The following is a 56094-nucleotide window of genomic DNA, read 5'->3' as shown; positions in this document are numbered from 1 at the left end:
TCGCCATTCCTCACGAAATTTCGCCGCCGGGCCGTGGTCGACCGACCGTGGCCCGGCGCCGCTTCACGATGTCGAACAAGACCCACGAAATCCGCCCGGAGCAGTCCGTCGAGCTGCTGAAGGAACTGCACATCCTCACCCGCGACGGGAAGCTGAACCAGGACAGCCGCCGCAAGCTGAAGCAGGTCTATCACCTGTTCCAGTTCATCGAGCCGCTGCTCGCCGGCGTGCAGGCCGACAAGGGCCACGTGACGCTCGTCGATCACGGCGCCGGCAAGTCGTATCTCGGCTTCATCCTGTACGACCTGTTCTTCAAGCAGCAGCCCGGGCACGGCACGCCGGCGTTCGCGTCGCACGTGTACGGCATCGAGACGCGCGAGGAACTCGTCACGCGTTCGACCGAGCTCGCCGCGCGGCTCGGGTTCGGCGGCATGTCGTTCCTGAACCTGTCGGTTGCCGATTCCATCACGTCGCCGCAACTGCCCGACACGGTCGACGTCGTCACCGCGCTGCACGCGTGCGACACCGCGACCGACGACGCGATCCGCTTCGCGCTCGCGAAGCGCGCGCAGCACATCGTGCTGGTGCCGTGCTGCCAGGCGGAAGTCGCGGGCGTGCTGCGCAAGAACAAGGGCAAGTCGCTCGCGAATGCGCTGACCGAGGTGTGGCGCCATCCGCTCCATACGCGAGAATTCGGCAGCCAGATCACCAACGTGCTGCGCTGCCTGCAGCTCGAAGCGCACGGCTACCAGGTCAGCGTGACCGAGCTGGTCGGCTGGGAGCATTCGATGAAGAACGAGCTGATCATCGCGCAATACAAGAACCTGCCGCGCCGCAGGCCCGGCGAGCGGCTGAACGAGATCCTCGGGATGTTCGGGCTCGCCGAACTGAACGAGCGTTTCTTCGTCGCGCAGGCCGCGGCGGCGGGCGACGCCGCGGCCGAGCCGGCCGAAGGCTGACGGGCGAACGCGCGGCCGGGCGGCCATGGCGCCCGCGCCGCGCACGTTGCACGCCGCGTCACACGTCGTCGCCCGGGCGGCGCATCCATTCGCGCCAGCCTTCGTGGCCGAGGCGGCGCAGCGTTTCCTGATTCTTTTCGTAGATCGCGGACGCGTCCGGGAACGCATCGACCGCGCGCGCGATGCTGTCCTCGCGCAGCAGGTGCAGGATCGGGTAGGGCGCGCGGTTCGTGTAGTTCTCGATGTCGTCGGGTTCGGTGCCGTCGAACCGGTATTGCGGATGGAAGCTCGCGATCTGCAGCACGCCGTCGAGTCGCAACTGCTGCACGAGCCGCTCGGCGAAGAACAACGCATCGTTGTAGTCGACGAAATCGGCGAACGCGTGCGGGTAGATCACGAGCGTCGTGTCGACCTGCCGCGGATCCGCCGCTTCCAGCGCGCGCAGCTCGGTTTCGAGTTCGGCGAGCGCGTCTTCCAGCGTCGTCGCTTCGCTGATCGCGTAGCGCACCTGTTCCTTCACATAGACGCTTTTCGCGAACGGGCACAGGTTGAGCCCGATCACCGCGCGTGCGAGCCAGTGCCGCGTGGCGGCGAGGATGTCGTCGTGCGAGTCGGGGCGGGTGTCGGTCATCGTGATACCAGTCGGGCGCAAGGGCGAAGAGGGCGGCATTGTAGCGGGCGCGCCGGCGACGAATGCATGCGATCCGTCACGCGCAGGCCGCTTCGATCAACTGCGTGACGAGCGCGGGCGCGGTGCCGATCGGCGTTTCGCCGTGCCGGTAGGTCTGGCTCGCCGCGTAGATGCCTTCGACCACCAGCGCGAGCGCATCGGCCAGCGCCTTCGGTTGCCGCGCGCCGGCGCCTTCGCACAGCGCGACGAGCCGTTTCATCAGCTGCTCCTTGTTCTGCGCGACGCGTTCGCGCGCCGGGTGCGATGCATCCGGGAATTCGGCGGCCACGTTGACGAACGGGCAGCCGCGATAGTCCTTTTGCGTCGCCCGCTCGGCGAGGTCGACGAAATACTGGATCAACTGCGCCTTCGGTTGCCCCGGATGCTTCGCGGCGCTCGTATCGAGCCGCTCGAAGAAGCACGCGTCCATCCGCTCCAGATAAGCGAGGATCAGCTCGTCCTTCGACGCGAACTGGCGGTACAGGCTCATCTTGTTGACTCCGGCGCGCTCCACCACCGCCTCGACGCCGACCGTCCGCACGCCTTCCTTGTAAAACAACTCCTCGGCGGCACGCAGCAGGTGTTCCTGCGCGGTGGCGCCGTCGATCGGCCGGCGCGTGCGCCGCGCCGGCGGTTTGGCGACCTCGATGCCCGACATGATGACCCTCGACGACATAATGGATTGCTTGACATGTTACCGACTGGTAACTACGATCGCAACACAGTTGTGACCGGTCGGTAACAATCGCATCCGGATCAACAGACGAATGCCGAGCGTCGGCCCGGGTCAGCCGATGTTGAAATGCGTGGCGGAGGTGGCCTGGTCGGGCGGCGCGGGTGCGATGGCGCCGGCGCCCGCCAACTGGAGAACGCGAAAATGAATTGGGCAGTGACACGAATCGGCGGGCGCTTCCATTACGGATGGCTCGCGGCGGCGGTGGTATTCCTGATCCTGCTGGCGGCGGCCGGCACACGCGCGACGCCGAGCGTGCTGATGGTACCGCTCGAACGCGAGCTCGGCTGGAGCCGCGCGGCGATTTCGCTGGCGATCTCGGTGAACATCGCGCTATATGGCCTGACGGGCCCGTTCGCGGCCGCCGCGATGCAGCGCTTCGGGCTGCGCCCGACGATCCTCACCGCGCTCGTGACGATGGGCGCGGGCGTCGCGCTGTCGTCGATGATGACGCAGAGCTGGCAGATGGTCGTGATCTGGGGGCTGATGGTCGGCTGCTCGACGGGCGTCGTCGCGCTGACGCTGTCCGCGACCTTCGTCACGCGCTGGTTCCATGCGCGGCGTGGCCTCGTGATGGGGATCCTGACCGCGAGCACGGCCACCGGGCAGCTCGTGTTCCTGCCGATGCTCGCGGCGATCGCGCAGCGCCATGGCTGGCGGCCGGTCGTGCTGGTCGTCGCGGTGGCGGCCGCGATCGTGATTCCGCTCGTCGCGTTCCTGCTCCCGGAGCGGCCTGCCGACGTGCAACTGCGCCCGTACGGCGAGCCCGCCGATGCGCCGCCCGCGGCCGACACGACGAAGGAGAACCCGCTCGCGGTCGCGTTCCGCACGCTGTTGACGGCGAGCCGCTCGCGCGACTTCTGGCTGCTGTTCTTCAGTTTCTTCATCTGCGGCGCGAGCACCAACGGCTACGTCGGCACGCACCTGATCGCGATGTGCAGCGACTACGGGATGACCGAAGTACAGGGCGCGTCGCTGCTCGCGGCGATGGGCATATTCGACCTGTTCGGCACGACGCTGTCGGGCTGGCTGTCCGACCGTTACGACAACCGCGTGCTGCTGTTCTGGTACTACGGGCTGCGCGGGCTGTCGCTGATCTATCTGCCGCACGCGTTCGGGATCGATTTCTTCGGGCTGCCGCTGTTCGCGATGTTCTACGGACTCGACTGGATCGCGACCGTGCCGCCTACCGTGCGACTCGCGACCGACGTGTTCGGCAAGGCGGCGGCACCGGTCGTGTTCGGCTGGATCGTCGCCGGCCACCAGCTCGGCGCGGCATTCGCGGCGCTCGGCGCCGGGCTGCTGCGCGCGAGCCTCGGCACCTACACGATCGCGTCGATGATCTCGGGCGGGCTGTGCATCGTCGGGGCGCTGATCGTGTTGCGGATCAACCGCGGTCCGTCGCGCGCGGCCGCGCAGGCAGCCTGATCGCGGTGGATCGACCGGCCGCCTGCACCGCGGCCGGCCATTGCACGCAAGGAGATTTGCATAGCGCGGCAGGATCGGGCGCGCAACCGTTCAAGCAGGTATGCTTGCTGTTCGCCGGGGCGTTCGCGCCCCTTCATCGATGTCAGCGAGGAACCGCATGTCCGTCAAACCTGCTCCCACCACTGTTTCGATTCACGATCTGATCGCGGGCCGCTGGAGCCCGCGCGCGTATTCGGATGAACCCGTCAGCGCCGGCGATCTCCACGCGGTGCTCGAAGCGGCACGCTGGGCCCCATCCGCGTACAACGCGCAACCGTGGCGTTTCATCGTATTCGATCGCACCCAGGACGAAGACGCGTTCAAGCGCGCGTTCGCGACGCTGGTGCCGTTCAACCAGGGCTGGAATGCGCCGGCGCCAGTGCTCATCGCCGTGACCGCGCACACGCTCACGCCGAAGGGCGAGCCGGCGCCGACCGCGCTGTACGACGCCGGCGCCGCCGCGATGTCGCTGGTGCTGCAGGCGCACGCGCTCGGCCTCGCCGCGCATCAGATGAGCGGTTTCGACGCGAAGGCATTCCGCGACGCGTTCGCGATTCCGGCGGACGTCGCGATCGTGTCGATCATCTCGCTCGGCCACTACGGCAACGTCGACAAGCTCGATCCCGTGCTGCGCGATCGCGAGAAGGCGCCGCGCACGCGCCATGCGATCGGCGAAGTCGTCTACGCGGGTGCTTGGAAGAAGAGCTTCGACGCGGCAGCCTGACCGCGCGGGCGGGCAGGGTGCGTCGCCGCGCATCCTGCACCGCGCAGGTTCCCCCGGCGCGCCACGCGGCGCGCCGTCGCCGCCGGCGACCGTTGCGCGGCGCCGGCGGCCGGCCCCGGTTGTGATCCCGCGGGCTTCATGTTAAAAAGCCCGTCCTTTCCGTTTTCGCGCCGGCCCTGCTGCGGCAATTTCCCATGACTTACTGCGCGATCGATTTCGGCACGTCCAATTCCGCCGTGGCGCTGCCCGACGGCGATGGCATGCGCCTCGCGCCCGTCGAGGGCGACCACCTGACGCTGCCCACCGCGATCTTCTTCAACAACGACGAAGAGACGGTCGAATACGGCCGGGCGGCGCTGGCCTCCTATATCGACGGTTTCGACGGCCGGCTGATGCGCTCGATGAAGAGCATCCTCGGCTCCCCGCTCGCGGAAACGACGACCGATCTCGGCGACGGCAGCGCGATCGCGTACACCGAAATCATCGCGCGCTTCCTGATGCACCTGAAGCGCAAGGCCGAAGCGTGCGCGGGCGCGCCGGTCGGCCGCGCGGTGCTCGGCCGACCGGTGTTCTTCGTCGACGACGATCCGCGCGCCGACCGCCTCGCCCAGGATCAGCTCGAGGCGGCCGCGCGATCGGTCGGCTTCGCGCACGTTTACTTCCAGTACGAACCGATCGCCGCCGCGTTCGACTACGAGTCGCGCCAGTCGGCGGAGCGCCTCGTGCTCGTGGCCGACATCGGCGGCGGCACGTCCGACTTCTCGCTCGTGCGTGTCGGCCCGGAGCGGATGGCGCGGCTGGAGCGCAAGGACGACGTGCTGGCGCACCACGGCGTGCACGTCGCGGGCACCGACTACGACCGGCGCGTCGAGCTCGCGGCGATCCTGCCCGCATTCGGCTACCGTTCGCTCGACCCGGAAGGGCGCGAGCTGCCGAACAAGATCTACTTCGATCTCGCGACCTGGCACCTGATCAACACCGTCTACACGCCGAAGCGAATCGGCGAGCTGAAGCTGATGAAGCACCTGTATCAGGACGTGCGGCAGTACGACCGGCTCACGAGCGTGGTCGAGCAGCGGCTCGGGCACGCGCTGATGGCGCGGGCGGAAGAAGCAAAGATCGGCGTCGCGGCCGGCGGGGAGACGATGATCGACCTGAACGACGTGGAAGAGGATCTGCAGATCGCGTTCGACGCCGATCGCCTCGTCGAGGCGAGCCGCGACGACACCGCGCGCATCGTCGACGCCGCGCGCGAGACGGTGCGGCTCGCGGGCGTGGCGCCGCGCGATGTCGGTGCGCTGTATTTCACCGGCGGTTCGACGGGGCTCGCGTTCCTGTCGGGCGCGCTCGCCGGCGCGTTCCCGGATGCGCAGCCGGTGTTCGGCGATCGCCTCGCGAGTGTCGCGACGGGCCTCGGCATTCACGCGCAGCGATTGTTCGGCTGAAGGGCGGGCGGCCAAAAGGTCGCCACGCCGGCCGGACGATCGGCGCCCAAAAACAAAAAGCCCCGCCGAAGCGGGGCTTTTTTACACGAATGATCGCGCCAAGCTTAGACCGGACGGATGTTCGCAGCTTGCAGACCCTTCGGGCCCGTCTTCACTTCGAATTCAACCTTCTGGTTTTCTTGCAGCGTCTTGAAGCCTTCGACGCGGATTTCCGAGAAGTGCGCGAACAGATCGTCGCCGCCGCCTTCCGGGGTGATGAAGCCGAAGCCCTTTGCGTCATTGAACCACTTGACGGTACCGGTTGCCATGTTACTTGTTCCTAAAAAGATAAAACGGGGCCGAAGCCCATGGGGTGCGGAAAATCAAGGAAGGGGTAATAGGACCAACCGGAGTACCGTTGATGGGCGAACTACGAAAGAACCAATTCACTCGCCACTTGAAATCCTGCGAAGTCCTTTATACGGCTAATCCGTCTGACGGTCAACCGTATTCCCATGCTATCAGGGTTATTGCGGAGATCAGGTTTACAAAGCTTGCAAGCGATGCGAATTTTTTGTAGGGGCCGATCGATTTTGGCGCCACGTTTAAGGTGCAACCGTTAAACTACGCGCCGCGTGGACGGGTTGCCCCGATCGGGCAACCGTCCCCCCAAGAATGCGTGCGCGGTGCAGTCCGAGCCGATCCCGGACAGCAGGCCGACCATGCTTTTTGAGACACAGGAGAGGATGTGAAGAGTTCTATTCAACGGAACATCGGCCCGTTTGCATTGATGCTGACGGGGCTGGGTTCGATTATCGGCTCGGGCTGGCTGTTCGGTGCCTGGAAAGCCGCGAAGATCGCCGGTCCGGCGGCGATCTGCGCCTGGATCATCGGCGCTGTCGTCATTCTCGCGATTGCGCTGACGTATGCGGAACTGGGCGCGATGTTCCCCGAGTCGGGCGGCATGGTGCGTTACGCGCGCTACTCGCACGGTTCGCTGGTGGGTTTCATCAGTGCATGGGCCAACTGGATCGCGATCGTATCCGTGATCCCGATCGAGGCCGAAGCGTCGATCCAGTACATGAGCACATGGCCGTATCCATGGGCGCACGCGCTGTTCGTGAACGGCGAGTTGACGACCCCCGGCCTGCTGCTGTCGGCCGTGCTGGTCGTCATCTACTTCATGCTGAACTACTGGGGCGTCAAGGCGTTCGCGCGGGCGAACACCGCGATCACGATCTTCAAGTTCCTGATCCCGGGCCTCACGATCCTCGGCCTGATGCTGACGAGCTTCCATTCGGAGAACCTCGGTACCGCCTCCAACGCGAGCTTCGCGCCGTACGGCTGGTCGGCCGTGCTGACCGCGGTCGCGACGAGCGGCATCGTGTTCGCGTTCAACGGCTTCCAGAGCCCGGTGAACCTGGCAGGTGAAGCGCGCAATCCGTCGCGCAGCGTGCCGTTCGCGGTGATCACGTCGATCCTGCTCGCGCTCGTGATCTACGTGCTGCTGCAGATGGCCTACATCGGCTCGGTGAACCCGGCGGACGTCGCGAAGGGCTGGGCGCACTTCGACTTCTCGTCGCCGTTCGCGGAACTCGCGATCGCGCTGAACCTGAACTGGCTCGCGATCCTGCTGTACGTCGACGCGTTCATCAGCCCGAGCGGCACCGGTACGACCTACATGGCGACGACGACCCGCATGATCTATGCGATGGAGCGCAACAACACGATGCCGAAGATGTTCGGCAACGTGCACCCGATCTACGGCGTGCCGCGTCAGGCGATGTGGTTCAACCTGCTCGTGTCGTTCATCTTCCTGTTCTTCTTCCGCGGCTGGAGTTCGCTCGCGGCGGTGATCTCGGTCGCGACGGTGATCTCGTACCTGACGGGCCCGATCAGCCTGATGGCGCTGCGCCGCGCGGCGACCGACATCGAGCGTCCACTGTCGATTCCGCTGATGAAGCTGATCGCCCCGTTCGCGTTCGTGTGCGCGTCGCTGATCCTGTACTGGGCGAAGTGGCCGCTGACGGGCGAAATCATTCTGCTGATGATCGTCGCGCTGCCGGTGTACTTCTACTTCCAGGCGAAGTCGGGCTGGACCGGCTGGGGTGCCGACCTGAAGGCCGCGTGGTGGCTGGTCGCGTACCTGCCGACGATGGCCGTGCTGTCGCTGATCGGCAGCAAGGAATTCGGCGGCTACGGCTACCTGCCGTACGGCTGGGACATGCTGATCGTCGCTGCGATCTCGCTGGTGTTCTACTTCTGGGGCGTGAATACCGGTTACCGGACCCAGTATCTCGACGAGCGCGAGTCGCACGACGAGATTCTCGAAGGCGTCGGTGTCTGACCCGGCCTGCCGCCGGATTCGGCGGCGGCAGGACGCAGTGAAAAAAGCCCGTCCGAGCGATGCTCGGACGGGCTTTTTGCTGGCCGGCGGTCGCGCCGCCGTCCAGGTTCAGGCGCCGGCGTTCGCGAACACGTAGTTCGTCATCGCGAGCACGCGCTGGTAGGTGCCGAGCGACTGGATGCCGAGCCGGTAGTCGTCGTCCGCCGCACCGAGTGCCGCGAAGACCGGCAGCAGGTGCTCGTCGGTCGGATGCATCAGCGCCGCGTGCGGTGCCTGCCGGCGGTAGTCGAGCAGCGCGTCGACGTCGCGCGACGCAAGTTTCGCCTCGAACCAGTCGGTGAATTCCGCGACGCGCGGGTCCGCGTCCTCGGGCGCCGCGCCGAAGTCGGCGGCGCGCAGGTTGTGCGTGATCTGGCCCGAGCCGATCACCATCACGCCTTCGTCGCGCAGCGGCCGCAGCGCGCGGCCGAGCGCGAAGTGATGCGCGGCGTTCGCGCGCGGCTGGATCGACAACTGCGCGACCGGCACGTCGGCTTCCGGAAACATCAACAGCATCGGCACCCACGCGCCGTGATCGAGGCCGTGCTCGGTCGTCGCGGTCGCGATGCCGGCCGCGTTCAGCAGGGCGGCCGCGCGCTCGGCGACGTCGGGGGCGCCCGGCGCCGGATAGCGGATGTCGTACAGCGCCTGCGGGAATCCGTAGAAGTCGTGAATCGTGTCGGGACGCGCGGCGACGCTCGCGACCGGCTGTTGCGTGCCCCAGTGCGCGGACAGCATCAGCACCGCACGCGGGCGCGGCAATTCGGCGCCGAGGTGCGTGAACGCGCCGGACGGCAGCGTCGGGTCGATCGGCAGCGTCGGGGCGCCGTGAGATAGGTACAGCGAAGGCAAGCGGTTCATGATGGTAACCTGCAAAAGGGTTTGCCGCTGACTATAGGCGCGTACCGTGCATTGATAAATTGGTGTTCCGGAATTTGATTGACGCCTGAGCGTTGATAATTGCGTCGAGGTCCGGCTTTCGGGTGCCAGTTCGCATCGGATCGCGTGAAATAGAAGGCGTTGCGGTGCAGATCGGCGGAAATGCGCGCTGAAGAGGCGTAACTTACTGCGCGTGCCGGATGCCGGCCCACGGCGTCGTTTGCGGAGCGCTGAGCGCGAACAGGTCGAGGACACGCGTGACGGTCTGGTCGACGAGTTCCTCGATCGTGTTCGGCATCGCGTAGAACGCGGGCAGCGGGGGAAACACGATGCCGCCCATTTCGGTGACGGCGGTCATGTTGCGCAGATGGGCGAGGTTGAACGGCGTTTCGCGCACCATCAGCACGAGACGGCGGCGCTCCTTCAGCGTGACGTCGGCCGCGCGCGTGATCAGGTTGTCGGACAGCCCGTGCGCGACGCTCGCGAGCGTCTTCATCGAACAGGGCGCGATCACCATGCCGTCGGTTGCGAACGAGCCCGACGCGATCGTCGCGCCGACGTCGCGCACCGAATGCACGACGTCCGCACGGCCTTCGACGTCGGCCTTCGGCAGCTTCAGTTCATGCTGGATGTTGAGCCAGCCGGCGTTCGAAACCAGCAGGTGCGTTTCGACGCCGCCGGCGGCGCGCAGCAGGTCGAGCAGCCGCACACCGTAGATCGCGCCGGTGGCGCCGGTGATCGCGACGATCAGCCGGCGTGGCGGCGCGCTGGGAGATGCCATCGAAAAGGGGGCGGGTGCCGCGCGTCAGGCGGCGGCGAACAGTTGCTGCAGTTCGCCCGACTGGTACATCTCCATCATGATGTCCGAGCCGCCGATGAATTCGCCCTTCACGTAGAGCTGCGGGATGGTCGGCCAGTTCGAGAACGCCTTGATGCCCTGGCGGATTTCGTCGTCCTCGAGCACGTTGACCGTCTTGAACTGGTCGACGCCGCAGGCCTTCAGCACCTGCACGGCGCGGCCCGAGAAGCCGCACATCGGGAATTGCGCGTTGCCCTTCATGAAGAGCACGACCTGGTTTTCGTCGACGATTTGCTTGATACGTTGTTGGGTGTCCATGACTGACCTTGCGTTTGCGGGGCGTTAGATCGAAATGATAGCGGATTTCAACCGGGCGGGCCGGCCATCAGCCCGGCCGGCGGCCGCCGGTCGTGCGTTCGATGGCGGCGAGATCGGCGCGCGATTCCACCGCGACGAAGCCGTGCGACGCCAGGATCGCGCGGACGGCTTCGGCCTGGTCGTAGCCGTGCTCGATCCACAGCGTGCCGCCCGGTTTCAGACGGGCGCCGGCGCCCGCGACGATCGTGCGGATCGCGCTGAGGCCGTCGGCATCGTCGGTGAGCGCGCCGCGCGGCTCGAAACGCAGGTCACCCTGCGCGAGGTGCGGATCGTGCTGCGCGATGTACGGCGGGTTGCTGACGATCGTATCGAACGCGAGCGCCGGATCGAGCGCCGCGTACCAGTCGCTCTGCAGCCAGTGCAGCGGGCCGCCGGGGCGGTGCGCGTCGAGCAGCTTGTCGGCGTTGCGTCGCGCGACCGCGAGCGCGGCCGGCGAACGGTCGAGCGCCCACACGCGCGCGTCGGGGCGCTCGGCCGCGATCGACACGGCGATCGCGCCGCTGCCGGTACCGAGATCGAGCACGGCCGCATGCGGCAGGCCGTCGATCGCATCGAGCGCCGCTTCGACGAGCAGCTCGGTCTCGGGGCGCGGGATCAGCACGTCGGGCGTCACGTCGAACGGGCGGCCGAAGAACTCGCGCATCCCGACCAGTTGCGCGACGGGCTCGCCGGCGACGCGGCGCGCTTCGAGCGCGCGGTAGCGTTCGACCGCGGCCGCGTCGAGCGGCGCGTCGCCGCGCGTGATCAGTTGCGTGCGGGTCCAGCCGAGCGCGTGCGCGAGCAGCACGCGTGCATCGACCGGGTCGAGCGGCGAGGTGCGCAGCAGGGCGTCGGCGGTGGCGTCGGACATCGCGGCCTCAGTCGGCGTCGCCGAGCGACGCGAGCAGCTCGGCCTGATGCTCGGTGACGAGCGCGCCGATCAGTTCGTCGAGATCGCCGTCCATGATCGCCTCGAGCCGGTACAGCGTCAGGTTGATCCGGTGGTCGGTCATCCGGCCCTGCGGGAAGTTGTACGTGCGGATTCGCTCCGAGCGGTCGCCGGAGCCGATCAGGCTCTTGCGCGTCGCGGCTTCCTTCGCGTGCTGCTCGTGATACTGCTTGTCCTTGATGCGCGCGGCGAGCACCTTCAGCGCGCGATCCTTGTTCTTGTGCTGCGAGCGATCGTCCTGGCACTCGACGACGATCCCGGTCGGGATGTGCGTGACGCGCACCGCCGAATCGGTCTTGTTGATGTGCTGGCCGCCCGCGCCGGACGCGCGGAACGTGTCGATGCGCAGGTCGGCCGGATTGATCTCGACCTCGCCGATCTCGTCGGCTTCCGGCATCACGGCGACCGTGCACGCGGACGTATGGATGCGCCCCTGCGTCTCGGTGGCCGGCACGCGCTGCACGCGATGGCCGCCCGATTCGAACTTCAGGCGCGAATACGCGCCCTGGCCGGCAATGCGTACGATCACTTCCTTGTAGCCGCCGAGATCCGACGGGCTTTCCGACATCATCTCGACCTGCCAGCGCTGGCGTTCCGCGAAGCGCAGGTACATGCGCAGCAGGTCGCCCGCGAACAGTGCCGATTCGTCGCCGCCCGTGCCCGCGCGGATTTCGAGGAAGATGTTGCGGTCGTCGTTCGGATCCTTCGGCAGCAGCATCTTCTGCAGCTCGGTCTCGAGGCGCGCCATGCCCTCGCGCGCGCTGCGGATTTCGTCTTCCGCGAAATCGCGCATCGACGGATCGGCGAGCAGTTCCTGCGCGGCCGTCTCGTCGCTGCGCGACTGGCGCCATAACGCGTATTGCTCGACGACCGGGTCGAGTTCCGCATGTTCGCGCGTCAGCTTGCGGTACTGGTCGAGGTCGGCCGTGACGTTCTCGCGGCTCAGCAGGTCGTTGAGTTCGGCCAGCCGGGTGGAAAGCTGGTCGAGCTTGCGTTGCATGCTCGTCTTCATGGTGTGGAGCGGCGCTCCCGGGCAAGGGGTATTCGGAAAGGATAGGCCGGCGGCGGGACAACGGCCGGCGGCGGCAGGGCGACCGGGCGGCGCTAGTGGCCGGACTGGTCGTTCGAGCGCGGCGCGTGCTGGTAGAAGCCGCGCATCAGGTCGATCAGCGAATCGCGATCGGCGCCGTTGACGCGGTTGAGCGCGCTCGTCGGGCCGTGGATCAGCTTGTTGGTCAGCGCCTGCGACAGTGCTTCGAGCACGGCGGCCGGATCGTCCCCGCGCGCGAGCAGCTTCTGTGCCTTCTCGACTTCGGCCCGGCGCAGCGCGTCGGCCTGCGTATGCATGTGACGGATCACCGGCACGACGCTGCGCGTGTCGAGCCATTGCATGAAATTCTGCACGCGCGTCTCGATGATCGCCTCGGCTTGAGCGACCGCGGCCTGGCGCGACGCGTTGCCTTCGCGCACGATCGCGCCGAGATCGTCGACGGTGTAGAGGAACACGTCCTTCAGCTTGCCGACTTCGGGCTCGATGTCGCGCGGCACCGCGAGGTCGACCATGAAGATCGGCCGGTGGCGGCGCGCCTTCACCGCGCGCTCGACCGCGCCGAGGCCGATGATCGGCAGCGTCGATGCGGTGCACGACACGATGATGTCGAATTCGTGCATGCGGGTAGGCAGGTCGGCCAGCGGCATCGCGCGGCCGTTGAAGCGTTCGGCGAGCCGCTGGCCGCGTTCGGCCGTGCGGTTCGCGACGACGAGTTCGCGCGGGCCCTGCGCGGCGAAGTGCGTCGCGCACAGCTCGATCATCTCGCCGGCGCCGATGAACAGCACGCGCTGATCCGACACCTTTTCGAAGATCCGTTGCGCGAGGCGAACCGCGGCGGCGGCCATCGACACCGACTGCGTGCCGATTTCGGTCGTGCCGCGCACTTCCTTGGCCACCGCGAACGTGCGCTGGAACAGCTGGTTCAGATAGGTGCCGAGCGCGCCGGCTTCCGTCGCGGTGCGAACGGCGTCCTTCATCTGGCCCAGAATCTGGGTTTCGCCCAGCACCATCGAGTCGAGGCCGGACGCGACGCGGAACGCGTGCCGGACCGCTTCCGACTGCGGCAGCGCATAGACGTGCGGTGCCAGCTCGTCGACCGGGATCCGGTGATACTCCGACAGCCAGCGGACCGCGCCTTCGCGGGCCGCGCGATCGTCGGTCGCGCAATACAGTTCGGTGCGGTTGCAGGTGGAGAGGATCGCCGCTTCGGGCGTATTGGGCGCCTGCGGGCCGAGAAACACGTTCTTGAACGTGGCGAGAGCCGGCTTGATCTGCTCGAGCGGAAACGCCACGCGTTCGCGCAGGGCGACAGGCGCAGTGTGGTGGTTGATTCCGATCGTGAGGAGTTGCATATCGAGGGCTATCGTTTAGCCCCATATTATAGCGTTTCGGTGATTTCCTCACTCGCTGCGTACCGGCCATCGGCGTGGCGGGGCCGCGAATTTGGGGGTTCGATCGGCACGCGGTCGAGCTGATAGCCGAAGCCGTAGAGCGGCAACAGCCGGTAGCCGCGCTCCGGAAGCAGTTGCAATTTGCTGCGCAGCCGGGACGCGTGCGTGTCGAGCGTGCGCGACTTCATGTCGCGGCGGCGCCCCCACACCGTTTCGAGGATATGGGCGCGCGACACGGGCCGCGACACGTTCGTGAGCAATAACTGCGCGAAGCGGAACTCCTTCGGCGTCAGTGAAACGATTGCGTCGTCGAAACGCACGAGGCAATGCGTGGCGTCGAATGCGTATTCGCCATACATTTCGCGCGAGCGGGCGGGTGCGCGGCGTACGCCGGCGCGCCGGATCAGCGCGTTGACGCGCGCGAGCAGCTCGGGCCCGCTCACGGGGCGCACGAGACAATCGTCGGCGCCCGCGTGCAGGCACGAGACGATTTCGCTCTCTCGCGCCGACGGCATCACGGCGATGGCCGGCAACCCGGGCAGGACCGCTTGCGCGCGCGGAATGACTTCCTGCGCCGGCTGGTCGCCGGCCCAGTGCCCCGTGACCAGCATGTCGCAGGTGTTGTCGGCGGCGAGCCACGCGAAGAATGCGGCGCTGGACGCAAATGCGTGACACACGTGACCGCCCGCGAAGAGCAGGCGGTTCAGGAGTGCGGCATGGCGCGACTCGGGATCGATCAGAGCGATTCGCATGAGAATTTCTTCAATACGGCAGCAGGCGCGCGCTTGCCATAACGTCGAGTCGGCCCCTACACTCGAACGTTCGCGGCGCCCGGTTGGTCTCGGGTTCGATGAATGAATCGATGCTAGCCGCTGGCAACGTTCACGCCTATGGGACGAATCTGAATTTATAGAAGGCGTCGAATGAACTGGTTTGGAATCCTTGTCCTGGGAGCGGCCGTCGGGCTGTTCGGCCGCTGGCTGCACCCGATGCGGCGCACGGCCCGGCCGGCGTGGTGGATCGCGGTGCTCGTCGGCATCGTGGGCGCGGCCGCCGCCCGCATGGTCGGCAATCTCTCGGGACTGTTTTACGATGGCGAGACGCTCGAATGGCCGGTCTGCACCGGCGTCGCGTTCGTCGCCGTAGCCGTGACGGTCGCGTTGTCGGCCCGTCGCTGAATGCTCTCAGGTGAAATCATGAATGCCCGTCTCCCCGAAGTCTCGCCGGTGCCGGCCCGCCTCGCGCTGCTGCGCGGCGCCATGGCCCGCGAGAATCTGGCCGCCTATCTCGTGCCGTCCGCCGATCCCCATCTGTCCGAATACCTGCCCGAACGCTGGCAGGCGCGCCGCTGGCTGTCCGGCTTCACGGGTTCGGTCGGCACGCTGGTCGTGACCGCGGATTTCGCGGGGTTGTGGGTCGACAGCCGCTACTGGGTGCAGGCCGACGCCGAGCTGGCGGGCACCGGCGTGCAGCTGATGAAGATGACGGGCGGGCAGCAAAGCGCGCCGCACGTCGACTGGCTCGCGCAGAACGTGGCGGCGGGCGCGACGGTCGGCGTCGACGGCGCCGTGCTCGGCGTCGCGGCCGCGCGCGCGCTGACGGCCGCGCTGAGCGCGCGCGGCATCGCGCTGCGTACCGACGTCGACCTGCTCGACGCGATCTGGCCCGAGCGGCCCGGGCTGCCCGGCGATGCGGTTTTCGAGCACGTGGCGCCGCAGGCGGACACGACGCGCGCGAGCAAGCTCGCCGAAGTGCGCCGCGCGATGCACGCGCAGGACGCGCAATGGCACTTCGTGTCGACGCTCGACGATCTCGCGTGGCTGTTCAACCTGCGCGGCGCCGACGTCAACTTCAATCCGGTGTTCGTTGCGCACGCAATGATCGGCGCCGATCGCGCGACGCTGTTCGTCGCCGACGGCAAGGTGTCGCCGGCGCTGGCCGCGTCGCTCGCGCAGGATGGCGTCGACGTCCGCGCCTACGACGCCGCGCGCGCGGCGCTCGCGGCGCTGCCCGACGGCGCGACGCTGCTGATCGATCCGCGCCGCGTGACGTTCGGCACGCTCCAGGCCGTGCCGGCCGGCGTGAAGCTCGTCGAGGCCGTGAATCCGTCGACGTTCGCGAAGTCGCGCAAGACGTCCGCCGAGATCGAGCACGTACGCGTGACGATGGAGCACGACGGCGCCGCGCTTGCCGAATTCTTCGCGTGGTTCGAACAGGCCGTCAATCGCGAGACGATCACCGAGCTGACGATCGAGGAGAAGCTCACGGCCGCGCGCGCCCGGCGCCCCGGCTATGTATCGGCGAGCTTCGCGACGATCGCCGGCTTCAACGCGAACGGCGCGATGCCGCACTACCACGCGACGCGCGAGTCGCACGCGACGATCGCCGGCGACGGCCTGCTGCTGATCGATTCGGGCGGCCAGTACATGACCGGCACGACCGACATCACGCGCGTCGTGCCGGTCGGCACCGTCAGCGACCTGCAGCGGCGCGATTTCACGATCGTGCTGAAATCGATGATGGCGCTGTCGCGCGCCCGCTTCCCGCGCGGCATCCGCTCGCCGATGCTCGACGCGATCGCGCGCGCGCCGATGTGGGCGGCCGGCCTCGACTACGGCCACGGCACCGGGCATGGCGTCGGTTACTTCCTGAACGTGCACGAAGGCCCGCAGGTCATCTCGCACTATGCGCCGGCCGAGCCGTACACGGCGATGGAAGAGGGGATGATCACGTCGATCGAGCCGGGCGTGTACCGTCCGGGCCAGTGGGGCATCCGGATCGAGAACCTCGTCGTGAACCGGGCGGCCGGGCAGACGGAATTCGGCGATTTCCTCGCGTTCGAGACGTTGACGCTGTGCCCGATCGACACGCGCTGCGTGCTGATCGAGATGCTGCACGACGAAGAGCGCGCGTGGCTGAACACGTATCACGCGACGGTGCGCGAGCGCGTCGGCCGGCACCTGAGCGGCGACGCGAAGGCGTGGCTCGACGCGCGCACGCAGCCGATCTGACGCAACGTGCGGCAACGGCCGGATCGCGATTCGGCAACGATCGAGCGACGGCCGGACGATAACAGCGAGGGCAGGCAATGGCGGACACCGCGGTGATCGTAATCGACATGCAGCGCGGGCTGGTGGAGCGGGCGCAGCCCGCGTACCGGCTCGCCGACGTGGTGTCGGGCATCAACCGGTTGACGGTGGCGGCGCGCGCGGCGAACGCGCCGGTGTGCTTCGTGCAGCACGACGGCGACGCGGACGACGACATCGTGCCCGGCACGCCGGGCTGGGAACTGCATGCGGGGCTGGTCGTCGGTCCAGCCGACTGGTGCGTGCGCAAGCAGGCAAGCGACGCGTTCCACGACACGCCGCTCGCGGCGCAGCTCGATCGCCACGGCATCCGGTCGGTGCTGATCTGCGGCTATGCGACCGAGTTCTGCGTCGATTCCGCCGCGCGCCGTGCCGCGCTGCTCGGCTACCGGACGACCGTCGTGTCCGATCTGCACACGACGAACGAGCGCGCCCATCTGTCGGCGGCGCAGATCGTCGCGCACCACCACTTCATCTGGAACAACAATTCGCTGTCGGGCAACGCGGTGACGCCGCGGCCGCTCGCGGACGTGCTCGCCACGGAGTTCGCATGACGATCAAGGCAGTGGTGTTCGATTTCGGTGGCGTGCTGATCGACTGGAGCCCCGAGTACCTTTACCGTGAGCTGATTCCCGACGATGCCGAGCGCCGCTGGTTCCTCACGCACGTGTGCGCGATGGACTGGGTGGTCCGCCAGGACGGCGGGCAGACGATCGAGGAAGGCACGGCCGAACTCGTCGCGAAGTTTCCGGAGCACGAGGCGCTGATCCGCGCGTTCTACGCGCGCTGGCACGAGATGATCGGCGGCGTGCTGGAGGAGGGCGCGGCGCTCGTCGACCGGCTGGACGCGCAGCGGATGCCGCTGTTCGGGCTGACCAACTGGTCCGCGCAGACGTTTCCGTATGCCTGGGACAACTTCCCGGTGCTGCGCCGGTTCAAGGACATCGTCGTGTCGGGCCGCGTGAAGCTCGTGAAACCCGATCCGGCGATCTACCGCGAGATGCAGGCACGGATCGAACCGCACCTGCCCGGCATCGCACCGCACGAGCTCGTGTTCATCGACGACAACGCGCACAACGCGGCGGCCGCGACGGCGCTCGGCTGGCATGGCATTCATCACACGAGCGCGGCGGCGACCGAGGCGCGGCTGCGCGAACTGGGCGCGCTCGCGTAAGCGTCGGGGCGAGCGCCGGGCGGGATAAAGAAAGCGGGCCATGAGCCCGCTTCTTCGTTGTGCCGTGCCGGTTGCGGCCCGCTTCGGCGCCGGCCCCGCGTGAGCGCGGCGCCGGTTGCCTGGGCCGCGCCGCTCAGCGGCTGATCGGCTTGTAGCGCAGACGCTTCGGCTTCGCGGCTTCCTCGCCGAGGCGCGCACGCTTGTCGGCTTCGTACTCCTGGTAGTTGCCGTCGAAGAACGTGACCTGCGAATCGCCTTCGAACGCGAGGATGTGCGTCGCGATCCGGTCGAGGAACCAGCGATCGTGCGAGATCACCATCACCGAACCCGCGAATTCGAGCAGCGCGTCTTCCAGCGCGCGCAGCGTTTCGACGTCGAGGTCGTTCGACGGTTCGTCCAGCAGCAGCACGTTGCCGCCCGAGATCAGCGTCTTCGCGAGATGCAGGCGGCCGCGCTCGCCGCCGGACAGGTTGCCGACGATCTTCTGCTGGTCGCCGCCCTTGAAGTTGAAGCGGCCGATGTACGCACGCGACGGCGTTTCGTACTTGCCGACCGTCAGCACGTCGGCGCCGCCCGAGATTTCCTCGAACACCGTCTTCGACCCGTCGAGCGCGTCGCGGCTCTGGTCGACGTACGCGAGCTTCACCGTCGGGCCCATCACGACTTCGCCCGAATCCGGCTGTTCCTTGCCGGTCAGCATCTTGAACAGCGTCGACTTGCCGGCGCCGTTCGGCCCGATGATGCCGACGATCGCGCCGGCCGGAATCTTGAAGCTCAGGTTGTCGATCAGCAGGCGGTCGCCGAACGACTTGCTGACGTTCTTGAACTCGATCACTTCATTGCCGAGGCGTTCGCCGGCCGGAATGAAGATTTCCTGCGTTTCGTTGCGCTTCTGGTATTCCTGGCTGCTCAGTTCCTCGAAGCGGGCGATACGCGCCTTCGACTTCGCCTGACGGCCCTTCGGGTTCTGGCGCACCCACTCCAGTTCCTTCTTGATCGCCTTCTGGCGTGCCGACTCCGACGCTTCTTCCTGCTTCAGGCGCTCTTCCTTCTGGTCGAGCCAGCTGCTGTAGTTGCCCTTCCACGGAATGCCGTGGCCGCGGTCGAGTTCGAGAATCCATTCGGCCGCGTTGTCGAGGAAGTAGCGATCGTGCGTGACCGCGACGACGGTGCCCGGGAAGCGCACCAGGAACTGCTCGAGCCAGTCGACCGATTCGGCGTCGAGGTGGTTGGTCGGTTCGTCGAGCAGCAGCATGTCGGGCTTCTCGAGCAGCAGCTTGCACAGCGCGACGCGGCGCTTTTCACCGCCGGACAGGTGCTCGATCTTCGCGTCCCACGGCGGCAGGCGCAGCGCGTCGGCGGCCACTTCGAGCTGCTGCTCGGGGCTGCCGCCGTCGCTCGACGCGAGGATCGCCTCGTACTTCGCCTGCTCGGCCGCGAGCGCGTCGAAGTCGGCGTCCGGTTCGGCATACGCGGCGTAGATTTCTTCCAGCTTCTTGTTGGCCTGGAACAGGTCGCCGAGGCCTTCCTCGACGGCTTCGCGCACGGTCTTCGTCGGATCGAGCTGCGGTTCCTGCGGCAGGTAGCCGATGTTCAGGTTCGGCATCGGCGTGGCTTCGCCCTCGATGTCCTTGTCGACGCCCGCCATGATGCGGATCAGCGTCGACTTGCCCGAGCCGTTCAGGCCGAGCACGCCGATCTTCGCGCCGGGAAAGAACGACAGCGAGATGTCCTTCAGGATCTGGCGCTTGGGCGGCACGATCTTGCCGACCCGGTTCATCGTGAAAACGTATTGGGCCATTTCGGTGTGAAAGTCAGAAGTGGTTGAGACGGCCGCGCAGCGCGCGCGGGCGTGGCGGCGTCGGGTGATTCGGTACGGAGCGTGCCGCGCGGGGCGCGGCGGTGCGAGCGCGTATTGTACTTCGCTGCGGGCTGCCGCTGGCACGGCGCAGGCCATTCGGCCGACCCGCGCTCACAGCCACGCGGCGACGCCGCCGTGCCCCGAGCACGTGCCGCGCCGGTGGCGGCTGAAGCTGTACGTGCCGTCGCGGCAGCGTGCGCTCGCGCCGTCCGGCACGCGGCCCGATTTCGAATGCGCGGGCGCATGCACGGTTTCGCCGTCGCGGTTGCGATACGTGTCGTGACGGTCGAGATCGGCTTCGTTGCCGTGGCCGGGCGACGCGCGATAGGCATGTGCCGGCGTGGGTAACGCGGCGCCCGCGGCGAAGAGCGCGGCGGACAGGGTCGCGACGTGTGTCGCGCGGCGGAGCAGGGCACGCATGGTCTCTCTCGTTCCGTTCGTTGTTATCGATACCGGGCGATGTCGAGCCGACCGCCCGCGCGGCATGTTAGCGGATCGGCGCCGTGGCGCCGCGCGACGCTACGCCGCGCCGGACATCGACGCCGCGCCGTCGGCCTGCGCGGCATCGAGAATCCACCGGCGGAACGCCGCAACCTTCGGCCGTTCCGCATGATGCGGCGGATAGACGAGGTAGTACGCGAAATCGTCGAGCCATGCGGTATCGGCAAGCTGCACGAGCCGGCCGCTCGCCAGCTCGCCGCGCACCATCGCGGCCGGCAGCAGCCCGGCGCCCTGGCCCGCGACGATCGCCTGCAGCAGCAGGCCCGAATCGTCGAACGCGGGGCCGCGCGGCGGCCCGAAATCGTCGATCCGCTGCGCGCCGAACCAGATGTGCCAGCCCTTGCGTTCGGCGTCGTGCAACTGCGGCCAGCCGACGAGCGCGGCCGGCGTCGCCGGCATGCCGAGCCGCGCGACGAGTTCGGGCGACGCGAGCGCGACGATTTCCACCGTCAGCAGGCGTTCGCCGCACAGCCCGATGTAACGCCCGAGGCCGTGGCGGATCGCGACGTCGACGCCGTCGCGCGCGAAATCCGCGAGGGCGTGGCTCGTGACGACCTGCAGGTCGACGTCCGGGCACGCCTGCCGGAACTGCGCGAGGCGCGGGACGAGCCATGCGGACGCGAAGAACGGCGTGACGCTCACCGTCAGCACGCCGCTGTCGGCGGCGCCCGACACGCGCTGCGACGCATCGGCGATCTGCCGGAACGCGTTGCGCACGGGCGGCAGGTAGTCGCGGCCGGCGGCCGTCAGCAGGATCCCGCGGTTCACGCGCTCGAACAGTTGCACGCCGAGATGCGTCTCGAGCACGCGGATCATCTGGCTCACCGCGCCCGGCGTGACCGACAGCTCCTCGGCCGCCGACTTCACCGACAGGTGGCGGGCCGCGGCTTCGAAGGCGCGCAGTGCGTTGAGCGGCGGCAGGCGGGAACGATTCATTCAGTTTTTCTAAATCGAAAGGTCGACGAAATATCGTTTGAGGCGGCGCGTACGCGCGAGTACCGTTGATGCATCGGATCGCTTGTTTTGCGGCTGCCTGCCGGCAGCCGATGCGGTCAACATAGTTCAACTATATCCATGGGGCAACACGGCTGCCGCGCGGCGGCCGGTCGAACCTGAGAGGAGCATCGTCATGAACCGCCCGGGCGCGTCGCGCCTTTTCTATGGCTGGTACGTGGTGGCGGCCGCGTTCGCCGTCACGTTCGTCGGATTCGGCAGCGCGTATACGTTCAGTGCGTTCGTCGAATCGTTGCAGCGGGATTTCGCCGCGTCGCGCGGCCAGATCTCGCTCGTGTTCTCGCTCGCCGGCTTCCTGTACTTCGGCTTCGGCATCGTCAGCGGGCCGCTGGCCGATCGTTTCGGCTCGCGACGGCTCGCCGTCGCCGGAATGCTGCTGACCGGCGCGGGGCTCGCGGCCGCCGGCGCGGCGCATACGCTGCTGCAAGTCTATGTCGCGTACGGGCTCGGTGTCGGGTTCGGCGTGGGCAGCGCGTACGTGCCGGCCGTCGGTGCGGTGCAGCGCTGGTTCGTGCGCCGGCGCGGGTTCGCGTCGGGGCTCGCGGTCGCCGGGATCGGCGTCGGCACGCTGGTGATGCCGCCGCTCGCGTCCGCGCTGATCGCGCAGGTCGGCTGGCGCGGCGCGTACTTCACGCTGGCCTCGCTCGTGATCGTCCTGGGAGCCGGCATGTCGCTGCTGATCGAGAACGATCCGCGCAGGCGGGGATTGCTGCCGGACGGCGACGCACCCGGCGGCGGCAGTGGGGATGCCGCCGCTGCGTCGACCGGTGCGAACGTGCATGCCGGCGCGACGGTCCGCGAAGCCGTCACGTCGCGGCCGTTCGCGAGCCTGTACGCGGCCTGCCTCGTCTGCTCGTTCGGCGTGTTCGTCCCGTTCGTTCACCTCGTGCCGTACGCGCTCGATCATGGCGTCGCGCCGTCGACGGCCGTGCTGCTGCTCGGCGCGATCGGCGTGGGCAGCACGGCCGGCCGCTTCTTCCTCGGCGGCCTCGCCGATCGCTTCGGCCGCCGCGCATCGCTGCTCGCGATGTTCGCCGGCATGGCCGTCGCGCTCGTCGCATGGGCGGGCGCCGGCACCGTCGCGACGCTGGCCGCGTTCGCACTCGTGTTCGGCGTGTTCTACGGCGGCTGGGTCGCCGTGCTGCCGGCCGTCGTGATGGACTATTTCGGCGGGCGCAACGTGAGCGCGATCATCGGCATTCTGTACACGAGCGTCGCGTTCGGCACGCTGATCGGGCCGGCCGCCGCCGGCTTCATCTACGACGCGGGCGGCGGCTATCTCGTGCCGATCCTCGCGAGCGCCGCCGCGAATGCGATTGCGTTCGCGATCGTCGCAACCACCGGGCGTGCGCCGGCCGCCGCGCGTGCGACCGGCGCATAGCGCCGCGCGGCTGGGCGTGTCGCGCGGTTTCCGGTAGGGTAGCCGGACCGTCAACCATCGGCGTACGGTCGGGGAGGCATCGTGACATTCGACGAAGTCCGGCAGATCGCACTGGCATGGCGCGGCGTCGAGGAAGGCACGTCGTACGGCACGCCCGCGCTCAAGGTGAAGGGCAAGCTGCTCGCGCGGCTGCGCGAGGACGGCGACACGCTCGTCGTGAAGGGCGTCGGCCCCGACGAGCGTGCATGGCTGATCGAGTCGGCGCCCGACGTGTACTACGTGACCGATCACTATGTCGGCTGGCCGATCGTGCTGGTGCGCCTGTCGGCCGCGCGCCCCGACGCCGTGAAAAAACTGCTTCTGCGCGAATGGCTCGCGATCGTGCCGGCGAAGTGGCGGGACGAAGCTGCCCGCGACGCGAACTGAATGGCGCGCCCCGCGCTCGAGCCGGCGCCGGAACCAATCAAACCTTGCATCGGTGCGTATCGATGCAATGAGTGGTCCCATCGAAATTCCTCAATTGGTTCTTAGTGAAGAACCGTTTGGTGCTTACACTCCTTCGCTTCGAAGGCGGCTGACGACAGCCGACGGAACGGGCGTACGCGATGCGCCGGCGCTTGGCGCGCCGCATCGCACCCGCAGCTTCGCAGACTGCGCGGACGACCCGACCGGAACGGCCCCCATCCGGCCCATGCCCGCGTGCGACGCACGCGCGGCCGCGGCCGGACTCAAGAACGACAACTCCCCGCGCCGCCTTCACGCGACACCGGTCGTACCGGAACCGTTTTTTGGAGAGAGACAGATGAGTGGAAGCAACACGGGCCTCGGCACGGGCCTGAAGCAGCGTCACGTAACGATGATGTCGATTGCCGGCGTGATCGGCGCGGGCTTGTTCGTCGGCTCCGGGCACGCGATCGCGGAGGCCGGGCCGGCATCGATACTCGCGTATGCGATCGCGGGCGTGCTGGTCGTGCTGGTGATGCGCATGCTCGGCGAGATGGCCGTCGCGCATCCGGACAGCGGGTCGTTCTCGACCTATGCCGATCGCGCGATCGGCCACTGGGCCGGCTTCACGATCGGCTGGCTGTACTGGTGGTTCTGGGTGCTGGTGATCCCGATCGAGGCGACCGCCGCCGCGACCATCCTCAATGCGTGGTTCCCGGACATCGCGACGTGGATCTTCGCGCTCGGCATCACGCTGCTGCTCACCGTCACCAATCTCTTTTCCGTCAAGAACTACGGCGAATTCGAATTCTGGTTCGCGCTGATCAAGGTCGTCGCGATCGTCGTGTTCCTGTGCATCGGCGGCGCGGCGATCGTCGGCATCATTCCGGCACCGGCCGTGTCGGGCGTGTCGAACCTGTTCGTGCATGACGGCTTCATGCCGCACGGCGCGAGCGCGGTGCTGGCGGCGATGCTGACGACGATGTTCTCGTTCCTCGGCACCGAGATCGTGACGATCGCGGCCGCCGAATCGGACAACCCGCAACGCCAGATCGTGCGCGCGACGAATTCCGTCATCTGGCGTATCACGCTGTTCTATCTTGGCTCGATCCTCGTCGTCGCGGCCATCGTGCCGTGGAACGACCCGCTGCTGCCGAAGCACGGTTCGTATCAGCGCGCGATGGAACTGATCGGCGTCCCGAACGCGAAGGCGATCATCGACGTGATCGTGCTCGTGTCGGTCGCGAGCTGCCTGAATTCGGCGCTGTACACGGCGTCGCGGATGCTGTTCTCGCTGTCCCGGCGCAAGGACGCGCCCGCGTTCCTGCATCGCACCGATTCGACCGGCACGCCGCGTGCGGCCGTGCTCGCGTCGACCGCGTTCGGTTTCCTGACCGTGATCGCGAACTACCTGATGCCGGAGCAGGTGTTCGGGTTCCTGCTCGCGACGTCGGGCGCGATCGCGCTACTCGTGTATCTCGTGATCGCGGTCTCGCAACTGCGGATGCGCAAGACGCTCGAATCGGGCGGCGCCGACCTGACGCTGCGGATGTGGCTGTTCCCGTGGCTCACGTGGGCCGTGATCCTGTTCATCTGCGGCACGCTGACCGTGATGTTCGTCAGCGAGGATCATCGGATGGAAGTGGGCGCGACGGCCGTGCTGGCGTTGCTCGTGCTGCTTGCGTCGTGGTTGAACAAGCGGGGGCGCGATGCGCGGGCGGGTGAAGGGCGGCGCGTGTCGGCGACGTGATGGCGTGACGTGATGGCGGGCGGAAAGCCCGCGCCGTGAAACATGGCCCGATCGGTGTTTGCCGGTCGGGCCGTTTTTATTCCGCGATTGGAAGGATGTCGTTGAGGGATCAACGATCGGGCAACGCTACTGAAGCGCGCCGGATCAAATCCGATTCGTCGCGCCCGTCGCGGTAATCGAAGCGGCCGACGGGCTATGCTCTGCGTCGGCGGGTATCGAAGCGCGGCTGCTGTGCCGGTGCGCAGTAGCGACCACGTTCGCGTGTGTTCGCAACCCCGCGTCGCGCCGGACGGCCGAAGGGTTGCTTTGTGTTGTCGAACTATGGTCGCGTGTCACGTGGCGCGGGAGGTCTTGGAGCGGCACTTTCGGGTGCCACCCGGCGCCAGCGAGGCTCGGATTCTCCGGGCGTTTGCCGGCAGCCGAGGTCGTCTCGTGGCCATGGCGGAGCGAGAGACGCTCGCACGCGGCGATGGACCAGTTGTATTGACGATGGATGTTTTTCGCAACCATTGGCGTCGGTAACGCCGAGCGAAATGTGTGCAGCCTGTCATTTCTAGCGGTTGTTTTCAATCAAAATAAATGCTTGCGAGCGAAATTAGAAAAATGATTGCTCGGCAGTCGATTTGTGCATTTTCGGGATTATGCGTTGAGAGACGGCTCGCGAGATAATTGCGCCGTTTCGCAGCCGATGGAGCGAGAGACGTGGCACTCGTTGTCAGGGGGATGCAAGAGAGTCAGTATTGCCGAGGCGAAAGATTTCGTTGCGTTGAATCGCGTTCACAGGCGTCTGAGACTCTTTTACCTTTGTTATCAAATCGAGCGGATCGTTGTGGCAAAATCTCTACTGATGTTGTGCCACTTCGCTTTATGTTCTTTTTTACCTCCCGAGGAGATATTCGAAATGGGTAGGTTGCCCAACGCGTTGATGCTGGACGCGGGAATCGAGCAGACGAACCGGACGCTCATCCTGGACACTCCCCTCGGGGCGAAGGTGCTGTTACCGCAGCGCGTTATCGGCGAATCGCGCATTGGCCGTGATTTCGAACTTACGGTCGACGTTGTCTCCCGGGAGAATGCGCTCCAACTGAAGAAACTGATGGGGCAACCCGTCACGTTATGGGTCCGCCAAGCCGACGAGTCATACCTTCCGTGGCAAGGCTATGTCCATGAGACGCGCCGCTTGGGGGCGGATGGGGGACTCTGTTACTACCAGCTTTCATTTTCGTCATGGATGCGATTTCTGCGGTACAGGAAGGATGCACGCATCTTCCAGGATCTGACGACCGCCGACATCCTGACCGTAGTATTCAACGGTCATTCTCAGGCACGGGGCCATTTCCGGGTCGATGTGAAAGACCCCGGGGCGGTTCGGTCGTATTGCACCCAGTACGAAACTGACCACAATTTCATCCATCGGCTGATGGAGTCGGAGGGCTGGTTCACGTATATCGAGCACGCCGAGGACGGCAAGTCGCATACGGTCGTGGTGACCGACGACCTGTTCAAGTGCAAGCCACTCGCCATCCAGCAGGTATCGTTCTATCGCGGGGACCGGGACGGTCAAGCTGGTTCGCTCGTCGAATGGGGCAGCGAGCGCACGACGCAAAGCGTCGGCTACGCGTTCAGCACGGCCGATTACAAGCGTCCGTCGCGCGCTTTGCAGCGGGCGGGACGTTCCCCGGTTGACCAAGGCGATATCCCGCAGCAGCTAGAAGTGTACGAATACACTGGCCACTACAGCTTCCCGGTTACTGGCGAGTCATATGACCGCGGAGAGCGGGCGGTACGGGTCCGTCTCGAAGAAATGGCCTCACGCAGCAAACGTTTTCATGGCGTGGGCAGCGTGTCGTGCATGGACGTCGGCCGGTGGTTCACACTGGAAGACCACCCAGAACACGATGGCGACAAGCCCGAAGACCGCGAGTTCGCGATTCTCGGTGTGCGTTGGGCCATCCAGAATAATCTACCGCTGGGCAACAGCCGTCCATTTCCGGGAAGCCTGCAGCGGCGTCTGTCGCGTCTGCGTGCAGAATACAAGGACCAGCAAGCCGCATTCGTGTCCAAAGACCGATTGGGCAATGAAAGCTTCGTGCTAGTCGAGATTGAGGCACAGCGTCGCTCCGTGCCTTTTCGCAGTCCGTTCGAGCACGCAAAGCCGGTCATGCACATGCAGACGGCCACTGTCGTCGGACCGGCGAGCGAGGAGGTGTACACGGATGAGTTGAACCGCGTGAAGGTTCAAATGCACTGGGACCGTCTGGGCGGCAACAACGAGACATCATCGTGCTGGATGCGAGTGATACTGCCGCACGCTGGCAAAGGGTTCGGCGGTGTTTTTGTGCCGCGAATCGGTCAGGAGGTGGCGGTCAACTACCTCGACGGGGATTGCGACCGCCCGGTCGTGAGCGGGGTGCTCTTTCACTCCGTCAACGCGCCGCATTGGCATTCGAACGGCCTGCTGTCCGGTTTCAAGTCCCAGGAGTACAGCGGTCAAGGCTTCAATCAACTCGTTTTCGACGACTCCACGTCGCAGAACCGGGCGCAGCTTTACAGCTCGACGGCAAATTCGTATCTGCACGTCGGCTATCTCATCGACCACAACGGCAATACGCGCGGCAACTACCTTGGCACGGGCTTCGAGCTGAAGACTGAGGCGTCAGGCGCACTGCGGGCCGGACACGGGCTCTACGTCTCTACCTATGCCCGTGGCGGTACGTCGAGTCAGCCGCTGGATGTGAAGGAAGCCACGCAGCACCTTATCGATTCGAGCGGCGTGATTCAGCATCGGTCGCTTGCAGCAGCCGACGGCAAGGCCGAGACCTTGGACGATGCCCAGGATGCCATCAAGGACTTCGCTGCAGTCACGCAGAGCGATGTGCAGGGCAATATGACCGGGGGCCGGACAGCGGGCGGGGGTACGGGAAGCGCCAACGCGTTTTCGCAGCCTGTCATGCTGCTGGCGAGTCCGGCGGACATGGGCCTGTCGACGCAGAAGTCGCTCCACGCGGCCGCGACCCAGCACGTCAATCTGGTCAGCGGTGAGAGCACCTACGTTTCGGCGGCCAGGTCGTGGATTGCCAGTGTGGGCGAGAAGCTGAGCTTCTTCGTGCAGAACGCCGGTATCAAACTGTTCGCCGGCAAAGGCAAGGTAGAAGTGCAGGCGCAGTCGGACAACATTGAACTGACGGCAGACAAGACCGTGAAGGTCGTGTCCACATCCGATTCGGTGAACATTACGGCCGAGAAGGAAATCACCCTCACCGCCGGTGGCGCAACAATTCGCATCGCCGAAGGGAAAATCCTCATCCATGCGCCGGGACTGGTCGAGGTCAAGGGCAGCCCGCTCGTCTTCGATGGCCCGGCAGGCGATAGCGTGTCGGCGCAGCTCGCGCCTTCAAAGTCGTGCGCCCAGCAGTTCGCTGCCGCAGCACAATCCGGCTCGGCGCTCGTGTAGGGTGGTCGGTATGGTTCATTACGTCATTGTTGAGAGCGTCAACGGGAAGCTCGAGTTGTCCGGTGTGCCCCCGGTCTATGAAGTCGGTGAGTTGGTTCCCTCAGCGCGTCCCGAACTCGAGGGTGTGGCGCCCCTACTGTACTGTGCCGAGCATCCCGAATTGCAATTGCCGGCGTTGAGAGAGCGCGCCGAGTCGGATCTGAAGAGCGGCTCGCCGCCGGTCGTTTGCGCCATTGTCGACTGCGGCACGGCAACGGGCCGGCTGCAGCAGCATTTGGCAGACCGGTTGATACTGCCCGCGCCGACTTCGGGCGATGCGGTCTTCCGCTATTACGACCCACGCGTGTTTCCGCACCTGCGCCGCATCTTGAAGGCCGAGCAGATGGGCGCGCTTCTGGGGCCGGTTGCGTCCTGGACGTATCTCGACCTCATAAGTGGCTGGACGGTGGTCAACGGCGCAACCGCACCGGAAGCCGTCTTGGCCGTTACGGCGGACCAGCACGCACGCATCGCGCGCATCGAACTGGTTCAGCGTGCACTTGATGTGCTCCGGGGCAACGGTACGGTGCCTCGTCCCGATATGCCGGCGTTGCTCGATGCGCAGCTTGCAAAAGGCGAAGCACATGGACTCGCCGGCGGGGACCTGCTTGCCTTTGCATTTCACGGCACACTGGTTTCCCCCTACTTCGACCATCACCCGCGTATTCGGGCCGTTCTACAGGCACCGCGGAAAGGCCCGTATGCTGAAGCAGTCGCGAACTGGAGCGCAGCAGACTGGGAAACGATTGCGCGCGAGAGCATCCAATATCAATGAGCCGGAGTGGCGGCACAAGAGAGATAAAGAATGGCACTCGACACGAACTTTGCGAGTATTTCCCAGCTCACGCAGTCCGCGATGCAGACAAGCTCGCGCGCGCCGAATTCATGCAATATGTGCAAGAAGAAAGGGTTGCCGATTCTGCCCGTCCGTTATGGGGTCGTGGCCAACTCGAAGGCTCACGGCTCTGCTGGCGCGATGTCGCTCATGGGGGGCAAGTTTGGCGACGGCGTCGTCGGCATTGCGCTCAAGAAGGCGAAGTACACGCTGCGCACTCTGCGCTACGGCTACGTGTATATCTTCTATCCAAAAACACAGCGGTGGCAGATATATGCGGTTACGGCGGAAGGATACTTGTACGACTATCCGGTCGGCATCAAGCTCGACCGTAGCTTCGAGAAACCGTTCAGCTGTCATCAACCCGGGCATGCGCAACTGGCCCAATGCATCACCATTGAAGATGCCGAACATGCCGGAACCGTGTATCTGGCGTTCAGCGATGAGCTTTGGACACAGAAAGTCCGCGACACCTACGCGAAGAACTTCATGGGTTGTCGTGACAAGCGGATGCAGAAGTTTGATGCGACCGCCTGGTATAACGGCAGCATGAATCAGCCGCACGCGGACAGCCTGGACCATCTCGAGGGGCTGCTGAGCGAATACAAGGGCGGTAGTCCCGATGCGCTCGTCACCGGTTGCTTTCCGTACCATAACCGTGCCGGGCAGCAGCCGGCCCTGAAAAAGGCGATGGATTCCATCCTGCCGGACAAGGGGCTGTTCTTCGCGTTGTGGGACCCGGTTGGCATCACGCAGGAACTCAATTTCGAGCAGCGCGTCGCTTTCGGAGCGGCGCTTGCGCCGTATGGACACGGCATCTGGACCGCCAGCGCAATCGACGCGCTGCAAAAGGCGGTCGCGGTATCGGCGAAAGAGGACGTGGAACGTGGCGCCAGTATGTTGGAAGCCAATGCCTATGAGGGTATGAGCCTCGGGGCACTGTTCGATGGTGGCAAGGCGCTTGAGAAGCAACTCAAAAGCATTGACGCGAAGAAGGCGGCTGAGCTTGCAACGGCCGGACCGGAGGCATGGAAGCCCTATACGACCCACTATCGGCAGCAGTCCATCGTCGACTTTCGACAAAAGATGGCGCAGGCGATGAAGTCAGAGCAGACGAGCACGCTGATACCACTGTCTCAAGACCATCAGGCGTGGCTGTCCAGTCCCGCGTTGCTGAATGTCTTCGAGTCGGATTACGAGTCGGGAAGCTGGCGATGCGGGCTGAACTATACCAACACGTTTACGCGATGCATCGAAGGCTCGGCTGACCGCAAGGAAACTGTTGATGTGCTTGTCAAATGGGCTAAGGGCAACGTATCCGATACCCGCAATCCGCTGTTGCGGGCATTCGTTCTGAATAGTCCAGTACTGGCCGAAAAGGTCAAAGAAGTCTCCGGTTATCCGTATATGGAGCTGAGGGAGTTTGTGGCGAAGCTCATCGAGTCATACAGCAAGATAGAGCAGGTGGAGGAGTCGAAGGATAAGGGTATCAAGGTTGCTGTTGCGAAGGCGTTAGCGTGGCTTCTCCATGAGACAGGTGGGCCCGTGGCCGAAGCTATCAGTGCGAGCGTAGATACGGCTGCGGCCAAAGTGCTGTATGCGACTCTGTGCATGCGGACGAAACAGTTGTTCGAGTTTAAGGCCGTATACGGTTCGGTGAACCAGTGGGTGAACTACATCGCCCGTCAGATGCAGGAAGTGATGCCGGGCCGGCAGAAAATCAGCGTGCAGGACCTGAAAAAGCAGCTTCAGGACAAGGCCACCGTAGGTGGCGGTGCCGACCCGGAAATCAAGGCGAAGCAGTTCGTGCCAGTCGAAAGCCCGGCGACGGAGGCCGCTGCCCTGGCAAGCGTCAAGGCCAAACCTGGCTTCGAGAAGTTGGCCAGCGCGACGCTGACGCCCGACGTGGTCGAGACGATTTACATGCCGAAATTCCGGCTTATGACGAAGGGGGAACCTGGGTTTGCTGGCATCGGGGCGATATTCAGTGCCATCAATCTTCGTTTTGCTCGTGAAGAGTTGAAGAAGTCGAACCGGTTCAATCAAACAGAAGCTGGCATCAAGTTCGACAACGCTATCGGTGGGCTCGTGGCGGGCGTTGCGCAATATGGCTCGGCTACAATTGGCGCGTTCGAAAAGGCGGGCGCCCAGTTGGGGGCTGGTTGGCGAGGATTGGCAGGCGCCCTCGAGTTCGCCGGAAAGTTTGGCGGCGCAGCGGTCGGACTCGTATCTGCGGCGATTGACTTCTATCACGCCGGGCAGGATGCGAAGGAGGGCAACGCAACAATGTTTATCCTGGATACAGCGTCAGGGTTTGTAGGTCTTGCTCTCGCTTTCTCCGTCCTCTTCCTCTCTGCCTCCGCTGCGGCTGTCGTTGCCTTGCCACTTCTACTTATCGCTGCCCTCATTGGTATCCTCATCAACTACTTCAAAGGAAAGGAAGTGGATGAGTGGCTTGAACGATGCTTTTTTGGGTTGAAAGAGGCCAAAGACCGGTTTCCGACTCTGGCCGAAGACCAAAAGGCATTTGCGGCAATGCTTTCGTGATGGAGAAAAGAGATGGCATTTGATGGACTCTCGTGGTACCGCCTGAATCGGCCGGTCAGCGAGGAAGAACAGGCTGCTCGCCTGGCAATCGGACAGCCTGCGTCTGACACACCCAAGGATGACCGTTCGGTGTTCTCGATGAGCGATACCTGCCTCGAGGTCCGCAATGGAACCTATTCGGAGAAGGGCTGGGGGGTCTTTGCGTTTATGTTGCCAGGGCTCGGCTCATTGGCGGCTCTCGCGTTTATTCTTTGGCTGATGACCCACCTACCCCCAATCTACGAGCAGCGAGGACAACAGGGTCTCATGTACGGTGCGCTTGGCTTTTTCCTGTTTATCGCGCTCTGTTTCTCGGCGCTTGGCATTTGGGCATTGACGCGCGACTGCTTCAACTACATCAGCAAACCCGTCCGCTTTGACCGGCGCAACCGGATGATTTATGCGTTCAAGCACAATGGCCCTGGCGGGGTTGTATCGGTACCCTGGGATAGTGCCTTCCTGTACGTTGAACGCAAACCCAGACAGGGCCTCGCGCGCACCACGCCGCGTATGGTTCGCTGCCTTGTTCTTGACGAAAAGGGACTGGTTAAGGACACGTTTTCGGTAGGAACACGAGTCGTCCTGGCATTCGATGAGAGCAGTGTGGGAGGTCAGGAGGTCATGAAAATCCTTTACCAGGATTTCGAGTTCTACCGGCGATTTATGGAGGAAGGCCCCGCTTCCGTGCCGCCCGTGACTGAATTCCTGCCGAGGGGTGCCTCTCTGCGCAATTCGCTTAGGTTGAATTTTGAAGGCTGGTCTGACCTAACTAACTCGCGCAATCCGATGGTGTGGCTGGTAATGGGGATCGGCGCACTTCCAGCATTCATTTTCTCTCTGATGCAGTGGTTCGCCCAACTGACTTGCCGTGAACCGGTGTGGCCGGAGGATATCGACCGGGCGTGCAATGCTGCGGCGCCGTCCAACGGCCTTACAGCATGAGTCGCCGATTCATTCGTCAGGGCGATAAGACTGACCGCAACGGGGTTGTGGTTGAGGGTATCGCCGGCACTTCGTTTCAGGGTCAACCTTTCGCATATCTGGGTGCTTCTGTTCTGTGTCCCGCCTGCGGCATGACGGGCGTCATCATAAGCGACGGCTCGCCACGTGCGATGACGATGATGGGTAAGCAGGTCGCACTGGAGAACGATTTGTGCCAGTGCAAATGCGAACCGCTGCCGAGGCTGGTTGCGTCGCAGACTTTGGGCTCCATAAAGACATGACGGCTCACGATGGATGCGCGTCTTTGCATACGCGCACCGTCTATCTGAAGAACCTCGCAGATTTTGCACTGACGTTTGAGAAACCCGTCTCTGCTTCGCCTGTAGCCGTTGTTCTGCAGACGGTGCGCATCGGTCAGTTTGCCCCGAAACTGGCATTTGGAACGCGCAGGGTCACAACGTTCGAGGTGTGCCCCAGCCGGGCGAGCACATGCCTGATGTCTTCGCACCCGGCAAGAGCGGGCACCACCGACCGCAGCCGGAGCGGAATGATGCTGGGAGCATAAAGCGGAAAACCCCTTGCGGCACCATGGCCGCAAGGGGTTCTCCGTGAATTGCCGTACGCCTGGGAGATTCGCTCAAACGTTGAACAGGAAGTTCATCACATCCCCGTCGTGCACGACATATTCCTTCCCTTCCGCGCGCATCTTGCCGGCTTCCTTCGCGCCTTGCTCGCCCTTGTACGTGACGAAGTCGTCGAACGCGATCGTCTGCGCGCGGATGAAGCCGCGCTCGAAGTCGGTGTGGATCACGCCGGCCGCCTGCGGAGCGGTGTCGCCGATGTGGATCGTCCACGCGCGCACTTCCTTCACGCCCGCCGTGAAGTAGGTCTGCAGGCCGAGCAGCTTGAAGCCCGCGCGGATCACACGGTCGAGGCCCGGCTCTTCCATGCCCATGTCGGCGAGGAATGCCTCCTTGTCCGCGTCGTCGAGATCGGCGATTTCCGCCTCGATCGCCGCGCACACGGCGACCACCGGCGCATTTTCGCTTTCCGCGTACTTGCGCACCGCCTCGAGGTGCGGATTGTTCTCGAAGCCGTCGTCCTTCACGTTCGCGACATACATCGCCGGCTTCGCGGTGATCAGGCAGAACGGCTTGATCAGCGCCTGTTCGTCGTCCGACAGCGCGAGGCCGCGCACGGCCTTGCCCTGGTCGAGTTGCGCACGCACCTTCTCGAGCACCGCGACGAGCTTCGCCGCTTCCTTGTCGTTGCCCGACTTCGCCGCCTTCGAATAGCGCGTGAGCGCCTTCTCGATGGTGCCGAGGTCGGCGAGCGCGAGTTCGGTGTTGATCACTTCGATGTCGTCGATCGGGCTGACCTTGCCGGCGACGTGAATGACGTTCTCGTCCTCGAAGCAGCGCACGACGTGCGTGATCGCGTCGGTTTCGCGGATGTTCGCGAGGAACTGGTTGCCGAGGCCTTCACCCTTGCTCGCGCCCGCGACGAGGCCCGCGATGTCGACGAACTCGACGACGGCCGGTACGACACGCTCCGGCTTGACGATTTCGGAGAGCGCCTTCAGGCGCGTATCCGGCACTTCGACGATGCCGACGTTCGGCTCGATCGTGCAGAACGGGTAGTTCTCGGCGGCGATGCCGGCCTTGGTCAGCGCATTGAACAGGGTGGACTTGCCGACGTTGGGCAAGCCGACGATGCCGCATTTGAGACTCATGGAATCCTTCGGACGGGTGAGGCGGCGCGGCCGGACAGGGCACGGCGGCGCGGGAAAAAAGGGCGGCCGGCGCGTGGAGCGCGGCGGGCCGACGGTCAAAGACGCTATTGTACCGTGCCGGCGCCCCGGATTCCGGGCTGGCGCCGAACGGCCGATGCGGCGCGCCGCCGCGCCCGCGCACCGCGCCTGCGATTCTGCTGATTTCCCGCAAAGTCCGGCCGCGTAAGGGTTTGGCCCCGCGGCTATAATGCCCGCCATGACTGCCCACCACACCTTCGACGTCGCCGTGGTCGGCGGCGGGCTCGTCGGCAAGACGGCCGCGCTCGCGCTGACCCAGTCCGGCTACAAGACAGCCTTGCTCGCCCAGCCGGCCGCGCTGCGCCCCGCCGATCTCGCGTTCGACACGCGCGTCTACGCGCTGTCGTCCAGTTCACAGGCGTTGCTCGAGCGGCTGCGGGTGTGGCAGGCGCTCGACCACGGCCGGCTCGCGCCGGTCTACGACATGCGCGTGTATGGCGACGCGCATGCCGAGCTGCAATTCTCCGCCTACCAGGCGTCCGTGCCGCAGCTCGCATGGATCGCCGAGTCGTCGCTGGTCGAGGCGTCGCTCGACGCCGCGCTGCGGTTCCAGCCGAACCTCACGTGGTTCGAGGCGCGCGCGCAGGGTTTCGACGTGCGCGACGACGCGGCCGTGCTCACGCTGTCGTCGGGGCAGGTGCTCGAGGCCGATCTCGTCGTCGGCGCCGACGGCGCGCATTCGTGGGTGCGCTCCCAAATGGGGGCCAGGGTGGAGCGGCGCGACTACCGGCAGACGGGCGTCGTCGCGAACTTCAAGGCGTCGCGGCCGCACCGCGAGACGGCTTGGCAGTGGTTCCACGAAGGCGAGATCGTCGCGCTGCTGCCGCTGCCGGACGGTCACGTGTCGCTCGTGTGGTCCGCGCACACCGCGCATGCGGATGAATTGCTGGCGCTCGATCCGGCGCAGCTCGCGGCCGAGGTCGAGCGCGTGTCGCACGGCCAGCTCGGCACGCTCGAATGCGTGACGCCGGCCGCCGGCTTCCCGCTGGCGCTGCAGACGGTCGACAAGCTGATCGCGCCGCGCGTCGCGCTGGTCGGCGATGCCGCGCACCTGATCCACCCGCTCGCGGGGCAGGGGATGAACCTCGGCCTGCGCGACGTCGCCGCGCTCGCCGACGCGATCGCGGGCAAGGAAAGCTTCCGGAATCTCGGCGATACGGTGCTGCTGCGCCGCTACGAGCGTTCGCGCCGCGAGGACATCCGCGCGCTGATGGTCGCCACCGACGGCCTGCAGCGGCTGTTCGCGGTGCCCGGCTCGCTCGCGAAGGCGGTGCGCAATGCGGGCATGGCGTTCGTCGGCGCGCAGCCGCTCGTCAAGCGCTGGCTCGTGTCGGCCGCGCTCGGCTGATCGAACCTTCTGCCGCTGCACGGGTCGGAGACGGTTCCATAACGGCGTACACTGTGCCGAGCACTCCGATTGAGCTGAAGGAAGATTTCGATGAAAAAAACGATCCGCATCGCATCGCTGGCGCTGGCCGTCGCGATGGCGACGCTGGGCTGCACCGCGCAGGCCGACCAGACCACCGACAAGCTGAAGGCCACGCTGCAAGCCCGTCTCGGCAACGACGCGCCGATCAAGAGCGTGTCGAAATCGCCGGTTGCAGGGCTTTACGAAGTGAACCTCGGCTCGCAGATCATCTATAGCGACGCGGCGGGTGACTACGTGCTGCTCGGCGATCTCGTCGACGCCAAGACGCACAAGAACCTGACCGACGCCCGCCTGTCCGAAATCAACAAGATCGATTTCGCGAGCCTGCCGTTCGCGAATGCGATCAAGGTCGTCAAGGGCAACGGCGCCCGCAAGATCGCGGTGTTCTCCGATCCGAACTGCCCGTACTGCAAGAAGCTCGAGACGACGCTGCAGTCGGTCGACAACGTGACCGTCTACACGTTCCTGTACCCGGTGCTGTCGCCGGATTCGACCGCGAAGTCGAAGGCTATCTGGTGCGCGACCGACCGTGCGAAGACGTGGGCGAGCTGGATGCTCGACCACCGCGCGCCGTCCGGCCCCGGTACCTGCGATACCAGCGCGCTCGACAAGAACCTCGCGCTGGGCCGCGGGATGAACGTCACGGGCACGCCGACGATCTTCCTGCCGGACGGCCGCCGCCTGCCGGGCGCGGTATCGGCCGACCAGCTCAACCAGGCGCTCGCCTCGAGCAAGTAACCGACTGCACGCCGGGCGCATGGCCCGGCCAGCGAGGGGCGCCCGCACGATCTGCCGGCGCCTCTCTTCGTTTTCGCCGCCGTATTCGACCGACCGATTGCCACGATGACCCAGCCGATCCGCTATTCGATTGTCCCGAAAGATCTTGCCGCGCACCTGTTCGAAGTGACGGTGACGGTTGCCGATCCCGATCCCGAAGGCCAGCGTTTCTCGCTGCCGGTATGGATTCCGGGCAGCTATCTCGTGCGCGAGTTCGCGCGCAACATCGTGACGCTCGGCGCGTTCAACGACGCGGGCCGCAAGGTGCGCATCGCGAAGACCGACAAGCATACGTGGCAGGCCGCGCCCGTCACCGGCACGCTGACGCTGCGTTACGACGTGTATGCGTGGGACCTGTCGGTGCGCTCCGCGTATCTCGACGAATCGGGCGGCTTCTTCAACGCGACGGCCGTGTTCCTGAGCGTCGCGGGCCGCGAGGAGGCGCCCTGCGAAGTCGACATCGCGAAACCGGCCGGCGCGGCGTTCCGCACATGGCGTGTCGGCACTGCGCTGCCCGAGGCGCGCGGCACGAAGCGCTACGGTTTCGGCGCGTATCGCGCGGCGAACTACGACGAGCTGTCCGACCATCCGGTGACGATCGGCGAATTCGCGCTCGCGACGTTCGACGCGCACGGCGTGCCGCATGACATCGTGATCGCCGGACGCGTGACCCAGCTCGACCTGGAGCGGCTGCGTACCGATCTGAAGCGCGTGTGCGAAGCGCAGATCGCGCTGTTCGAGCCGAAATCGAAGAAGGCGCCGATGGACCGCTACGTGTTCATGACGCTTGCAGTCAGCGACGGCTACGGCGGCCTCGAGCATCGCGCGTCGACCGCGCTGATCTGCAACCGGACCGACCTGCCGGTGAAAGGGCGCCCCGAAACGACGGAAGGCTATCGCACGTATCTCGGGCTTTGCAGCCACGAGTATTTCCACACGTGGAACGTGAAGCGCATCAAGCCGGCGGCGTTCGTGCCGTACGACCTCACGCGCGAGAACTACACGTCGCTGTTGTGGCTGTTCGAGGGCTTCACGTCGTATTACGACGACCTGATGCTGGTCCGCAGCGGGCTGATGTCGCAGGACGAATATTTCGCGGCGCTGGGCCGCACCATCGGCGGCGTGCTGCGCGGCACGGGCCGGCTCAAGCAGAGCGTCGCGGAAAGCTCGTTCGACGCGTGGATCAAGTACTACCGCCAGGACGAGAACGCGACCAACGCGATCGTCAGCTATTACACGAAGGGCTCGCTCGTCGCGCTGGCATTCGATCTCGCGATCCGTGCGCGGACGCGCAACCGGAAGTCGCTCGACGACGTGATGCGCCTGCTGTGGCAACGCTACGGCCGCGACTTCTATCGCGGCAAGCAGACGGGCGTGGAAGAAAACGAAGTCGAGACGCTGATCGAGGAGGCGACGGGCGTCGCGCTCGGCCGCCTGTTCGCCGACGCCGTGCACGGCACGCGCGATCTGCCGCTTGCCGAACTGCTCGCGCCGTTCGGCGTAACGCTGGCGCCCGACGTCGCGACCGGCGCGGCCGCGAAGCCGACGATCGGCGCGCGTTTGCGCGGCGGCGCGGACTGCACGCTCGCGGCGGTCTACGAAGGCGGCGCCGCGCATCGCGCGGGGTTGTCGGCCGGCGACACGCTGATCGCGGTCGACGGGCTGCGCGTGACGGGCACGAACCTCGATGCGCTGCTCGCGCGCTACCGGCCGGGCGACAAGGTGGAGGTTCACGCGTTTCGCCGCGACGAGCTGCGCACCGCGAAACTGAAGCTCGACGGCCCGGACGTCACGCGCTACCGGCTGACGGCGGCCGCGAAGCCGGCTGCGGCCACGAAGGCCCGCGAAGCCTGGCTGAAGGGATAATCGTCCGAAAGCGGGTATCGGGGCGCGATCAAGGATTGTTCTGCTGCTGCAACAATCCGTCGCCCTGGGCCCGCTTTTTCGCGGTCATGCGGCCACGCACAATGGCGTCACTCGCGCTACCGAAGCGCAACCCCACCGGAGCCTGACATGACGACCATTCTGCAAATCAATTCCGCTGCGCGTTCGCAAGGTGCGCAATCCACGCTGCTGGCCAACGAACTGACGGCAAAGCTGCAACAATCGAACCCCGGCGCGAACGTCGTGGTTCGCGATCTGCTGGCCGATGCGCTGCCGCACCTCGACGAATCGGTGCTCGGCGCATTCTTCACGCCGGCCGACAAGCGCACCGCGGAACAGAATGCGATCGTCGCGAAGAGCGATGCGCTGATCGCCGAGTTGCAGGCTGCCGACATCATCGTGATCGGCGCACCGATGTACAACTTCGGCATCTCGTCGCAACTGAAGACGTATTTCGACTGGATCGCCCGCGCAGGCGTCACGTTCCGCTACACCGAGAACGGTCCGGAAGGCCTGATCAAGGGCAAGAAGGTTCACGTGGTGACGGCCCGCGGCGGCAAGTACGCCGGCACGCCGAACGACAGCCAGACGCCGTATCTGCGCACGTTCCTCGGCTTCATCGGCCTGACCGACGTGAGCTTCATCTTCGCGGAAGGCCTGAACCTCGGCCCGGATGCGCAAAGCGCCGCGCTCGCCAGCGCGCGCGAGGCGATCGCCGCCGCGTAACGCGTGAGGTCGACGCGGGTGCGACGCACCGGCTGCGTCACCCGATAAAAAACGCCGCGCCCCGAAAGGGGCGCGGCGTTGTTGCATTCGGGCCGGCGAACCCGCCGCCTGGGCCGTTACGCGAGCGTTTCGGCCACGTCCGGCAGGCGCCAGTCGATCGGTTCGCGGCCTGCTTCGACCAGATAGTCGTTCGCGAGCGCGAAATGGCGGCAGCCGAGGAAGCCGCGATGCGCGGACAGCGGCGACGGATGCGGCGCCTCGAGCACGCAATGCGCGTTCGCGTCGAACAGGGCGCGCTTGGCCTGCGCGTGCGCGCCCCACAGCATGAACACGAGCCCGCGATGACGGCCGGCGAGCTCGCGGATCAGCGTGTCCGTGCATTGCTCCCAGCCGCGCTTCGCATGGCTCGCGGCCGCGCCGCGCTCGACCGTCAGCACGGTGTTGAGCAGCAGCACGCCCTGGCGCGCCCACGTGTCGAGGCAGCCGTGCCGCGGCGTGTCGTGACCGAAGTTCGCGGCGATTTCCTTGAAGATGTTGCGCAGCGACGGCGGCGTGCGGACGGCCGGCGGCACCGAGAACGCGAGGCCGTGCGCCTGCGGCGTGCCGCGATCGTCGCCGTGGTACGGATCCTGGCCGAGGATCACGACCTTCACGTCGTCCGGGCTCGTCAGGCGCAGCGCGCGGAACACGTCGGTCGGGTAGACCGTCTTGCCGGCCGCACGCTCCTCATCGACGAAGCGGCACAGCGGCGCGTACGCGTCGCTGTCGGTGAACGGTTTCAGCACGTCGCGCCAGACAGCCGGCAGCGCGTCGAATTGCGCGGCGAGATGCGGTACGTCGGCGGCGACGGGTCGCGGCGCCGCGGCGGCCGAGGCCGGCTCGGGCATGGGCGCGGGTGCTGCGGTTTTCTTCGCTGCTTTGCGCCGAGCGGCAGGCGGCTCGGGCGCCGCGGACGGAATATCGGCCTGCGCCGTTTCCGGCACGGGATCGTCGAACAGCGACGCCTGTTGCGGCGCGCGGGAAGTCTTGCGGGTTGCCATGCGTGATGCGGGTTTATTGCGCGCGCAGCCGGTAGCCGCGCTGCGCCTTGCTGATGTTTTCGGGAACGAGGCCCGGCAGCGCCTGCTGCAGTTCGGCGGCGAGCGTCGCGAGCGCCGTTTCCGGGCCGTCGAGCAGTTCGAGTTCGATTTCGCTGATCGGTTCGCGGCGCGTTTCGTGTTCCGCCTGGACGACGATCTCGCCGAGGTCCACCGCGGCCTCGACGGTTGCGCCGCCGATGGCGATGCGCCACAGCGTACGCGAAAAATCCGTGCGGAACAGCGCATGCAGCGCGCCGGCCGCGTCATTCAGCGCGGCGGCGGCTTCAGGCACGTCGCAGGCCGCGACGAGCGCGTCGATTTCGAGCGCGTCGCCCGCGACCGGCAGTTCCCACTCGTGGCGGCTATGCAGGCCGCCTTCCGCGCTGCCGACCGTCTTGAACGTCTGCAGCCAGCCGTCCGGCGTGCGGCGCACGCGCACCGCGCTCTTCGAGCGCGCCAGCGCGAGGTCGGGCGTGTCGTAATAGACGTTCGCGAGCGTGATCGCGTGACCGGGTTCGCCGGTCAGCGTCTCGAAGAAGCGGCGCGCGGCATCGGCCTGGCCGGCCGGCAGCGCGAGCTTGATTTCCTTTTCGATCGCCATCAGAAGAACATCCGTGCGAGTTCCTCGCCCGGCTGATCGGCGCGCATGAACGCCTCGCCGACGAGGAACGTGTTCACGTTCGCCGCGCGCATCGTGTCGACGTCGGTGCGTGACAGGATGCCCGATTCCGTCACGACGATGCGGTCCGCCGGGATCATGTCGAGCATGTCGAGCGTGGTCTGGATCGACGTCTCGAACGTGCGCAGGTTGCGGTTGTTGATGCCGAGCAGCGGCGTCTTGAGCGTCAGCGCCTGTTCCATCTCGTGGCGGTCGTGCACTTCGACGAGCACCGCGAGGCCGAGCGAGTGCGCATAGGCCTCGAGATCCTGCATCAGCGGCGTGTCGAGCGCGGCGGCAATCAGCAGGATCGCGTCGGCGCCCATCGCGCGGGCTTCGACAATCTGGTACGCGTCGACGATGAAGTCCTTGCGCAGCACCGGCAGCGTGCAGGCCGCGCGCGCTTCCTCGAGGTAGCGGACGCCGCCCTGGAAGAACTGCTCGTCGGTCAGCACCGACAGGCACGCGGCGCCGTGCGCCGCATACGAGCGCGCGATGTCGGCCGGCACGAAATGCTCGCGCAGCACGCCTTTCGACGGGCTCGCCTTCTTGATTTCGGCGATCACGGCAGCGTTGCCGGCCGCGTGCTTCGCGCGCAGCGCGCCGACGAAGTCGCGCAGGTCGCGCGCCGATGCTTCGAGTTTCAGTGCCTCGAGCGGCGCGCTGCGCATGGCCGCCGCGATTTCTTCGCGCTTGACGGCGATGATTCGGTCGAGAATGTCGCTCATGTGGGTTCCTGCTGGATTCGTAAGAGGGTCAGCGCTTGAACTGCTGCGTGAAGCGCACGAGTTCGTCGACTTTCGCGCGGGCCTTGCCGCTTGCGATCGCTTCGCGGGCGAGCTGGATGCCGTCCGCGATCGACTCGGCGATATTGGCCGCATAGAGCGCGGTGCCCGCGTTCAGCGTGACGATCTCGCGCGCGACGCCCGGCTGGTTGTCCAGCGCGCCGAGCAGCATCGTGCGCGATTCGTCCGCATTTTCCACCTTCAGCGTGCGGTTCGACACCATCTGCAGGCCGAAGTCCTCCGGATGGATCTCGTATTCGTGCACCTTGCCGTCGCGCAATTCGCCGACGAGCGTCGCGGCGCCGAGCGACACCTCGTCCATCCCGTCCTTGCCGTACACGACGAGCACGTGCTGCGCGCCGAGGCGCTGCATCACGCGCACCTGGATGCCGACGAGGTCGGGGTGGAATACGCCCATCAGCTGGTTCGGCGCGCCGGCCGGATTGGTCAGCGGGCCGAGGATGTTGAAGATCGTGCGCACGCCGAGCTCGCGGCGCACGGCCGCGATGTTTTTCATCGCCGGGTGATGGTTCGGCGCGAACATGAAGCCCATGCCGGTTTCGGCGATCGACGCGGCGACCTGGTCCGATTGCAGGTCGATGTTCACGCCGAGCGCTTCGAGCACGTCGGCGCTGCCGGATTTGCTCGACACGCCGCGGTTGCCGTGCTTCGCGACCTTCGCGCCCGCGGCCGCCGTGACGAACATCGACGCGGTCGAGATGTTGAACGTGTGCGAGCCGTCGCCGCCGGTGCCGACGATGTCGACGAAATTCGAGTTGTCCTGCACCTCGACGTGGTTCGCGAATTCGCGCATCACGGTGGCGGCGGCGGCGATCTCGCCGATCGTCTCCTTCTTCACGCGCAGCCCGGTGATGATCGCGGCCGCCATCACGGGCGACATGTCGCCGCGCATGATCAGCCGCATCAGGTGCAGCATTTCGTCGTGGAAGATCTCGCGGTGCTCGATCGTGCGCTGCAGCGCTTCCTGCGGGGTAATCGTCATCGTGCGTCTCCCGTCAAGCAGTCGGTGCGGCGGCATGCGCCGCTGCGCGATGCTGCTTCAGGAAATTCTCGAGCAGCGCGTGGCCATGCTCCGAGAGAATCGATTCCGGGTGGAACTGCACGCCTTCGACCGGCAGCGTCTTGTGGCGCACGCCCATGATCTCGCCGTCGTCGGTCCACGCGGACACCTCGAGGCAGTCGGGCAGCGATTCGCGCTCGATCGCGAGCGAGTGATAGCGCGTGACGTCGAAATGCTTCGGCAGATCGGCGAATACGCCGCGGCAATCGGTTTCGATCCGGCTCACCTTGCCGTGCATGATGGTCTTCGCGCGCACGACGCGGCCGCCGAATGCTTCGCCGATCGCCTGGTGGCCGAGGCAGACGCCGAGGATCGGCTTCCTGCCCGCGAATTCGCGCAGCACGTCGAGCGTGATGCCCGCGTGCTGCGGATTGCTCGGGCCGGGCGACAGGCAGATGGTGTCGGGGTTCAGGCGCGCGATGTCGTCGAGCGTGATTTCGTCGTTGCGGCAGGTACGCACGTCCTCGCCGAGTTCGCCGAAGTACTGGACCAGGTTGTAGGTAAACGAGTCGTAGTTGTCGATCATGAGCAGCATGGTCAGTCTCCGGTCAGAAGTCGCTATCGAGGCCGTCCTGGACCTGTTCGGCCGCACGCAGCACCGCGCGCGCCTTGTTCTCGGTCTCTTGCCATTCGGATTCGGGCACCGAATCCGCGACGACGCCGGCCGCCGCTTGCACGTACAGGTTGCCGTTGTGGATCAGGCCCGTGCGGATCGCGATCGCGAGATCCATCTCGCCCGAGAACGACAGGTAGCCGACCGCACCGCCGTACAGCCCGCGCTTGACCGGCTCGAGCTCGTCGATCAGTTCCATCGCGCGCACCTTCGGCGCGCCGGACAGCGTGCCGGCCGGGAACGTCGCGCGCAGCACGTCGTAGTTCGTCATGCCGGGCTTCAGCTTGCCTTCGACCGAGCTGACGATGTGCTGCACGTGCGAGTACTTCTCGATCACCATCTTGTCGGTCACCTGCACCGAGCCGATTTCCGCGATGCGGCCCACGTCGTTGCGCGCGAGGTCGATCAGCATCACGTGCTCGGCGATCTCCTTCGGATCGTTCAGCAGTTCGGTCGCGAGTTCCGCATCACGCTCGGGCGTGTTGCCGCGCGGGCGCGTGCCGGCGAGCGGCCGGATCGTGACGATCTGGTCGTCGCCGCGCTTTTCCTGGCGCACCAGGATTTCCGGCGACGCGCCGACCACGTGGGAATCGCCGAAGTTGTAGTAATACATGTACGGCGACGGGTTCAGCGAGCGCAGCGCGCGGTACAGCGACAGCGGATTGTCGCGGTACGGCTTCGTCAGCCGCTGGCCGACCTGGATCTGCATCAGTTCGCCGGCCGCGATGTATTCCTTCGCCTGGCGCACGGCGGCCAGGTAATCCTCCTTCTTGAATTCGCGGAACGTCTCGGTGCGCACGCTCGCCGACGTGACGGGCGGCTGCACGGTCGTGCGCAGGCGCTGCTTCAGTTCGCGCAGGCGCTGTTTCGCCTTCGCGTACGCTTCGGGCTGGCCCGGATCCGCGTAGATGATCAGGTAGAGCTTGCCGGCGAGGTTGTCGATCACCGCGACTTCCTCGGTCAGCAGCAACTGGATGTCGGGCAGGCCGAGATCGTCGCGCGGCGCGGTGTTCGCGAGCTTCTTCTCGATGTAGCGCACCGCGTCGTAGCCGAAGTAGCCGGCGAGGCCGCCGCAGAAACGCGGCAGGCCCGGGCGCTGCGCGACCTTGAAGCGGGCCTGGAACGATTCGATGAACTGGAACGGGTCGCCGTCGTGCGTCTCGACGACCTGGCCGTCGCGCACGACCTCCGACACGCCGTTGCGGGTGCGTACGAGCGTGCGGGCGGGCAGGCCGATGAACGAGTAGCGGCCGAAGCGTTCGCCGCCGACCACCGATTCGAGCAGGAACGAGTTGGCGCCCGCGCGTTCGGGCTGGGCCAGCTTCAGGTAGAGGGACAGCGGCGTTTCGAGATCGGCAAGGGCTTCCGCGATCAGCGGGATGCGGTTGTAGCCTTCGTTCGCGAGCGATTGGAATTCGAGTTCGGTCATGTTCCGGTCCTGTTCGGGACGAGCGGCGCGTGCGCCAGGGATCATTTGACGCTGCGCGGGTGGCCGTCGGCGAAAGGGCGGTCGATCGAGAAGTGCCTGTTGCCGGCCGGCACTCCGGGCGTGAACGTCGCGAGCCTGCGGCCGATCCTGAACGCGAGCGTTCGGGCGCGGTGGAACTCGAGGTGGTGCGACGGTCGGCGCGCGGATGCGCAGCGAGATAAAAAACGGCGCTGAAGACGTGCTTCAGCGTACCTCATCGAAGAGGTTAGCGCGACCAGCGACGCCAGGGCCAGGCTCCCCGGTCGATGCTGCTCAGACTCCGTTTTTTATTCAGAAACATGCGGATGGAAGAAATAATCAGACGGTTGGCCGGCCGGCATTGTGCGCGGAAATTGCGCGAGCCGCGACCAGCAACGAATCGACTATACCATCCGAATTTATCGTTTGTATAGCTTTGCCGTGGTTGTAGCCGTACGGCACCGTCAGCGTCGCCATCCCGGCCGCGCGGCCTGCCAGCGCGTCGTTTTCCGAGTCGCCGATCGCGACCGCGGCGCCCGGCGCGACGCCGAGCGCGTCGCAGGCTGTCAGCATCGGCAGCGGATCGGGCTTCTTGCGCGCGACGCTGTCGCCGCCCAGCACGATGCCGAAGCAGCCGGCCAGCCCGTATTGTTCGAGCAGCTCGACCGCGAAGCGGTGCGGCTTGTTCGTCACGCACGCGAGCCGGATGCCGGCCGCGCGCAATGCGTCGAGGCCGGCTGCCACGTCCGGATAGAGACGCGTGTGGCGACCGTTGATCTTCGCGTATTCGGTCTGGTAGATCGCTAGTGCGTCGTCGAAGCGCGCGTGCGCTTCGTCGGCCGGCAAGCGCGGCTTCAGCACGCTCTGGATCAGGTGTTCGGAGCCCTTGCCGACGTAGCCGATGACTTCGTCGCGCGACGTGGCCGGCGCGCCGAGCTGCGCGAGCATCCCGTTCAGGCCGGCCGTGAAATCGTCGGCCGTGTCGACCATCGTGCCGTCGAGGTCGATCAGCGCCGCATCGATGCGCGGCGCGGCAAAGCGGATCGGGGCCGCGTCCGTGGCGGCCCCGGCCGGCGCGTGGCCGGCGAACGACGAGTCGGCCACGGCATCAGCTCCGTTCGACGGTGGCGAGCGCCGCGCGCATCTCGTCGATCACCTTGCGGTAGTCGGGCTTGCCGAAGATCGCCGAACCGGCGACGAACGTGTCGGCGCCGGCCGCCGCGATTTCCGCGATGTTGTCGGCCTTCACGCCGCCGTCGACCTCGAGCAGAATCTCGCGGCCGGTGCGCTCCGTGTACGCGTCGAGGCGCGCGCGCGCTTCGCGCAGCTTGTTCAGCGTTTCCGGAATGAACGACTGACCGCCGAAGCCGGGGTTCACCGACATCAGCAACACGAAGTCGAGGCGGTCCATCACGTGGTCGAGGTAGTTCAGCGGCGTGGCCGGATTGAACACGAGACCGGCCTTGCAGCCGTGGTCGCGGATCAGCGACAGCGTGCGGTCGATGTGGTCGGAGCCTTCCGGATGGAAACTGATCAGGTTCGCGCCGGCCTTCGCGAAATCGGGCACGATTCGGTCGACCGGGCGCACCATCAGGTGCACGTCGATCGGCACCTGCACGTGCGGGCGGATCGCCTCGCAGACGAGCGGGCCGATCGTGAGGTTCGGCACATAATGGTTGTCCATCACGTCGAAGTGAATCCAGTCGGCGCCGGCGGCGACCACGTTGCGGACTTCTTCGCCGAGCCGGGCAAAGTCGGCCGACAGGATGCTGGGAGCGATGCGGAATTGAGTCATGGCAGGGGAGCGGGGACGTTGCGGCGCAAAACCGTCATTCTACCGTCCGGCGACCCGGTGCGCGGCGGCAGGCCGTGCGGTTGCCGCCCGATTGCGCATAGAATGCCGAACCAATGCGGCGCGCCTGCGGCCCGGCCGCTCGAATCGGCGCGCGCGGTTACCTACAGCGGACACACCATGAGTCAGTATCAGTTCACCGTTTCGGTGAAAACCAGCTACTTGCCGGAACAATCCGACCCCGATCACCGTCAATACGCATTCGCGTACACGCTGACGATCCGCAACACCGGACAGGTCGCGGCGCAGCTGATCGCTCGTCACTGGATCATCACGGACAGCGAGAACCACGTGCAGGAAGTGAAGGGGCTCGGCGTCGTCGGGCACCAGCCGCTGCTGCAGCCGGGCGAGCATTTCGAATACACGAGCTGGGCCGTGATCGCGACGCCGGTCGGGACGATGCGCGGCGCGTACTTCTGCGTGGCCGAGGACGGCGAGCGTTTTGAGGCGCCGGTCGACGAGTTTGCCCTGCACATGCCGCGCACGCTGCATTGAGCGTGCGGCGCGCGTCAGCGCGGCTGGCGGTCGTTGTGGCGGGCCGGCTTCTTTCTGCCCGACGACGTCCAGACGACGATGAAGATCAGCAGGGCAAGCGCTACGAAGGCTTCGAGCGCGAAGATGAGCATCGGATATTGGTCGAGAAAATCTGACATGGCGGTTTCCATCAAGAACGGACATTGTATGTGGTTTGGGCCCCGGCTGGCCGGGTGGATGGCCGCAGCCGCGGCGGCGGCGCTGCTCGCCGCGTGCGGCGGCGCGCCGACGCGGACCTCCGCGCTGAAGCCGCCGACCGGCGCGGCGATCGTGCCGGGGCAGGTCGCCGCGAAGCGGCTCACGCCGGTCGCGTGGCAGCAGGTGCCGGGCTGGCAGGACGATTCGCTGATCGGCGCGACGGCCGCGTTGCGGCAGAACTGCGCGCGGCTCGCACGCCAGCCGGCCTGGACGCGCGCTTGCGCGGCCGCCGACCGGCTCGACGAACTCGACGTCAGCAGCGCACGCGCCTTCTTCGAAACGTATTTCACGCCGTTCCAGTTCGCGAATACCGACGGTACGCTCGACGGGCTCGTGACCGGCTATTACGAGCCGCTGCTGCACGGTTCGCGCGTGCGCCGCGGCCCGTATCAGTACGCGCTCTATCGCTGGCCGGCCGGCTATCGCGCGGGCGCCGCGCTGCCCGCACGCGCGCAGCTCGAGCGCGCCGGCATCCTGAACGGCAACGAACTCGTATGGGTCGACGATCCGATCGAGGCGTTCTTCCTGCAGGTGCAGGGCTCGGGGCGCGTGCTGCTCGACGACGGTTCGGTGATGCGGGTCGGCTTTGCCGGTACCAACAACCAGCCGTACCGTTCGATCGGCAAGTGGCTGCTCGATCGCGGCGAGCTGACGCCCGCACAAGCGACGATGCAGGGCATCAAGGCCTGGGCGAAGGCGAACCCCACGCGCGTCGACGCGCTGCTCGACACGAATCCGCGCTTCGTGTTCTTCCGCGACATGCCGACCAAGGAGGATGCGCCGCACGGCGGCGCGGACGGCCCGATCGGCGCGCTCGGCGTGCCGCTGACGCCGGAGCGCTCGATCGCGGTCGATCCGTCGTCGATTCCGCTCGGCACGCCGGTGTTCCTGCAGACCACGCGTCCGCTGACGAATACGCCGATGAACCGGCTCGTGTTCGCGCAGGATACGGGCTCGGCGATCAAGGGCGGCGTGCGGGCAGACTATTTCTGGGGGCTCGGCGACGACGCCGGTGACCAGGCCGGCCGGATGAAGCAGGTCGGCCGGATGTGGCTGCTGTTCCCGAATTCGTGATTTGGGGCAGGGCGGGCTGCCCGGATGGTGGCCCGCGCATGAGACGCGGCATTCGTGTTGCGTCTCTTGCGCGTGGCGCGCGCCGGCCAGATCGCCGATGTGCCCACGTGACTTCAGTTCGCGTGATCCGGTGAGTGTCACGTCGAACGACGCTTGGAGTAAAGCAGCCCGATCGGCGTTGGCCGACCGGGCTGTTTCGTTTGCAGGCGCGCGCGCGCCGCCGCGCGCCGCACGTGCGTCGCGCGACTTCAGCCCTTGCGTTTGTCGACGACGCGGCGCGCCTTGCCGACCGAGCGCTCGATGCCGTTCACCGGCACCACGTTGATCACGGCCGTCACGCCGATCAGCGACTTGATGTCGTACGCGAGCGCCTGTTTGGCCGCCTGGATCGCCGCGGTATCGGGCGCGGTTTCCGGGCACGGCTCGACGTTGAGCGTCAGCACGTCGAGCGGGCCTTCCTTCGTCAGCACGATCTGATAGTGCGGCGCGAGCGCGCGCTGCTTGAGCAACTGTTCCTCGATTTGCGTCGGGAACACGTTGACGCCGCGCACGATCATCATGTCGTCCGACCGGCCGGTGATCTTCTCCATCCGGCGCATCGTCCGGGCGGTGCCCGGCAACAGGCGCGTGAGATCGCGCGTGCGGTAGCGGATGATCGGCAGCGCTTCCTTCGTCAACGACGTGAACACGAGCTCGCCGAGCTCCCCATCGGGCAGCACTTCGCCGGTTTCCGGGTCGATGACTTCCGGATAGAAGTGGTCTTCCCAGATGGTCGGACCATCCTTGGTCTCGACGCATTCGGACGCCACGCCGGGGCCCATCACTTCGGACAGCCCGTAGATGTCGACCGCGTCGATGCCCATCCGCTGTTCGATTGCGACGCGCATGTCGTTGGTCCACGGCTCCGCGCCGAAGATGCCGATGCGCAGCGAACTCTTGACGGGATCGAGGCCCTGGCGCTCGATCTCGTCGGCGATCGACAGCATGTAGCTCGGCGTGACCATGATGATGTCGGGCCGGAAATCCTGGATCAGCTGTACCTGCTTTTCGGTCTGGCCGCCGCCGAACGGGATCACGGTGAGGCCTGCGCGCTCGGCGCCGTAGTGCGCGCCGAGCCCGCCCGTGAAGAGCCCATAGCCGTAGCTGACGTGCACCTTGTCGCCGCGGCGCGCACCGGCGGCACGGATCGACCGGGCGACGAGGTTTGCCCACGTGTCGATGTCGGCGGCCGTATAGCCGACGACCGTCGGCTTGCCGGTCGTGCCCGACGACGCGTGGATGCGCGAGATCTGGTCTTGCGGCACCGCGAACATCCCGAACGGATAGCTGTCGCGCAGGTCGCCCTTGGTCGTAAACGGAAAGCGCGACAGGTCGGCGAGCGTCTTCAGGTCGTCCGGATGCACGCCCGCTTCGTCGAACTTGCGGCGATAGACGGGCGAGTTGTCATACGCATGCCGGAGCGACCACTTGAGGCGTTCCAGCTGCAGCGCGGTCAGCTCGTCGCGCGAGGCGGTCTCGATCGGCTCGAGCGGTAGCGGGGTAGTCATGCATGTCTCCAGTGTTTGTTATGGGCGAGCCGTCGACGTCAGCGGTCTTCCGGGATGACCGTGCCCTTGATCTGGGCGGATTTGCCGCGAAACATCGCAACTGTGTCGCCTGTCTGGTTCGTGACGCGGATGTCGTAGATGCCGTGGCGGCCGGCGCGCGCCTGTTCGACCGCCTCGGCCGTCAGCACGTCGCCGCCGTGCACGGGGCGCAGGAATTCGATCGAGCAGCCGGCCGCGACCGCATTCACGTTGTACGAGTTGCATGCAAACGCGAACGTCGAATCGGCGAGCGTGAAGATGATCCCGCCGTGGCAGGTCTGGTGACCGTTCAGGAATTCGGGCCGCACGCGCATCTGCAGACGGGCGTAGCCGGCGCGTACTTCGGCGATTTCCATGCCGAACGCGCGACTGCACGCATCGGCGTCGTACATGGCCCGCGCGGTGGCGCGGGCGAGCGAGTCGGGGTCGAGCGTGGCGGTCGCGTTCGTCATGTCAGCGCCCCTCGAAGCGCGGTGCACGCTTCTCGATGAAGGCCTTCACACCTTCCGCGTAGTCATGCGACTGGCCGAGCTTGCGCTGCAGGTCGCGTTCCAGATCGAGCTGCTGATCGAGCGTGTTCGTAATGCCGTCTCGCATCGACTGCTTGATCGATGCGATGGCGAGCGTCGGCTGCTGCGCGAGCTGGGTGGCGAGCTGGCGGGCCGTCGCGACGAGCGCATCGTCGTCGACCGCGCGCCAGATCAGGCCCCATTGTTCGGCCTGTTCCGCGCCGAGCTTGTCGCCGGTCAGCGCGAGCCCGAGCGCGCGAGCCATGCCGATGCGTTGCGGCAGGAACCAGGTGCCGCCCGAATCGGGTACGAGCCCGATCTTGACGAAGGCTTGAATGAAACTGCTCGAGCGCGCGGCGAACACGAGATCGCACGCCAGTGCGAGATTCGCGCCGGCGCCGGCGGCCGTACCGTTGACGGCGGCGATCACCGGAATCGGCAGACGCTGCAGGCGGCGGATCAGCGGATTGAAATGCTCGTCGATCAGTGTGCCCAGATCGCTGGACGCGCCCGGTGTGAAGTCGAGGTCGGCCAGGTCCTGGCCCGCGCAAAAGCCGCGCCCCGCACCCGTCAGAATCAGCGCGCGTGCACCGGCCGCCTCGACTTCATCGAGCGCCGACTGCAGTTCGCGATGCATCGCCCGCGTGAAGCTGTTCAGCTTGTCGGGGCGGTTGAGCGTGATCGTGGCCACGCGCGCGGCCTGATCGATATCCAGCTGGATCGCCTGATAGGACATGCAGTATCTCCGTCATGACTTCGTTATAGGCGCGCGGCGCGTCGGTTACACGCGTTCGATCGCGAGCGCGATGCCCTGGCCGACGCCGATGCACATCGTACAGAGCGCGAAGCGGCCGCCGGTGCGCTCGAGTTGATGGAGCGCCGTGGTGACGAGCCGGGCGCCCGATGCGCCGAGCGGGTGGCCGAGCGCGATCGCACCGCCGTTCGGGTTCACGCGTGGATCGTCGTCGGCGACGCCGAGCATGCGCAGCACGGCGAGACCTTGCGACGCGAACGCCTCGTTCAGTTCGATCACGTCGAACTGGTCGATACGCATGCCGAGCTGGTGCAGCAGTTTCTGCGTGGCCGGCGCGGGACCGATGCCCATCACGCGCGGCTCGACGCCGGCGGTCGCCATGCCGACGACGCGCGCGCGGCGACGCAGGCCATACTGGTCGGCTGCCTGCGCATTGGCGAGCAGCAGCGCGCAGGCGCCGTCGTTGACGCCCGATGCGTTGCCGGCCGTCACGGAGCCGTCGGGGCGTACCACGCCCTTCAGCTTCGCGAGCGCTTCGAGGGACGTTTCGCGCGGATGCTCGTCGCGCGACACGACGACGGGCTCGCCTTTCTTCTGTGGAATCGTGACCGCGACGATTTCCTCAGCGAGCGTGCCGTCCTGCTGGGCCCGTGCGGCCTTCTGCTGGCTGCGCAGCGCGAAGAGGTCCTGATCGGCGCGGCTGATGTGGTAGTCGACCGCGACGTTCTCGGCCGTCTCCGGCATCGAATCGACGCCATACAGCTGCTTCATCAGCGGATTGACGAAGCGCCAGCCGATCGTCGTATCGAAGATGTCGGCCTGGCGCGCGAACGCGCTCGCGGCCTTGCCCATCACGAACGGTGCGCGGGTCATGCTCTCGACGCCACCTGCGATCATGAGGCGCGCTTCACCCGCCTTGATCGCGCGCGCGGCCGTGCCGACCGCGTCCATCCCGGAGCCGCAGAGCCGGTTCAGCGTCGCGCCGGGCACGGCGGTGGGCAGGCCCGCCAGCAGCGCCGACATGCGTGCGACGTTGCGGTTGTCCTCGCCGGCCTGATTCGCGCAACCGTAGATCACATCGTCGATCGCCGCCCAGTCGACGTCGCGATTGCGCTCGATCAGCGCCTTGAGCGGGACCGCCCCGAGGTCGTCGGCACGAACATCTTTCAGTGCGCCGCCGTAGCGGCCGATGGGGGTGCGAATCGCGTCGCAGATGTAGGCGTCTGTCATGGGCGTATCGATGAGTGACGAACCCGCCGGGTGGCGGATTCGTTCATGGTAGAGAACATGGCGGCGTTTGCACGTCGGCCATTCGGGCTATGCCGGCTGGCCAGCTTCCGCAGGTACCGCCTTCGGGGCAACATGGACACGGCTTTGCACCACGCGGAACCGGTTGGCGACGAACGCGGGGTCGGCCAGCGCCGCGTTGGCCGCCGGGTTCGCGCCCGTTCCGTGGAAGTCGGAGAACGCGGCCGACTGGTTCACGAATACGCCGCCCGTCAGGTTGATCGACAGCGCGACGCCGCCACGCACCGCCGCGTCGTGTGCGGCGTCGATGATTGCGTCATCGGTGCTGTAGACGGAAAGGGTCAGCGCGCCGTGTTCGGCGGCGATTTCACCGGCCAGATCGAGCGATTGCGCGGTCGAGTCGGTCGCGATCACGAACGAGATCGGGCCGAACCATTCCTGCGTGAATTTTTCGCGGTCGGCCACGTCGAGCTGCAGCACGAGCGGCGTGCGCACACGCGCATCGGGGAAGGCGGGATGCTGGAGAGCCACGCTATCCGCAAGCACGCGGCCGAGCTTGCGCGCGTCGTCGATGCGCGCGGTCACGCCTTCGTTCTGGATTGCGCCGATCAGTTCGACCGAGCGTGCCGGGTCGCCAGTGAGTTTTTGCACGGCAACCGCGATTGCTTGAGCGACTTCGTCGAAGCTCGCATGGCCGTCGGCGGTCCGGATGCCGTCGCGCGGCACGTAGATATTCTGCGGCGCCGTGCACATCTGGCCGGAGTACAGCGCCAGCGAGAACGCGATGTTTTTCGCGGCGGCTTTGAGGTCGTCGGTCGAGTCGATCACGATCTGGTTGACGCCCGCTTTCTCGGTATAGACCTGGGCCTGGTGGGCATGGTGTTCGAGCCACGTGCCGTTTTGCGTGCTGCCGGTGAAGTCGATCAGCTTGATCTCGGGGCGCAGCGCGAGATCCTGGACGAGGGCGCCGTCGTTGGGCTCGGTCGCGAGGAGCGTGACGACGTTCGGATCGAATCCGGCTTCGCGCAGCACGTCGCGGGCGATTCGGACCGTGATGGCAAGCGGCAGGATCGCGCCAGGGTGCGGTTTGACGATCACGGTATTACCGGTTGCCAGATCGGCGAACAGGCCCGGGTAGCCGTTCCAGGTCGGGAACGTGCAGCAGCCGAGCACGAGGCCGGTGCCGCGCGGCACGATCGTATAGCGCTTGTGCATCGCAAGGGGAGGGTTCTTGCCTTGCGGCTTTTCCCAGTGTGCATCGGCCGGAATGCGGCGCAGTTCGTCCCATGCATAGGCGACGGCTTCGAGCGCGCGGTCCTGTGCGTGCGGGCCGCCGGCCTGAAACGCCATCATGAAGGCTTGCCCGGTGGTGTGCATCACGCTGTAGGCAATTTCGAAGCTGGCGCGGTTCAGGCGCGCAAGGATTTCGAGGCTAACGCCGATCCACGCGCTCGGGCCGGCTTCGCGCCACGTACGTTGAGCGGCGGCTGCGGCAGCGATCAGTGCGTCCGGCGTGGATTTCGGATACCGGATGCCCAGCGCGATGCCGTATGGCGAGCGCTCGGCGCCGACCGTTTCACCGGACGCGGGCTGGTCAAGCACGAAGGTCTTGTGGAGGTGCGACTTGAACGCCGCCTCGCCGTCTGCGCTTGCGCTTTCCCCGTACACTTTGGGGCTCGGCATTTCGGCGAACGGGCTCCAGTACCCGCGGCTCTCGATGGCGGCGAGTGCGTGTTTCAGCGTGTCTTCGTGCTTCGTGAGCAGGGCATGGGTCATGGCGGCGGCCTGATGAACGTTGAGAGGGATCGGATCGATTAATTAACCGACCGGTTGGTCGGAGAATGGTAGCATCAAACTATTCGCATGTGCGAGGCGTTTCTCATTTCATTGATCGAGGAGAAATAGATGGCTTACGAAAACATCCTGGTGGAGACCCGGGGGCGCGTTGGTCTGGTGACGCTCAACCGCCCGAAGGCGCTGAATGCGCTGAACGATGCATTGATGGACGAGTTGGGCGCCGCGCTGAAGGCATTCGATGCGGACGACGACATCGGCGCGATCGTCGTGACGGGCAGCGAGAAGGCGTTCGCGGCCGGCGCGGACATCGGCATGATGGCAACCTACTCCTATATGGATGTTTATCGGGGTGACTACATCACGCGCAACTGGGAGGCGGTCCGCGAGATCCGCAAACCGATCATTGCTGCGGTTTCGGGCTTTGCGCTGGGCGGCGGCTGCGAACTCGCGATGATGTGCGACATCATCTTCGCGGCGGACACGGCCAAGTTCGGCCAGCCGGAAATCAAGCTGGGCGTCATGCCGGGGGCGGGTGGCACGCAGCGCCTGCCGCGCGCGGTGTCGAAGGCGAAGGCAATGGACATGTGCCTGACCGCGCGGTTCATGGACGCCGTCGAGGCCGAACGTGCCGGGCTCGTCTCGCGCGTACTGCCGGCCGACAAGTTGCTCGACGAGGCGATTGCCGCCGCGACGACGATCGCCGAGTTCTCGCTGCCGGCGGTCATGATGGTCAAGGAGTCGGTGAACCGCGCGTACGAGACGACGCTGGCTGAAGGCGTCCACTTCGAGCGCCGGTTGTTCCACTCGTTGTTCGCAACGGAAGACCAGAAGGAAGGGATGGCGGCATTCGTCGAGAAGCGGAAGCCTGTTTTCAAGCACCGCTGATCGGACTGCGTCGGGGCGGGTGTCCGATGGCTGGCCTGTATCGGTTGCGGGCGGGATGGCCTTGTCCGGTTCATCAAAAAAGGCCTCCGTGCGCGACAGCGCACGGAGGCCTTTTCAAAGTTTCTTCACAAAGAGCTTGCGTGGATGGGGGCGGGTGCTTAGAATCACGCCTCTTTCGCGCTAACGGAAACGCGGCGCGGGAGGAAGGGAAGCGGTGCTGTTGGGGTTCGGTGGTAACGAGCCTCGGTGGTGCAGGAAGTGAGCCCCGCAGTCGCAACGAAGCAGTTCAGAAAGTTGTTGACGAGCTGCGAAACACGGTTCATAATCTCGCTTCTCTGCTGCTGAAAACGCAGCGCTGCTAGGAAACGCGGAGTTTCTCGCAGACATGCTCTTTAAAAATTAACAGCCGATAAGTGTGGGCGCTTGATGAAAGCGAGCTGATCCTCGGATCAGATAGCGAAAGTATCAAGAGTCTCACACTAAAGTAAGTCAGGTTTATGAAGTGATTCATA

Annotated in this window: 53 protein-coding genes; 25 read left to right on the top strand and 28 right to left on the bottom strand. The window is 66.0% G+C overall.

What is annotated here, in order from left to right; genetic code table 11:
- Positions 1-68: 68 nt before the first annotated feature.
- Positions 69-959 (top strand): SAM-dependent methyltransferase, encoded by an 891-nt coding sequence (locus tag QZM15_RS25640; protein WP_060315569.1) that lies wholly within the window; start codon positions 69-71, stop codon positions 957-959.
- Positions 960-1017: 58 nt separating this feature from the next.
- Here the strand turns inward: QZM15_RS25640 and QZM15_RS25635 are convergent, their stop codons facing one another.
- Both QZM15_RS25635 and QZM15_RS25630 read right to left on the bottom strand, forming a co-directional pair.
- Complete coding sequence (locus QZM15_RS25635) at positions 1018-1590, bottom strand: DUF1415 domain-containing protein (protein ID WP_059577119.1); 573 nt, start codon at positions 1588-1590, stop codon at positions 1018-1020.
- Between the two features lie 76 nt (positions 1591-1666).
- Positions 1667-2287: a TetR/AcrR family transcriptional regulator gene (locus QZM15_RS25630; protein ID WP_059640109.1), complete on the bottom strand. Its 621-nt coding sequence runs from the start codon at positions 2285-2287 to the stop codon at positions 1667-1669.
- Positions 2288-2506: 219 nt separating this feature from the next.
- On the opposite strand from QZM15_RS25630, the gene QZM15_RS25625 reads away from it, so the two are divergent.
- The 3 genes from QZM15_RS25625 to QZM15_RS25615 all read left to right on the top strand — a co-directional run bounded on the left by QZM15_RS25625 (position 2507) and on the right by QZM15_RS25615 (position 5998).
- Entirely contained in the window at positions 2507-3790 is a 1284-nt protein-coding gene (locus QZM15_RS25625) for an MFS transporter (RefSeq protein WP_059577114.1), read from the top strand.
- 157 nt (positions 3791-3947) lie between these two features.
- On the top strand, positions 3948-4553 hold the full coding sequence (locus QZM15_RS25620) for a nitroreductase family protein (RefSeq protein WP_059577111.1): 606 nt from the start codon (positions 3948-3950) through the stop codon (positions 4551-4553).
- A gap of 194 nt (positions 4554-4747) precedes the next feature.
- A complete protein-coding gene (locus QZM15_RS25615; RefSeq protein WP_124863529.1) occupies positions 4748-5998 on the top strand; it encodes an Hsp70 family protein in 1251 nt (416 codons plus the stop codon).
- A gap of 104 nt (positions 5999-6102) precedes the next feature.
- Here QZM15_RS25615 and QZM15_RS25610 read toward each other — a convergent pair whose 3' ends face one another.
- Complete coding sequence (locus tag QZM15_RS25610) at positions 6103-6306, bottom strand: cold-shock protein (RefSeq protein WP_006477070.1); 204 nt, start codon at positions 6304-6306, stop codon at positions 6103-6105.
- A gap of 419 nt (positions 6307-6725) precedes the next feature.
- Between QZM15_RS25610 and QZM15_RS25605 the strand changes: the two genes are divergently transcribed.
- Complete coding sequence (locus QZM15_RS25605) at positions 6726-8324, top strand: APC family permease (RefSeq protein ID WP_059577105.1); 1599 nt, start codon at positions 6726-6728, stop codon at positions 8322-8324.
- 108 nt (positions 8325-8432) lie between these two features.
- On the opposite strand, the gene QZM15_RS25600 is transcribed toward QZM15_RS25605, so the two are convergent.
- The 7 genes from QZM15_RS25600 to QZM15_RS25570 form a co-directional block, all read right to left on the bottom strand.
- Positions 8433-9224 (bottom strand): class III extradiol ring-cleavage dioxygenase, encoded by a 792-nt coding sequence (locus QZM15_RS25600; RefSeq protein WP_302107497.1) that lies wholly within the window; start codon positions 9222-9224, stop codon positions 8433-8435.
- A 202-nt stretch (positions 9225-9426) separates the two neighbouring features.
- Positions 9427-10023, bottom strand: a complete 597-nt coding sequence (locus QZM15_RS25595) for a UbiX family flavin prenyltransferase (protein WP_302107496.1) — start codon at positions 10021-10023, stop codon at positions 9427-9429.
- Between the two features lie 24 nt (positions 10024-10047).
- Positions 10048-10359 carry a Grx4 family monothiol glutaredoxin gene (gene grxD, locus QZM15_RS25590; protein WP_006477066.1) on the bottom strand — a complete coding sequence of 104 codons (312 nt, stop codon included), beginning with the start codon at positions 10357-10359 and terminating at the stop codon, positions 10048-10050.
- Positions 10360-10426: 67 nt separating this feature from the next.
- Positions 10427-11269, bottom strand: a complete 843-nt coding sequence (prmC, locus tag QZM15_RS25585) for a peptide chain release factor N(5)-glutamine methyltransferase (protein ID WP_302107495.1) — start codon at positions 11267-11269, stop codon at positions 10427-10429.
- A gap of 7 nt (positions 11270-11276) precedes the next feature.
- Complete coding sequence (prfA, locus tag QZM15_RS25580) at positions 11277-12359, bottom strand: peptide chain release factor 1 (protein WP_302107494.1); 1083 nt, start codon at positions 12357-12359, stop codon at positions 11277-11279.
- Between the two features lie 92 nt (positions 12360-12451).
- A complete protein-coding gene (gene hemA / locus QZM15_RS25575; protein WP_059577092.1) occupies positions 12452-13750 on the bottom strand; it encodes a glutamyl-tRNA reductase in 1299 nt (432 codons plus the stop codon).
- Between the two features lie 26 nt (positions 13751-13776).
- A complete protein-coding gene (locus QZM15_RS25570; RefSeq protein ID WP_060965515.1) occupies positions 13777-14541 on the bottom strand; it encodes a response regulator transcription factor in 765 nt (254 codons plus the stop codon).
- A 171-nt stretch (positions 14542-14712) separates the two neighbouring features.
- Between QZM15_RS25570 and QZM15_RS25565 the strand changes: the two genes are divergently transcribed.
- The 4 genes from QZM15_RS25565 (at position 14713) to QZM15_RS25550 (ending at position 18049) form a co-directional block, all read left to right on the top strand.
- Complete coding sequence (locus tag QZM15_RS25565; RefSeq protein ID WP_059577086.1) at positions 14713-14967, top strand: hypothetical protein; 255 nt, start codon at positions 14713-14715, stop codon at positions 14965-14967.
- An 18-nt stretch (positions 14968-14985) separates the two neighbouring features.
- A complete protein-coding gene (locus QZM15_RS25560; protein WP_302107493.1) occupies positions 14986-16800 on the top strand; it encodes an aminopeptidase P family protein in 1815 nt (604 codons plus the stop codon).
- Positions 16801-16877: 77 nt separating this feature from the next.
- Positions 16878-17429: a cysteine hydrolase family protein gene (locus QZM15_RS25555; protein ID WP_124863523.1), complete on the top strand. Its 552-nt coding sequence runs from the start codon at positions 16878-16880 to the stop codon at positions 17427-17429.
- On the top strand, positions 17426-18049 hold the full coding sequence (locus tag QZM15_RS25550) for an HAD family hydrolase (RefSeq protein ID WP_059577077.1): 624 nt from the start codon (positions 17426-17428) through the stop codon (positions 18047-18049). The genes QZM15_RS25555 and QZM15_RS25550 overlap by 4 nt, the downstream gene beginning before the upstream one ends.
- Before the next feature lie 133 nt (positions 18050-18182).
- Here QZM15_RS25550 and ettA read toward each other — a convergent pair whose 3' ends face one another.
- The 3 genes from ettA to gcvA all read right to left on the bottom strand — a co-directional run bounded on the left by ettA (position 18183) and on the right by gcvA (position 21347).
- Entirely contained in the window at positions 18183-19850 is a 1668-nt protein-coding gene (gene ettA / locus QZM15_RS25545; protein WP_006494122.1) for an energy-dependent translational throttle protein EttA, read from the bottom strand.
- A gap of 171 nt (positions 19851-20021) precedes the next feature.
- Complete coding sequence (locus QZM15_RS25540) at positions 20022-20330, bottom strand: DUF3761 domain-containing protein (protein WP_059577075.1); 309 nt, start codon at positions 20328-20330, stop codon at positions 20022-20024.
- A gap of 99 nt (positions 20331-20429) precedes the next feature.
- Positions 20430-21347, bottom strand: coding sequence for a transcriptional regulator GcvA (gcvA, locus tag QZM15_RS25535; protein WP_302107492.1), 918 nt, complete (start codon positions 21345-21347; stop codon positions 20430-20432).
- A gap of 193 nt (positions 21348-21540) precedes the next feature.
- Here gcvA and QZM15_RS25530 point away from each other — a divergent pair, with 193 nt between their 5' ends.
- The 9 genes from QZM15_RS25530 (at position 21541) to QZM15_RS25490 (ending at position 33137) form a co-directional block, all read left to right on the top strand.
- On the top strand, positions 21541-22806 hold the full coding sequence (locus QZM15_RS25530; protein ID WP_302107491.1) for an MFS transporter: 1266 nt from the start codon (positions 21541-21543) through the stop codon (positions 22804-22806).
- Positions 22807-22887: 81 nt separating this feature from the next.
- On the top strand, positions 22888-23232 hold the full coding sequence (locus tag QZM15_RS25525) for an MmcQ/YjbR family DNA-binding protein (protein WP_059577066.1): 345 nt from the start codon (positions 22888-22890) through the stop codon (positions 23230-23232).
- Positions 23233-23608: 376 nt separating this feature from the next.
- Entirely contained in the window at positions 23609-25000 is a 1392-nt protein-coding gene (gene gabP, locus QZM15_RS25520; RefSeq protein WP_124863519.1) for a GABA permease, read from the top strand.
- Positions 25001-25195: 195 nt separating this feature from the next.
- Positions 25196-25522, top strand: coding sequence for a DUF1488 family protein (locus tag QZM15_RS34025; RefSeq protein WP_367032873.1), 327 nt, complete (start codon positions 25196-25198; stop codon positions 25520-25522).
- Positions 25523-25901: 379 nt separating this feature from the next.
- Positions 25902-28454, top strand: a complete 2553-nt coding sequence (locus tag QZM15_RS25510; RefSeq protein ID WP_302107489.1) for a type VI secretion system Vgr family protein — start codon at positions 25902-25904, stop codon at positions 28452-28454.
- Between the two features lie 10 nt (positions 28455-28464).
- Positions 28465-29268, top strand: a complete 804-nt coding sequence (locus QZM15_RS25505; protein ID WP_226289860.1) for a DUF4123 domain-containing protein — start codon at positions 28465-28467, stop codon at positions 29266-29268.
- A 30-nt stretch (positions 29269-29298) separates the two neighbouring features.
- A complete protein-coding gene (locus QZM15_RS25500) occupies positions 29299-31875 on the top strand; it encodes a T6SS effector BTH_I2691 family protein (RefSeq protein WP_302107488.1) in 2577 nt (858 codons plus the stop codon).
- 12 nt (positions 31876-31887) lie between these two features.
- Positions 31888-32856, top strand: a complete 969-nt coding sequence (locus QZM15_RS25495) for a DUF6708 domain-containing protein (protein WP_302107487.1) — start codon at positions 31888-31890, stop codon at positions 32854-32856.
- Positions 32853-33137, top strand: a complete 285-nt coding sequence (locus tag QZM15_RS25490) for a PAAR domain-containing protein (protein ID WP_302107486.1) — start codon at positions 32853-32855, stop codon at positions 33135-33137. The genes QZM15_RS25495 and QZM15_RS25490 overlap by 4 nt, the downstream gene beginning before the upstream one ends.
- A gap of 356 nt (positions 33138-33493) precedes the next feature.
- On the opposite strand, the gene ychF is transcribed toward QZM15_RS25490, so the two are convergent.
- Complete coding sequence (gene ychF, locus QZM15_RS25485; protein WP_006482062.1) at positions 33494-34588, bottom strand: redox-regulated ATPase YchF; 1095 nt, start codon at positions 34586-34588, stop codon at positions 33494-33496.
- A 247-nt stretch (positions 34589-34835) separates the two neighbouring features.
- On the opposite strand from ychF, the gene QZM15_RS25480 reads away from it, so the two are divergent.
- The 4 genes from QZM15_RS25480 to QZM15_RS25465 all read left to right on the top strand — a co-directional run bounded on the left by QZM15_RS25480 (position 34836) and on the right by QZM15_RS25465 (position 39482).
- Positions 34836-36014 carry a UbiH/UbiF family hydroxylase gene (locus tag QZM15_RS25480; RefSeq protein WP_302107485.1) on the top strand — a complete coding sequence of 393 codons (1179 nt, stop codon included), beginning with the start codon at positions 34836-34838 and terminating at the stop codon, positions 36012-36014.
- Between the two features lie 90 nt (positions 36015-36104).
- Positions 36105-36833, top strand: coding sequence for a DsbC family protein (locus QZM15_RS25475; protein ID WP_059577055.1), 729 nt, complete (start codon positions 36105-36107; stop codon positions 36831-36833).
- A 105-nt stretch (positions 36834-36938) separates the two neighbouring features.
- Positions 36939-38738 carry a M61 family metallopeptidase gene (locus QZM15_RS25470; protein WP_302107484.1) on the top strand — a complete coding sequence of 600 codons (1800 nt, stop codon included), beginning with the start codon at positions 36939-36941 and terminating at the stop codon, positions 38736-38738.
- 147 nt (positions 38739-38885) lie between these two features.
- A complete protein-coding gene (locus QZM15_RS25465; RefSeq protein ID WP_059577049.1) occupies positions 38886-39482 on the top strand; it encodes an FMN-dependent NADH-azoreductase in 597 nt (198 codons plus the stop codon).
- Between the two features lie 116 nt (positions 39483-39598).
- On the opposite strand, the gene QZM15_RS25460 is transcribed toward QZM15_RS25465, so the two are convergent.
- The 8 genes from QZM15_RS25460 to rpe all read right to left on the bottom strand — a co-directional run bounded on the left by QZM15_RS25460 (position 39599) and on the right by rpe (position 46940).
- Complete coding sequence (locus QZM15_RS25460) at positions 39599-40522, bottom strand: uracil-DNA glycosylase (protein ID WP_302107483.1); 924 nt, start codon at positions 40520-40522, stop codon at positions 39599-39601.
- A gap of 13 nt (positions 40523-40535) precedes the next feature.
- The gene (locus tag QZM15_RS25455; RefSeq protein ID WP_302107482.1) at positions 40536-41162 is read right to left on the bottom strand and encodes a CYTH domain-containing protein; all 627 of its coding nucleotides are present in this window, start codon (positions 41160-41162) and stop codon (positions 40536-40538) included.
- Positions 41162-41947: an indole-3-glycerol phosphate synthase TrpC gene (gene trpC / locus QZM15_RS25450; RefSeq protein WP_302107481.1), complete on the bottom strand. Its 786-nt coding sequence runs from the start codon at positions 41945-41947 to the stop codon at positions 41162-41164. The genes QZM15_RS25455 and trpC overlap by 1 nt, the downstream gene beginning before the upstream one ends.
- 28 nt (positions 41948-41975) lie before the next feature.
- Positions 41976-43007, bottom strand: a complete 1032-nt coding sequence (gene trpD, locus QZM15_RS25445) for an anthranilate phosphoribosyltransferase (RefSeq protein ID WP_059577389.1) — start codon at positions 43005-43007, stop codon at positions 41976-41978.
- Positions 43008-43020: 13 nt separating this feature from the next.
- Positions 43021-43620 (bottom strand): aminodeoxychorismate/anthranilate synthase component II, encoded by a 600-nt coding sequence (locus QZM15_RS25440; RefSeq protein WP_059640152.1) that lies wholly within the window; start codon positions 43618-43620, stop codon positions 43021-43023.
- Between the two features lie 13 nt (positions 43621-43633).
- Positions 43634-45127, bottom strand: a complete 1494-nt coding sequence (gene trpE, locus QZM15_RS25435; protein WP_124863509.1) for an anthranilate synthase component I — start codon at positions 45125-45127, stop codon at positions 43634-43636.
- 357 nt (positions 45128-45484) lie between these two features.
- Entirely contained in the window at positions 45485-46249 is a 765-nt protein-coding gene (locus QZM15_RS25430) for a phosphoglycolate phosphatase (RefSeq protein WP_059576948.1), read from the bottom strand.
- A 4-nt stretch (positions 46250-46253) separates the two neighbouring features.
- Positions 46254-46940, bottom strand: a complete 687-nt coding sequence (rpe, locus tag QZM15_RS25425) for a ribulose-phosphate 3-epimerase (protein ID WP_059576943.1) — start codon at positions 46938-46940, stop codon at positions 46254-46256.
- Positions 46941-47117: 177 nt separating this feature from the next.
- On the opposite strand from rpe, the gene apaG reads away from it, so the two are divergent.
- Positions 47118-47492 (top strand): Co2+/Mg2+ efflux protein ApaG, encoded by a 375-nt coding sequence (gene apaG / locus QZM15_RS25420; RefSeq protein WP_034187476.1) that lies wholly within the window; start codon positions 47118-47120, stop codon positions 47490-47492.
- A 14-nt stretch (positions 47493-47506) separates the two neighbouring features.
- Here the strand turns inward: apaG and QZM15_RS25415 are convergent, their stop codons facing one another.
- Entirely contained in the window at positions 47507-47650 is a 144-nt protein-coding gene (locus QZM15_RS25415) for a hypothetical protein (RefSeq protein ID WP_226094281.1), read from the bottom strand.
- Positions 47651-47678: 28 nt separating this feature from the next.
- Between QZM15_RS25415 and QZM15_RS25410 the strand changes: the two genes are divergently transcribed.
- Positions 47679-48803 (top strand): murein transglycosylase A, encoded by a 1125-nt coding sequence (locus tag QZM15_RS25410; protein WP_226094280.1) that lies wholly within the window; start codon positions 47679-47681, stop codon positions 48801-48803.
- A 248-nt stretch (positions 48804-49051) separates the two neighbouring features.
- Here QZM15_RS25410 and paaK read toward each other — a convergent pair whose 3' ends face one another.
- From paaK to paaN, 5 genes are all read right to left on the bottom strand, one after another.
- Positions 49052-50350 carry a phenylacetate--CoA ligase PaaK gene (gene paaK / locus QZM15_RS25405; protein WP_099316036.1) on the bottom strand — a complete coding sequence of 433 codons (1299 nt, stop codon included), beginning with the start codon at positions 50348-50350 and terminating at the stop codon, positions 49052-49054.
- A 38-nt stretch (positions 50351-50388) separates the two neighbouring features.
- The gene (paaI, locus tag QZM15_RS25400; RefSeq protein ID WP_059576938.1) at positions 50389-50841 is read right to left on the bottom strand and encodes a hydroxyphenylacetyl-CoA thioesterase PaaI; all 453 of its coding nucleotides are present in this window, start codon (positions 50839-50841) and stop codon (positions 50389-50391) included.
- 1 nt (position 50842) lies between these two features.
- Positions 50843-51634 carry a 2-(1,2-epoxy-1,2-dihydrophenyl)acetyl-CoA isomerase PaaG gene (paaG, locus tag QZM15_RS25395; protein ID WP_059576935.1) on the bottom strand — a complete coding sequence of 264 codons (792 nt, stop codon included), beginning with the start codon at positions 51632-51634 and terminating at the stop codon, positions 50843-50845.
- A gap of 45 nt (positions 51635-51679) precedes the next feature.
- The gene (gene pcaF, locus QZM15_RS25390) at positions 51680-52882 is read right to left on the bottom strand and encodes a 3-oxoadipyl-CoA thiolase (RefSeq protein WP_059576932.1); all 1203 of its coding nucleotides are present in this window, start codon (positions 52880-52882) and stop codon (positions 51680-51682) included.
- A gap of 87 nt (positions 52883-52969) precedes the next feature.
- Complete coding sequence (gene paaN / locus QZM15_RS25385) at positions 52970-54676, bottom strand: phenylacetic acid degradation protein PaaN (RefSeq protein WP_302107480.1); 1707 nt, start codon at positions 54674-54676, stop codon at positions 52970-52972.
- A 129-nt stretch (positions 54677-54805) separates the two neighbouring features.
- Here paaN and QZM15_RS25380 point away from each other — a divergent pair, with 129 nt between their 5' ends.
- Positions 54806-55582 carry an enoyl-CoA hydratase gene (locus QZM15_RS25380; RefSeq protein ID WP_059576928.1) on the top strand — a complete coding sequence of 259 codons (777 nt, stop codon included), beginning with the start codon at positions 54806-54808 and terminating at the stop codon, positions 55580-55582.
- Positions 55583-56094 lie beyond the last annotated feature (512 nt).

Origin of the sequence: Burkholderia sp. AU44665, from assembly GCF_030504405.1 — a bacterium.
GTDB lineage: Bacteria > Pseudomonadota > Gammaproteobacteria > Burkholderiales > Burkholderiaceae > Burkholderia > Burkholderia semiarida.
The sequence above is the reverse complement of the archived record's forward strand: the minus strand, read 5'-3'. Positions and strand labels throughout refer to the sequence as shown.

Coding starts and splice junctions, on each gene's coding strand:
- QZM15_RS25640 (WP_060315569.1), top strand. CDS start 69: ATGTCGAACAAGACCCACGAAATCCGCCCGGAGCAGTCCGTCGAGCTG.
- QZM15_RS25635 (WP_059577119.1), bottom strand. CDS start 1,590: ATGACCGACACCCGCCCCGACTCGCACGACGACATCCTCGCCGCCACG.
- QZM15_RS25630 (WP_059640109.1), bottom strand. CDS start 2,287: ATGTCGGGCATCGAGGTCGCCAAACCGCCGGCGCGGCGCACGCGCCGG.
- QZM15_RS25625 (WP_059577114.1), top strand. CDS start 2,507: ATGAATTGGGCAGTGACACGAATCGGCGGGCGCTTCCATTACGGATGG.
- QZM15_RS25620 (WP_059577111.1), top strand. CDS start 3,948: ATGTCCGTCAAACCTGCTCCCACCACTGTTTCGATTCACGATCTGATC.
- QZM15_RS25615 (WP_124863529.1), top strand. CDS start 4,748: ATGACTTACTGCGCGATCGATTTCGGCACGTCCAATTCCGCCGTGGCG.
- QZM15_RS25610 (WP_006477070.1), bottom strand. CDS start 6,306: ATGGCAACCGGTACCGTCAAGTGGTTCAATGACGCAAAGGGCTTCGGC.
- QZM15_RS25600 (WP_302107497.1), bottom strand. CDS start 9,224: ATGAACCGCTTGCCTTCGCTGTACCTATCTCACGGCGCCCCGACGCTG.
- QZM15_RS25595 (WP_302107496.1), bottom strand. CDS start 10,023: ATGGCATCTCCCAGCGCGCCGCCACGCCGGCTGATCGTCGCGATCACC.
- grxD (WP_006477066.1), bottom strand. CDS start 10,359: ATGGACACCCAACAACGTATCAAGCAAATCGTCGACGAAAACCAGGTC.
- prmC (WP_302107495.1), bottom strand. CDS start 11,269: ATGTCCGACGCCACCGCCGACGCCCTGCTGCGCACCTCGCCGCTCGAC.
- prfA (WP_302107494.1), bottom strand. CDS start 12,359: ATGAAGACGAGCATGCAACGCAAGCTCGACCAGCTTTCCACCCGGCTG.
- hemA (WP_059577092.1), bottom strand. CDS start 13,750: ATGCAACTCCTCACGATCGGAATCAACCACCACACTGCGCCTGTCGCC.
- QZM15_RS25570 (WP_060965515.1), bottom strand. CDS start 14,541: ATGCGAATCGCTCTGATCGATCCCGAGTCGCGCCATGCCGCACTCCTG.
- QZM15_RS25565 (WP_059577086.1), top strand. CDS start 14,713: ATGAACTGGTTTGGAATCCTTGTCCTGGGAGCGGCCGTCGGGCTGTTC.
- QZM15_RS25560 (WP_302107493.1), top strand. CDS start 14,986: ATGAATGCCCGTCTCCCCGAAGTCTCGCCGGTGCCGGCCCGCCTCGCG.
- QZM15_RS25555 (WP_124863523.1), top strand. CDS start 16,878: ATGGCGGACACCGCGGTGATCGTAATCGACATGCAGCGCGGGCTGGTG.
- QZM15_RS25550 (WP_059577077.1), top strand. CDS start 17,426: ATGACGATCAAGGCAGTGGTGTTCGATTTCGGTGGCGTGCTGATCGAC.
- ettA (WP_006494122.1), bottom strand. CDS start 19,850: ATGGCCCAATACGTTTTCACGATGAACCGGGTCGGCAAGATCGTGCCG.
- QZM15_RS25540 (WP_059577075.1), bottom strand. CDS start 20,330: ATGCGTGCCCTGCTCCGCCGCGCGACACACGTCGCGACCCTGTCCGCC.
- gcvA (WP_302107492.1), bottom strand. CDS start 21,347: ATGAATCGTTCCCGCCTGCCGCCGCTCAACGCACTGCGCGCCTTCGAA.
- QZM15_RS25530 (WP_302107491.1), top strand. CDS start 21,541: ATGAACCGCCCGGGCGCGTCGCGCCTTTTCTATGGCTGGTACGTGGTG.
- gabP (WP_124863519.1), top strand. CDS start 23,609: ATGAGTGGAAGCAACACGGGCCTCGGCACGGGCCTGAAGCAGCGTCAC.
- QZM15_RS34025 (WP_367032873.1), top strand. CDS start 25,196: ATGCTCTGCGTCGGCGGGTATCGAAGCGCGGCTGCTGTGCCGGTGCGC.
- QZM15_RS25510 (WP_302107489.1), top strand. CDS start 25,902: ATGGGTAGGTTGCCCAACGCGTTGATGCTGGACGCGGGAATCGAGCAG.
- QZM15_RS25505 (WP_226289860.1), top strand. CDS start 28,465: ATGGTTCATTACGTCATTGTTGAGAGCGTCAACGGGAAGCTCGAGTTG.
- QZM15_RS25500 (WP_302107488.1), top strand. CDS start 29,299: ATGGCACTCGACACGAACTTTGCGAGTATTTCCCAGCTCACGCAGTCC.
- QZM15_RS25495 (WP_302107487.1), top strand. CDS start 31,888: ATGGCATTTGATGGACTCTCGTGGTACCGCCTGAATCGGCCGGTCAGC.
- QZM15_RS25490 (WP_302107486.1), top strand. CDS start 32,853: ATGAGTCGCCGATTCATTCGTCAGGGCGATAAGACTGACCGCAACGGG.
- ychF (WP_006482062.1), bottom strand. CDS start 34,588: ATGAGTCTCAAATGCGGCATCGTCGGCTTGCCCAACGTCGGCAAGTCC.
- QZM15_RS25480 (WP_302107485.1), top strand. CDS start 34,836: ATGCCCGCCATGACTGCCCACCACACCTTCGACGTCGCCGTGGTCGGC.
- QZM15_RS25475 (WP_059577055.1), top strand. CDS start 36,105: ATGAAAAAAACGATCCGCATCGCATCGCTGGCGCTGGCCGTCGCGATG.
- QZM15_RS25470 (WP_302107484.1), top strand. CDS start 36,939: ATGACCCAGCCGATCCGCTATTCGATTGTCCCGAAAGATCTTGCCGCG.
- QZM15_RS25465 (WP_059577049.1), top strand. CDS start 38,886: ATGACGACCATTCTGCAAATCAATTCCGCTGCGCGTTCGCAAGGTGCG.
- QZM15_RS25460 (WP_302107483.1), bottom strand. CDS start 40,522: ATGGCAACCCGCAAGACTTCCCGCGCGCCGCAACAGGCGTCGCTGTTC.
- QZM15_RS25455 (WP_302107482.1), bottom strand. CDS start 41,162: ATGGCGATCGAAAAGGAAATCAAGCTCGCGCTGCCGGCCGGCCAGGCC.
- trpC (WP_302107481.1), bottom strand. CDS start 41,947: ATGAGCGACATTCTCGACCGAATCATCGCCGTCAAGCGCGAAGAAATC.
- trpD (WP_059577389.1), bottom strand. CDS start 43,007: ATGACGATTACCCCGCAGGAAGCGCTGCAGCGCACGATCGAGCACCGC.
- QZM15_RS25440 (WP_059640152.1), bottom strand. CDS start 43,620: ATGCTGCTCATGATCGACAACTACGACTCGTTTACCTACAACCTGGTC.
- trpE (WP_124863509.1), bottom strand. CDS start 45,127: ATGACCGAACTCGAATTCCAATCGCTCGCGAACGAAGGCTACAACCGC.
- rpe (WP_059576943.1), bottom strand. CDS start 46,940: ATGACTCAATTCCGCATCGCTCCCAGCATCCTGTCGGCCGACTTTGCC.
- apaG (WP_034187476.1), top strand. CDS start 47,118: ATGAGTCAGTATCAGTTCACCGTTTCGGTGAAAACCAGCTACTTGCCG.
- QZM15_RS25415 (WP_226094281.1), bottom strand. CDS start 47,650: ATGTCAGATTTTCTCGACCAATATCCGATGCTCATCTTCGCGCTCGAA.
- QZM15_RS25410 (WP_226094280.1), top strand. CDS start 47,679: ATGTGGTTTGGGCCCCGGCTGGCCGGGTGGATGGCCGCAGCCGCGGCG.
- paaK (WP_099316036.1), bottom strand. CDS start 50,350: ATGACTACCCCGCTACCGCTCGAGCCGATCGAGACCGCCTCGCGCGAC.
- paaI (WP_059576938.1), bottom strand. CDS start 50,841: ATGACGAACGCGACCGCCACGCTCGACCCCGACTCGCTCGCCCGCGCC.
- paaG (WP_059576935.1), bottom strand. CDS start 51,634: ATGTCCTATCAGGCGATCCAGCTGGATATCGATCAGGCCGCGCGCGTG.
- pcaF (WP_059576932.1), bottom strand. CDS start 52,882: ATGACAGACGCCTACATCTGCGACGCGATTCGCACCCCCATCGGCCGC.
- paaN (WP_302107480.1), bottom strand. CDS start 54,676: ATGACCCATGCCCTGCTCACGAAGCACGAAGACACGCTGAAACACGCA.
- QZM15_RS25380 (WP_059576928.1), top strand. CDS start 54,806: ATGGCTTACGAAAACATCCTGGTGGAGACCCGGGGGCGCGTTGGTCTG.